The organism is Sinomonas flava (assembly GCF_039531875.1).
GTDB lineage: Bacteria > Actinomycetota > Actinomycetes > Actinomycetales > Micrococcaceae > Sinomonas > Sinomonas flava.
The window spans coordinates 246076-301061 of sequence record NZ_BAAAQW010000006.1 but is presented as its reverse complement, the minus strand read 5'-3'; the positions used below and the strand labels follow the sequence as shown (position 1 = coordinate 301061).

General features: G+C 70.0%; 52 protein-coding genes and 3 pseudogenes (1 of these 55 running past the window's edge). 28 read left to right on the top strand and 27 right to left on the bottom strand.

Features of this window, described 5'->3' with window-relative positions; all coding sequences use genetic code 11:
* Positions 1–992 carry the 3' portion of an L-glyceraldehyde 3-phosphate reductase gene (gene mgrA, locus ABD298_RS12710; RefSeq protein WP_344300084.1) on the top strand. 40 nt of this gene lie to the left of the window's left edge, so 992 of the gene's 1032 nt are visible here — the last part of the coding sequence; the start codon falls outside the window, past its left edge; it ends in the stop codon at positions 990–992.
* Here mgrA and ABD298_RS12705 read toward each other — a convergent pair.
* The 3 genes from ABD298_RS12705 to ABD298_RS12695 are packed head-to-tail and all read right to left on the bottom strand — an operon-like array spanning position 989 to position 5567.
* Positions 989–3199, bottom strand: coding sequence for an MMPL family transporter (locus ABD298_RS12705; protein ID WP_344300083.1), 2211 nt, complete (start codon positions 3197–3199; stop codon positions 989–991). The genes mgrA and ABD298_RS12705 overlap by 4 nt on opposite strands.
* Positions 3196–4707, bottom strand: a complete 1512-nt coding sequence (locus ABD298_RS12700) for an SDR family oxidoreductase (RefSeq protein WP_344300082.1) — start codon at positions 4705–4707, stop codon at positions 3196–3198. Before ABD298_RS12700 ends, ABD298_RS12705 begins: the two co-directional genes overlap by 4 nt.
* Positions 4704–5567 carry a TspO/MBR family protein gene (locus tag ABD298_RS12695; protein WP_344300081.1) on the bottom strand — a complete coding sequence of 288 codons (864 nt, stop codon included), beginning with the start codon at positions 5565–5567 and terminating at the stop codon, positions 4704–4706. The genes ABD298_RS12700 and ABD298_RS12695 overlap by 4 nt, the downstream gene beginning before the upstream one ends.
* Positions 5568–5701: 134 nt before the next feature.
* Here ABD298_RS12695 and ABD298_RS12690 point away from each other — a divergent pair, with 134 nt between their 5' ends.
* The 8 genes from ABD298_RS12690 to ABD298_RS12655 are packed head-to-tail and all read left to right on the top strand — an operon-like array spanning position 5702 to position 13141.
* Complete coding sequence (locus ABD298_RS12690) at positions 5702–6805, top strand: polyprenyl synthetase family protein (protein ID WP_344300080.1); 1104 nt, start codon at positions 5702–5704, stop codon at positions 6803–6805.
* Position 6806: 1 nt separating this feature from the next.
* A complete protein-coding gene (locus ABD298_RS12685) occupies positions 6807–7763 on the top strand; it encodes a phytoene/squalene synthase family protein (RefSeq protein WP_344300079.1) in 957 nt (318 codons plus the stop codon).
* On the top strand, positions 7760–9466 hold the full coding sequence (crtI, locus tag ABD298_RS12680) for a phytoene desaturase family protein (RefSeq protein ID WP_425564404.1): 1707 nt from the start codon (positions 7760–7762) through the stop codon (positions 9464–9466). Before ABD298_RS12685 ends, crtI begins: the two co-directional genes overlap by 4 nt.
* On the top strand, positions 9454–9789 hold the full coding sequence (locus ABD298_RS12675) for a lycopene cyclase domain-containing protein (RefSeq protein WP_344300077.1): 336 nt from the start codon (positions 9454–9456) through the stop codon (positions 9787–9789). The genes crtI and ABD298_RS12675 overlap by 13 nt, the downstream gene beginning before the upstream one ends.
* On the top strand, positions 9786–10223 hold the full coding sequence (locus ABD298_RS12670; RefSeq protein ID WP_344300076.1) for a lycopene cyclase domain-containing protein: 438 nt from the start codon (positions 9786–9788) through the stop codon (positions 10221–10223). The genes ABD298_RS12675 and ABD298_RS12670 overlap by 4 nt, the downstream gene beginning before the upstream one ends.
* The gene (locus tag ABD298_RS12665) at positions 10220–11146 is read left to right on the top strand and encodes a prenyltransferase (protein WP_344300074.1); all 927 of its coding nucleotides are present in this window, start codon (positions 10220–10222) and stop codon (positions 11144–11146) included. The genes ABD298_RS12670 and ABD298_RS12665 overlap by 4 nt, the downstream gene beginning before the upstream one ends.
* A complete protein-coding gene (locus ABD298_RS12660; RefSeq protein WP_344300073.1) occupies positions 11143–12591 on the top strand; it encodes a cryptochrome/photolyase family protein in 1449 nt (482 codons plus the stop codon). Before ABD298_RS12665 ends, ABD298_RS12660 begins: the two co-directional genes overlap by 4 nt.
* A 10-nt stretch (positions 12592–12601) precedes the next feature.
* Positions 12602–13141 carry a MarR family winged helix-turn-helix transcriptional regulator gene (locus tag ABD298_RS12655; protein WP_344300072.1) on the top strand — a complete coding sequence of 180 codons (540 nt, stop codon included), beginning with the start codon at positions 12602–12604 and terminating at the stop codon, positions 13139–13141.
* Between the two features lie 29 nt (positions 13142–13170).
* On the opposite strand, the gene ABD298_RS12650 is transcribed toward ABD298_RS12655, so the two are convergent.
* Positions 13171–14217: an NAD(P)-dependent alcohol dehydrogenase gene (locus ABD298_RS12650; protein ID WP_344300071.1), complete on the bottom strand. Its 1047-nt coding sequence runs from the start codon at positions 14215–14217 to the stop codon at positions 13171–13173.
* Between the two features lie 146 nt (positions 14218–14363).
* Between ABD298_RS12650 and ABD298_RS12645 the strand changes: the two genes are divergently transcribed.
* Together ABD298_RS12645 and ABD298_RS12640 are read left to right on the top strand one after the other, a co-directional pair.
* The gene (locus tag ABD298_RS12645) at positions 14364–15296 is read left to right on the top strand and encodes a ribonuclease Z (protein ID WP_344300069.1); all 933 of its coding nucleotides are present in this window, start codon (positions 14364–14366) and stop codon (positions 15294–15296) included.
* Positions 15297–15359: 63 nt separating this feature from the next.
* Positions 15360–15761 (top strand): GlcG/HbpS family heme-binding protein, encoded by a 402-nt coding sequence (locus ABD298_RS12640; protein ID WP_344300068.1) that lies wholly within the window; start codon positions 15360–15362, stop codon positions 15759–15761.
* A 734-nt stretch (positions 15762–16495) separates the two neighbouring features.
* On the opposite strand, the gene ABD298_RS12635 is transcribed toward ABD298_RS12640, so the two are convergent.
* Positions 16496–16681 carry a hypothetical protein gene (locus ABD298_RS12635; RefSeq protein ID WP_344300067.1) on the bottom strand — a complete coding sequence of 62 codons (186 nt, stop codon included), beginning with the start codon at positions 16679–16681 and terminating at the stop codon, positions 16496–16498.
* A 295-nt stretch (positions 16682–16976) separates the two neighbouring features.
* A pseudogene (locus ABD298_RS18700) lies at positions 16977–17237 on the bottom strand (chloride channel protein); the annotation flags it as partial.
* 250 nt (positions 17238–17487) lie between these two features.
* Between ABD298_RS18700 and ABD298_RS12625 the strand changes: the two are divergent.
* A pseudogene (locus ABD298_RS12625) lies at positions 17488–18476 on the top strand (IS481 family transposase).
* Between the two features lie 752 nt (positions 18477–19228).
* Here ABD298_RS12625 and ABD298_RS12620 read toward each other — a convergent pair.
* Complete coding sequence (locus tag ABD298_RS12620) at positions 19229–19756, bottom strand: hypothetical protein (protein ID WP_344300065.1); 528 nt, start codon at positions 19754–19756, stop codon at positions 19229–19231.
* 90 nt (positions 19757–19846) lie between these two features.
* On the opposite strand from ABD298_RS12620, the pseudogene ABD298_RS12615 reads away from it, so the two are divergent.
* Together ABD298_RS12615 and ABD298_RS12610 are read left to right on the top strand one after the other, a co-directional pair.
* Positions 19847–20152: pseudogene (locus ABD298_RS12615) on the top strand (RNA polymerase sigma factor); the annotation flags it as partial.
* Complete coding sequence (locus tag ABD298_RS12610; protein WP_344300064.1) at positions 20073–20648, top strand: universal stress protein; 576 nt, start codon at positions 20073–20075, stop codon at positions 20646–20648. The pseudogene ABD298_RS12615 and the gene ABD298_RS12610, both read left to right, overlap by 80 nt.
* Before the next feature lie 163 nt (positions 20649–20811).
* Here ABD298_RS12610 and ABD298_RS12605 read toward each other — a convergent pair whose 3' ends face one another.
* The 10 genes from ABD298_RS12605 to ABD298_RS12560 form a co-directional block, all read right to left on the bottom strand.
* The gene (locus ABD298_RS12605; protein WP_344300063.1) at positions 20812–21924 is read right to left on the bottom strand and encodes an alcohol dehydrogenase catalytic domain-containing protein; all 1113 of its coding nucleotides are present in this window, start codon (positions 21922–21924) and stop codon (positions 20812–20814) included.
* Between the two features lie 128 nt (positions 21925–22052).
* Positions 22053–22871, bottom strand: a complete 819-nt coding sequence (locus tag ABD298_RS12600; protein ID WP_344300062.1) for a DeoR/GlpR family DNA-binding transcription regulator — start codon at positions 22869–22871, stop codon at positions 22053–22055.
* A gap of 8 nt (positions 22872–22879) precedes the next feature.
* Entirely contained in the window at positions 22880–23695 is an 816-nt protein-coding gene (locus ABD298_RS12595; RefSeq protein ID WP_344300061.1) for a triose-phosphate isomerase family protein, read from the bottom strand.
* Positions 23688–24161 carry a ribose-5-phosphate isomerase gene (locus tag ABD298_RS12590; protein WP_344300060.1) on the bottom strand — a complete coding sequence of 158 codons (474 nt, stop codon included), beginning with the start codon at positions 24159–24161 and terminating at the stop codon, positions 23688–23690. The genes ABD298_RS12595 and ABD298_RS12590 overlap by 8 nt, the downstream gene beginning before the upstream one ends.
* A 1-nt stretch (position 24162) precedes the next feature.
* On the bottom strand, positions 24163–25899 hold the full coding sequence (locus ABD298_RS12585) for a dihydroxyacetone kinase family protein (protein ID WP_344300059.1): 1737 nt from the start codon (positions 25897–25899) through the stop codon (positions 24163–24165).
* Positions 25900–25994: 95 nt separating this feature from the next.
* Positions 25995–26984, bottom strand: a complete 990-nt coding sequence (locus ABD298_RS12580) for a D-ribose ABC transporter substrate-binding protein (protein ID WP_344300058.1) — start codon at positions 26982–26984, stop codon at positions 25995–25997.
* A 43-nt stretch (positions 26985–27027) separates the two neighbouring features.
* A complete protein-coding gene (locus ABD298_RS12575; RefSeq protein WP_344300057.1) occupies positions 27028–28164 on the bottom strand; it encodes an ABC transporter permease in 1137 nt (378 codons plus the stop codon).
* Between the two features lie 31 nt (positions 28165–28195).
* Positions 28196–29740, bottom strand: a complete 1545-nt coding sequence (locus ABD298_RS12570) for a sugar ABC transporter ATP-binding protein (protein WP_344300056.1) — start codon at positions 29738–29740, stop codon at positions 28196–28198.
* A 2-nt stretch (positions 29741–29742) separates the two neighbouring features.
* The gene (locus ABD298_RS12565; protein ID WP_344300055.1) at positions 29743–30411 is read right to left on the bottom strand and encodes a DUF2291 family protein; all 669 of its coding nucleotides are present in this window, start codon (positions 30409–30411) and stop codon (positions 29743–29745) included.
* A complete protein-coding gene (locus tag ABD298_RS12560) occupies positions 30408–31442 on the bottom strand; it encodes a zinc-dependent alcohol dehydrogenase family protein (RefSeq protein WP_344300054.1) in 1035 nt (344 codons plus the stop codon). The genes ABD298_RS12565 and ABD298_RS12560 overlap by 4 nt, the downstream gene beginning before the upstream one ends.
* A 330-nt stretch (positions 31443–31772) precedes the next feature.
* On the opposite strand from ABD298_RS12560, the gene ABD298_RS12555 reads away from it, so the two are divergent.
* The 3 genes from ABD298_RS12555 (at position 31773) to ABD298_RS12545 (ending at position 33488) form a co-directional block, all read left to right on the top strand.
* A complete protein-coding gene (locus ABD298_RS12555) occupies positions 31773–32672 on the top strand; it encodes a ribokinase (RefSeq protein WP_344300053.1) in 900 nt (299 codons plus the stop codon).
* Positions 32669–33052, top strand: a complete 384-nt coding sequence (gene rbsD / locus ABD298_RS12550) for a D-ribose pyranase (RefSeq protein ID WP_344300052.1) — start codon at positions 32669–32671, stop codon at positions 33050–33052. The genes ABD298_RS12555 and rbsD overlap by 4 nt, the downstream gene beginning before the upstream one ends.
* Before the next feature lie 220 nt (positions 33053–33272).
* On the top strand, positions 33273–33488 hold the full coding sequence (locus ABD298_RS12545) for a hypothetical protein (RefSeq protein ID WP_344300051.1): 216 nt from the start codon (positions 33273–33275) through the stop codon (positions 33486–33488).
* Here ABD298_RS12545 and ABD298_RS12540 read toward each other — a convergent pair.
* The 3 genes from ABD298_RS12540 to ABD298_RS12530 are packed head-to-tail and all read right to left on the bottom strand — an operon-like array spanning position 33467 to position 36834.
* Positions 33467–35203, bottom strand: coding sequence for a cytochrome c biogenesis protein DipZ (locus tag ABD298_RS12540; protein WP_344300049.1), 1737 nt, complete (start codon positions 35201–35203; stop codon positions 33467–33469). The genes ABD298_RS12545 and ABD298_RS12540 overlap by 22 nt on opposite strands.
* 52 nt (positions 35204–35255) lie before the next feature.
* Positions 35256–35837 carry a dihydrofolate reductase family protein gene (locus ABD298_RS12535; protein WP_344300048.1) on the bottom strand — a complete coding sequence of 194 codons (582 nt, stop codon included), beginning with the start codon at positions 35835–35837 and terminating at the stop codon, positions 35256–35258.
* 58 nt (positions 35838–35895) lie between these two features.
* Positions 35896–36834 carry a 5'-3' exonuclease gene (locus ABD298_RS12530; RefSeq protein ID WP_344300047.1) on the bottom strand — a complete coding sequence of 313 codons (939 nt, stop codon included), beginning with the start codon at positions 36832–36834 and terminating at the stop codon, positions 35896–35898.
* A gap of 67 nt (positions 36835–36901) precedes the next feature.
* Here ABD298_RS12530 and ABD298_RS12525 point away from each other — a divergent pair, with 67 nt between their 5' ends.
* Together ABD298_RS12525 and ABD298_RS12520 are read left to right on the top strand one after the other, a co-directional pair.
* Positions 36902–37399, top strand: a complete 498-nt coding sequence (locus ABD298_RS12525) for a MarR family winged helix-turn-helix transcriptional regulator (RefSeq protein WP_344300046.1) — start codon at positions 36902–36904, stop codon at positions 37397–37399.
* Positions 37400–37504: 105 nt separating this feature from the next.
* A complete protein-coding gene (locus ABD298_RS12520; RefSeq protein WP_344300045.1) occupies positions 37505–38923 on the top strand; it encodes an alpha/beta hydrolase family protein in 1419 nt (472 codons plus the stop codon).
* Positions 38924–38944: 21 nt separating this feature from the next.
* Here ABD298_RS12520 and ABD298_RS12515 read toward each other — a convergent pair whose 3' ends face one another.
* The 3 genes from ABD298_RS12515 to ABD298_RS12505 form a co-directional block, all read right to left on the bottom strand.
* Complete coding sequence (locus tag ABD298_RS12515; protein ID WP_344300044.1) at positions 38945–39937, bottom strand: C-terminal binding protein; 993 nt, start codon at positions 39935–39937, stop codon at positions 38945–38947.
* A 69-nt stretch (positions 39938–40006) separates the two neighbouring features.
* Positions 40007–40918 (bottom strand): dihydrodipicolinate synthase family protein, encoded by a 912-nt coding sequence (locus ABD298_RS12510; protein WP_344300042.1) that lies wholly within the window; start codon positions 40916–40918, stop codon positions 40007–40009.
* A complete protein-coding gene (locus ABD298_RS12505; RefSeq protein ID WP_344300041.1) occupies positions 40915–42411 on the bottom strand; it encodes an MFS transporter in 1497 nt (498 codons plus the stop codon). The genes ABD298_RS12510 and ABD298_RS12505 overlap by 4 nt, the downstream gene beginning before the upstream one ends.
* A gap of 235 nt (positions 42412–42646) precedes the next feature.
* Between ABD298_RS12505 and ABD298_RS12500 the strand changes: the two genes are divergently transcribed.
* Entirely contained in the window at positions 42647–43861 is a 1215-nt protein-coding gene (locus tag ABD298_RS12500) for an alpha-hydroxy acid oxidase (protein ID WP_344300040.1), read from the top strand.
* Between the two features lie 43 nt (positions 43862–43904).
* Here ABD298_RS12500 and ABD298_RS12495 read toward each other — a convergent pair whose 3' ends face one another.
* Entirely contained in the window at positions 43905–44657 is a 753-nt protein-coding gene (locus tag ABD298_RS12495; RefSeq protein ID WP_208711079.1) for an IclR family transcriptional regulator, read from the bottom strand.
* Positions 44658–44767: 110 nt separating this feature from the next.
* Here ABD298_RS12495 and ABD298_RS12490 point away from each other — a divergent pair, with 110 nt between their 5' ends.
* Both ABD298_RS12490 and ABD298_RS12485 read left to right on the top strand, forming a co-directional pair.
* Positions 44768–46240 (top strand): aldehyde dehydrogenase (NADP(+)), encoded by a 1473-nt coding sequence (locus tag ABD298_RS12490; protein ID WP_344300039.1) that lies wholly within the window; start codon positions 44768–44770, stop codon positions 46238–46240.
* Complete coding sequence (locus ABD298_RS12485; protein WP_344300037.1) at positions 46237–47454, top strand: fumarylacetoacetate hydrolase family protein; 1218 nt, start codon at positions 46237–46239, stop codon at positions 47452–47454. Before ABD298_RS12490 ends, ABD298_RS12485 begins: the two co-directional genes overlap by 4 nt.
* Here ABD298_RS12485 and ABD298_RS12480 read toward each other — a convergent pair.
* Positions 47392–48072: an HAD family hydrolase gene (locus ABD298_RS12480; protein WP_344300036.1), complete on the bottom strand. Its 681-nt coding sequence runs from the start codon at positions 48070–48072 to the stop codon at positions 47392–47394. The two genes, ABD298_RS12485 and ABD298_RS12480, sit on opposite strands and share 63 nt — an antisense overlap.
* Before the next feature lie 3 nt (positions 48073–48075).
* Positions 48076–48312: a hypothetical protein gene (locus ABD298_RS12475; protein ID WP_208711082.1), complete on the bottom strand. Its 237-nt coding sequence runs from the start codon at positions 48310–48312 to the stop codon at positions 48076–48078.
* Between the two features lie 111 nt (positions 48313–48423).
* On the opposite strand from ABD298_RS12475, the gene ABD298_RS12470 reads away from it, so the two are divergent.
* The 5 genes from ABD298_RS12470 (at position 48424) to ABD298_RS12450 (ending at position 52254) form a co-directional block, all read left to right on the top strand.
* Positions 48424–49152, top strand: coding sequence for an SDR family NAD(P)-dependent oxidoreductase (locus tag ABD298_RS12470; protein ID WP_344300035.1), 729 nt, complete (start codon positions 48424–48426; stop codon positions 49150–49152).
* Between the two features lie 2 nt (positions 49153–49154).
* Positions 49155–49883, top strand: a complete 729-nt coding sequence (locus ABD298_RS12465) for a DUF72 domain-containing protein (protein WP_344300034.1) — start codon at positions 49155–49157, stop codon at positions 49881–49883.
* Between the two features lie 76 nt (positions 49884–49959).
* Complete coding sequence (locus ABD298_RS12460) at positions 49960–50646, top strand: fasciclin domain-containing protein (protein ID WP_344300033.1); 687 nt, start codon at positions 49960–49962, stop codon at positions 50644–50646.
* 113 nt (positions 50647–50759) lie between these two features.
* On the top strand, positions 50760–51365 hold the full coding sequence (gene sigK, locus ABD298_RS12455; RefSeq protein ID WP_425564402.1) for an ECF RNA polymerase sigma factor SigK: 606 nt from the start codon (positions 50760–50762) through the stop codon (positions 51363–51365).
* Positions 51358–52254, top strand: a complete 897-nt coding sequence (locus ABD298_RS12450) for an anti-sigma factor (RefSeq protein ID WP_344300031.1) — start codon at positions 51358–51360, stop codon at positions 52252–52254. Before sigK ends, ABD298_RS12450 begins: the two co-directional genes overlap by 8 nt.
* Before the next feature lie 49 nt (positions 52255–52303).
* Here the strand turns inward: ABD298_RS12450 and ABD298_RS12445 are convergent, their stop codons facing one another.
* Positions 52304–54283, bottom strand: coding sequence for an APC family permease (locus tag ABD298_RS12445; protein ID WP_425564401.1), 1980 nt, complete (start codon positions 54281–54283; stop codon positions 52304–52306).
* A 176-nt stretch (positions 54284–54459) separates the two neighbouring features.
* Here ABD298_RS12445 and ABD298_RS12440 point away from each other — a divergent pair, with 176 nt between their 5' ends.
* Positions 54460–54918 (top strand): DUF4383 domain-containing protein, encoded by a 459-nt coding sequence (locus tag ABD298_RS12440; protein WP_344300029.1) that lies wholly within the window; start codon positions 54460–54462, stop codon positions 54916–54918.
* Positions 54919–54986 lie beyond the last annotated feature (68 nt).

The window sequence follows — 54986 nt, the reverse complement described above, 5'->3', positions numbered from 1 at the left end:
AGTACCGCTCCACGGGGCGGAGCGGCCTCAAGCTCCCCGCCCTCTCCCTGGGACTGTGGCAGAACTTCGGGACCGACCGGTCCGAGGAGACGCAGCGGGCGATCCTGCGGCGCGCGTTCGACCGCGGCGTGACCCACTTCGATCTCGCCAACAACTACGGACCGCCGTACGGCCGCGCCGAGGAGAACATGGGCCGGTACCTGCGGGACGACTTCGCGCCCTACCGGGACGAGCTGATCATCTCGACCAAGGCCGGCTGGGACATGTGGCCGGGGCCGTACGGCCAGGGCGGCGGGTCCCGGAAGTACGTCCTCACGAGCCTGGACCAGTCGCTCAAGCGGCTCGGGCTCGACTACGTGGACATCTTCTACAGCCACCGTTTCGACCCCGAGACGCCCATCGAGGAGACCATGATGGCGCTCGACACCGCTGTCCGGTCCGGGCGCGCGCTGTACGCGGGGATCTCCTCGTACTCGGCGTCGAAGACCCGCGAGGCCGCGCGGATCGCGCGCGACCTCGGCACTCCGCTGCTCATCCACCAGCCCTCGTACTCGATGCTCAACCGCTGGATCGAGGAGGACCTCCTCGACGAGCTCGCAGCCCAGGGGATGGGCTGCATTGTGTTCACCGCGCTCGCCCAGGGCCTCCTGACCGACCGCTACCTCGACGGCATCCCCGCCGACTCGCGCGCGGCCCGTGAGGGCTCGTCCATCCTGCCCGGCCATCTGGACGAGAGGGTCCTGACCCACGTGCGACGGCTCAACGAGATCGCTGCCGGCCGCGGTCAGAAGCTGGCCCAGCTTGCCCTCCAGTGGGCTCTACGGGACCCCCGGGTCACCTCGGCGGTCATCGGCGCCTCCTCGGTCGAGCAGCTTGACACCAATCTGGATGCGCTGGCCGGGCCCCCGCTGACCGAGGAGGAACTCGCCGCGATCGACCAGGACGCCGTGGACTCCGGCATCAACCTCTGGGCGAAGCAGACGACGGACTAGGAGAGCGCCTCCGCCCTCGCGGGGGTCCGGGCTGCCGACGGCGGCCCGGACTTCCGCGCGAGGCGTGAGGGCCACCAGATCGCGGGGCCGATGTCGTAGGCCAGCGCCGGCACGAGCAGCGACCGCACCACCACGGTGTCCAGCAGGACGCCGAACGCGACGATGAACGCGATCTGCACGAGGAACAGGATCGGGATGACGCCGAGGGCGGCGAACGTCGCCGCGAGCACCACCCCAGCGGACGTGATGACACCGCCCGTCAGGGCGAGCCCCCGGAGGATCCCCGGCCGTGTCCCGTGCGCGAGCGATTCCTCCCGCACGCGGGTCATGAGGAAGATGTTGTAGTCCACGCCCAGGGCCACGAGGAAGACGAACCCGAACAGCGGAACCGCCGCGTCCGCCCCGGGGAACCCGAAGAGGTGGTTGAACACGAGCGCGGACACCCCGAGGGCCGCCGCGTACGAGAGCACGACCGATCCGATGAGGATCAGCGGTGCCACGAGGGAGCGCAGGAGCAGGATCAGCACCACCAGGATGACGCCCAGCACCAGCGGGATGATCCTGCGCAGGTCCGCCTGGGCGGTCTGGTTCGTGTCCAGTGCGATGGCGGTGACGCCTCCGACCAGCGCCTCGGGGTCGGCGGCGTCGAGTGAGGACCGCAGCTGCGTCACCACCTGCTCGGCCTCGGCCGAATCGGGCTGGTAGGCGAGGACGGCGTTGACGAGCACTCGCCCCTCGCGCACGACGGCGCCCGGCGTCTGGGCGCTCGGCGCGCCCGAACCGCTGTACACCGCCGCGGAGCTGATCCCCTGCGTGGACTGCACCTCCTTGAGCACTGCCTCGGCCCGGTCCTGCCGCGCGACCACGACGACGGGGCTGCCGGAACCGGCGTCGAAGTGCCGGGCCAAGACCTTCTGGCCCTCGACCGAGTCGGTCGCCGTCAGCACAACCTGGGTCTGCTCGACGCCGTTGGCCTTAAGCTGCGGCAGGCCCGCCACGCCCGCCGCCAGGACGACGAGCGCCACGATCCACGTCACCCGGGGCCGCCGCGCGATGATGGAGCCGATCCGCCGCCACAGCCCGCGGACCCCCTCGAGCCCGGGCACTGAATCGGAGCCGTCCGCTGCCCACGCGCTCGGTCCGGTGTGCCGCGCGGGTGCGTGCCCGGCGTCGTACTTCGGACGCAGCGGCCAGAACGTCGACCGGCCGAACAGGACGAGCAGAGCCGGGAGGAAGGTGAGTGCCGAGAGCAGGGAGAAGCCGATGCCGACGGCGGCGATCGGCCCGAGGCTGCGGTTCGAGTTGAGGTCGGAGAACAGCAGGCAGAGCAGCGCCAGGATCACGGTGGCGCCGGAGGCGAGGATGGGTTCGAAGGCGGCGCGCCACGCCCGGACGATCGCGGACCACCGCGACTCGACCTGGTGCAGGGCCTCACGGTAGCGGGCGACGAGCAGGAGGGCGTAGTCCGTCGCAGCCCCGATCACGAGGATCGAGAGGATGCCCTGGCTCTGCCCGCTCAGGCTGATCCAGCCCGCCCTTGCGAGCCAGTAGATGGCCAGGACGGAGGCGCAGAGCGCCGCGACGGCGGCGAACAGGACCAAGAAGGGCAGCACCGCAGAACGGTACACAAGGAGCAGGATCAGGAAGACCGCCCCGACCGCGACGAGGAGCAGGATCCCGTCGACTCCTCCGAACGCGGAGACGAGGTCTGCAGTGAGCCCGGCGGGGCCGGTCACCCAGGCGCGCATCCCCTCGGGCACCCCACCGGCCTTGCCGCGGAGCCCCGCGATCACCGCGCGCAGCTGGTCAGTGTCGGCGATCGGGACGATGAACTGCGCCGCCCGACCGTCCTGGGAGGGGATGGGGCCGACCACGCTGGACGGCGCGCCGGCCGGGGCTGGGGCGACGCCCTCCACGGACGCGAGCTCGGCCGCGAGGGGGGCGAGAGCGGCGAGGTCGGTCCGGGAGAGCGCGCCGTCCTTCTCCACGACGACGAGGGCGGGGATCGCGTTGGACTCCGTGAACTTCTGCTGCCACGCCCTCACCTCCGTGGACTCTGCACTGGCGGGGAGGAAGGTCGCCTGGTCGTTGCTCGAGACGGAGGAGAGCTTGCCGAAGGTCGGTCCGCCCAGACCGCTGAGCGCGAACCACACGGCGACGAGCCCGACGGGAATCAGCCAGCGGATCCAGCGCTGTCGAGCCTTCATGAGTGCGTCTCCTTCAGTGGGGTGCGGTCTGCGGGGCGTGCGGCGGACGAGGCCTCCGCCGCGGCGGCGATCCTGGAGGCCATCCCACGGAAGATGACTCCGTGGAACGGAAGGACGGCGAGCCAGTACAGGCGCCCCGCCAGGCCGTGTGGCACGAAGACGGCGCGCTGGGAGTAGGCGCTCCCCTCGCCACGGGGCTCGACCGTCATCTCGAGCCAGGCCCTGCCCGGCACCCGCATCTCGGCTCGCAGCCGCAGGAGCCTGCCGGGTTCGAGCGCCTCGACCCGCCACCAGTCGAGCGCCTCTCCCAGCTGCAGGCGGTGCGGGTTGCGCCGGCCCCTCCGGAGTCCGACCCCGCCGACGAGCTTGTCGATCCATCCGCGGACCGCCCAGGCCAGAGGGAACGAGTACCACCCGTTCTCGCCGCCGACTCCCTCGACCACGTCCCACAGCCGCTCAGCCGGCGCCGAGCTGGTCTCGGTGCGAAGGTCGGTGTAGACGGTCCCGCCGGACCAGTCCGGGTCGCTGGGCAGAGGGTCGCTCGGCGCGTCCAGCGCGGACGACCCTGCCCAGGTGGTCTCAACCTCGCCCTGGGCGATCTTGCCGAGGGCCAGCTCGACGGCACGCTGGTAGCCCGTCAGACCTCCCTCGGGGCGCGGGATGTAGGCGTCGATGCTGTGCTCGCGCACGACGCAGTCGTTCTGCAGGGATTCGACGAGCGGTATCGCGAGCATGCGCGGGATCGGGGTCACGAGGTTCACCCACTGCGCTGCGAGCCACGGCGTCAGGACCGGAAGGGCCAGGATGAGCGGCTCCCGCAGACCCGCCGCGCGGGCGTACCCGCGCATCATGTCCGCGTAGGTGAGAACGTCCGGGCCGCCGATGTCGAAGTCCTGGTTGACGTGGCCGGGCAGGTCGGCGGCGGCCTCGAGGTAGTGCAGGGCATCGCGGACGGCGATCGGCTGGACACGGTTGAGCACCCAGCGGGGCGCCGGCATGACGGGCAGGACGTCCGTGAGGTGACGGACCATCTCGAAGCTGGCCGAGCCCGAGCCGATCACCAGCCCCGCCTGGAGGACGGCCGTCGGCACCCCCGACTGCTTGAGGATGCGCCCCACCTCAGTGCGTGAGGCGAGGTGACGGCTGAGTCTGGTGCCCGGGTTGAGCCCGCTCAGGTACACGATCCGGGACACGCCGGCGGCAAGCGCTGCGGCGGAGAGGGTGCGCGCGCATGCGCGCTCGCGGGCGGAGAAGTCCTCTCCGGCGTGCGCCCCCATGGAGTGCACGAGGTAGTAGACGACGTCGGCGCCGTCGCACAGTTCCGCCGCGGCGCCGGCGTCGTCGAGGCTGCCGGTGACCACCTCGACGTCGTGCCCCCACGGGACGTCGCGGAGCTTCGACGAGTCGCGCGTCAGCACCCGCACGCGGTGCCCTGCGTCGAGGAGCCGCGGGACGAGCCGGCCTCCGATGTACCCCGTCGCGCCGGTGACGGCGACTGTCCGGCTCATGCGTGCGCCTCCCGCGGCGCCCGCGTGTGAAGACGGCGGGAGGGAGCGAAGCGCACGAGTACCCCTGCGGCGAGCACCACGGCGGCCGCGGCCCCCGCCGCGATCCCCACCGCAGGCATGGCGAGTGGGCCGGTCAGGCGTGCTGCCGCGATCCATGCAAGGCCCCAGGCGATCGCGACCAGAGGCGCCCAGCTGCCTCTTAGCGCGAGGCCTACTCCGACTGCGGCAGCGACCGCGAGCACGGCGACGGCAGTGACTTCGGCGGGGATGCCGCCGGGAAGCGAAGGCGCGGGATCGCCGGGCCGGATGCCGAGGGCCCACCCGAGCAGGGACGCGGTGTTGGCCACCGTCGCGACGCAGATCCACCCTAGGTACAGGCCGAAGGTGCCGTCCGAGGCGATGGCCTCGGCCCGCGATCCGGGCGGGACGGACCACTGCAGGACGGCGATGCGCACGAGGACGGCGAGCAGCGCGAGCATGACCACGAGCGTTGCGGGAAGCGACCCGAGCTGTGACGCCCACAGCCAGGCCGCGTTGAGCAGCATCGACGCCGCAGCCCACGGCCGGATGGCGCGCTGTCGCGGGCTCCGGCGCCCAGCCGGGAGGAGCTGCCACACGGCGTAGGCGAGGAGGCCGAGGTAGACCACGCTCCAGATGGAGAACGCGGTGGTGGCAGGTGCGACGGGGGTGGCCGTGCTGGAGAGGTATCCGCCGGCCGCATCCTGCACCGGGACGCCGCCGAAGGCGCCGCTCCCCAGCGAGGCCAGCGCGAGCGCGGCCACAGCCGAGGCGGCGGTCAGCGATGCGGCGGTCCAGGACGCCGTCCGCTCCGAGTTGTTCTCAAGGTCTGTGCGCTTCATCGCTACCCTCTTAGGCTCTCGCTCAGGCTCTGGGTTTGCTGTGGGGCCTTTACACCGACAAGATTCTCGTCGATCATATTTCTCGAAAACCGAGAGATCAAGAGAACGGGTCGCTGACCCCTTGGGAGGGCCTCATGAGAACCGCCACGAAGACCGATCCCATCCCCGAGCCCTCTCGGGCACGCCCGGACCAGGCGATCGCCTGGGAGGACGTCGGGCCAGCGGTGGACCGGGTGCTCGCCGACTGGGTGAACTCCTCGCGCTCCACCGCAGCCACTCCGAGCCTCGCTGTGCTGTGGGAGAGGATCGGCGAGGGACTGGAGGGCGGCAAGCGGCTGCGGCCCCTGCTCGCGTTCCACTCGTACGCGGCGTTCGGCGGCACGGAGCCCGAGGGCATCGCGACCCTCGGCGCGTCGCTCGAGCTCCTTCACGGCGCGCTCCTGGTCCACGACGACGTGATCGACCGGGACTTCGTGCGCCGGGGACGCCCGAACATCGCCGGCCTCTACCGGCTCGACGCCGCCGTCCGGGGCCTGCCCGAGCCGGAGGCGCGCCACCTCGGCTCGTCGGTGGCGGTCATCGCCGGGGACCTGCTGCTGGCCGGTGCCTTCCGTCTAGCGGACCACGCCTCGGAGGAGCCGGAGGTGCGGGCCCGGATCACGGACGTCATGCATGCGGCCGTCTCGGACGCCGCGGCTGGGGAGCTCGACGACGTCCTCATGGCCCACAGCTCGGGACACACGATCGACGACGTGCTCGAGATGGAGCAGCTCAAGACGGCGGCCTACTCCTTCGCGGCGCCCCTCCGGCTGGGGGCCATCCTGGCCGGTGCGCCGACAGAGCGGGCCGAGGACGTGGCCCGCGTGGGCATGCTCGTCGGGACCGCCTACCAGGTGATCGACGACGTCCTGGGCACCTTCGGGGACGAGCAGCAGACCGGCAAGCCGGTCACCTCGGACCTCAGGGAGGGAAAGCTCACGGTCCTCACCGCCTACGCGAGGAGGCACCCGGACGTTGCCCGCCACCTCGCACCCGGGGCAGCCGCCCTCGGCGACCCGGCCGGCGTCGACCGCGTCCGCTCCGCCCTGCAGGGGGCAGGCGCCGACACGTACGCGCTCACCCTCGCCCACTCGATGGTCACCGAGGCCCTCGACGAGGCACGCCGGTGCGACCTCCCCTCGGCCCTGCGCTCCGAGCTGACCCGCATCTGCAACCACGTCCTCCACCGGGAGCGCTGAGATGGCCGCCCCCAGGCTCCGCGAGACGGACGAGAGAACGCAGCCGTCGCCCCTGGCCAGGTACACCGCCGTTGCCACGGCCGGCGCCGCGGTGGTGATCCGTCACTACTCGACGTCCTTCGGCCTCGCGTGCCGGCTGCTCGGGCCGGGCAAGCGGGAGGAGATCGAGAACGTCTACGCGCTCGTGCGGATCGCCGACGAGGCCGTCGACGGCGCGGCAGCGGAGGCAGGCCTGTCCACCGAGGCCATCCTCGACCAGCTCGACCGGCTCCAGGAGGAGGTCTCCAGCGCGATCGCCGTGGGATACAGCACCAACCCCGTGGTCCACGCCTTCGCCGGAACCGCGCGGCGGGCGGGGATCGGGGCGGAGCTCATCGAGCCCTTCTTCGCCTCAATGCGCCGAGACTGCGACCCGCACGGCCACTCGGACGCGTCCCTGGGAGCCTACATCTACGGCTCCGCGGAGGTCGTGGGGCTCATGTGCCTGCGAGTGTTCCTCGCCGGCCTCAGTGTCCTCCCCGCCGAGCGGGGCCGCCTCGAGCACTCCGCCCGTCGCCTCGGCGCGGCCTTCCAGAAGGTCAACTTCCTGCGCGACCTCGGCCAGGACGGGCAGGAGCTCGGCCGCAGCTACTTCCCCGGCGTGGACCCCCTGCACCTGACCGAGGAGCAGAAGGCGGCCCTGCTGCTGGACCTCCGCGCGGACCTTGACGCAGCCCTCGAGGGGTTGCGCAGGCTCCCGGGAACGGCCCGCCGTGCCGTCGCCCTCGCCCACTCCCTCTTCTCGGAGCTCGCCGACCGGATCGCCGCCTGCCCCGCAGAGGTCCTCGTCACGACCCGGATCCGGGTCCCGACCCACGTGAAGCTGCGGCTCGCGGCCGCTGCGATGGCGGGCACCGGGCCGGCGTTCGCGCGCGACGGCGCCCGGTTGCCGGCGCAGGGCGAGGGGAGGGCGGCGTGAACCGCCCCCAGCGCTCCAAGGCGGGCCGGACGCTCCCCGGCAGGCCCCGGCCGCGCCGCACCGTCACCGTGATCGGGGGAGGGATCTCGGGCCTGGCAACGGCCGGACTCCTCGCCCGCGACGGCCACGCGGTCCAGCTCCTCGAGAAGAACGAGGTGCTGGGCGGGCGTGCCGGCAGGTGGGAGGCGGACGGCTTCCGCTTCGACACCGGACCCTCGTGGTACCTCATGCCCGAGGTGATCGACCACTGGTTCCGCCTGATGGGATCGAGCGCCCCGGACGAACTCCGCCTCGAGCGGCTGGACCCCGGCTACCGCGTGTTCTTCGAAGCGCACGAGGATCCTGTCGACATCCCCGCGAGCCGCGAGGGGGCCGTCGCGCTCTTCGACTCCTTGGACCGGGGCTCGGGTGCCGCACTGGCCCGGTACCTCGAGGAGGCCGAGGACGCGTACGCGGTCGCCCTCGAGAGGTTCCTCTACGACGACTTCTCCTCCCTGCGCGGGCTCGCCCACCCGGACGTGCTGCGGCGGGGATCCCGGCTCGCCGCGCTGCTCGCGCAGTCGCTGCACACCCGGGTCTCGCGGCGCTTCACCGACCGGCGGGAGCGGCAGATCCTCGGCTATCCGGCGGTCTTCCTCGGCACCACCCCCTACCGGGCCCCCGCCCTGTACCAGCTGATGAGCCACCTCGACCTGACGCAGGGCGTCCTGTACCCACACGGCGGTTTCGCGGCGCTCGTGGACGCCATGGCGCGGCTGGCCCGTAGCGCGGGCGTGCAGATCCGCACCGGCGCCCGCGCGACCCGCATCCTCACCGGCCCGGCGCCGGGGGGCCCACGGGTCGAGGGCGTCGCGTGGACCGACGCGGAGGGCCGCGAGCACCGCACGGGTGCCTCGGTCGTTGTGGGCGCCGCGGACCTCCACCACCTCGAGACCGAGCTCCTCCCTGCGGAGCTGAGGACCCATCCCGAGCGCGCGTGGGACCGGCGCGACCCGGGCCCCGGGGCCGTCCTCGCGTGCCTCGGGGTGCGCGGGACGCTGCCCGAGCTGGCGCACCACAGCCTGTTCTTCGCGCGCGACTGGCGCGACAACTTCGCCCGGATCGGCGCCGGGGACACCCCCGCCGAGACCACGTCGATCTACGTCTCCCGGACCAGCGCCACGGACGCCGGGGTCGCACCGGCCGGCGACGAGAGCCTGTTCGTCCTCGTGCCCTCGGCGGCTGCGCCGGACTGGGGACGCGGCGGAATCGGCGGAGCGGGCGCTGCGGCAGTCGAGGAGGTGGCCGACAGGGCGATCCAGCAGATCTCCGCCTGGGCCCGGATCCCGGATCTGGCCGAGCGCGTCGTCGTGCGCCGCACCTTCGGCCCCGCCGACTTCGAGCACGACGTGAACGCGTGGCGCGGCGGCGCGCTCGGGCTCGCGCACACGCTGCGGCAGAGCGCCTTCCTGCGCCCCGGCAACGAGAGCCGCACCGTCTCCGGCCTGCTGTACGCCGGGGCGTCCGTCCGTCCGGGCATCGGCGTCCCGATGTGCCTCATCAGCGCCGAGCTCGTGCTCAAGCGCGTGCGGGGCCAGCGCCGGCCCGGACCCGTCGGGCCGCCGCTGGTCGCCCTGCGCGGGCAGGTCGCTGCCGGCACCGCGGCACGGGGAGCTGCGCTCGCGGACGCGGCACGGGCGGAGGGGGTCGCATGGCCTACCTGACCGCCATCCTCGCCTCCGCCTTCGGGGTAGCCCTGCTCGACGCGCGCTTCCGGCTCGCCTTCTGGCGCGCACCCCGCGCGACCGCCCTCACCGTTCTGGCTGGCACTGCCTTCTTCCTCGCGTGGGATCTGGCGGCTATCGCGTCAGGGATCTTCCTGCACCGGGAGTCCCCGCACATGACCGGCATCATGCTCGGCCCGGAGCTGCCGCTCGAGGAGCCGGTGTTCCTCGCCTTCTTCTGCTACACGGCACTGGCCCTCTACGCGGGCGCCGTCCACGTCCTCTCGCTGCGTGCGGCGCGCCAGGAAGGGAAGGCCCCGTGAGCTACCTCCTGCTGGACCTCGTGTTCCTCGCCACGGCCGCCGGGCTCGCCGCCCTGCTCTCGGCCCGGCGTCGCGGGGCCCGCCCGGGCGCACGACGCCGCACGCTCGCCTGGGTGCCGCTGCTCATCGCGGGCGTGGCCCTTCTGGCGCTGACGGCGGTGTTCGACAACGTGATGATCGCCGTCGGGCTGTTCTCCTACGCCTCAGCGGCCCTCTCGGGGCTCGCGGTGGGCCTCGCCCCCCTCGAGGACTTCGCCTACCCGCTCGCCGCGGCCGTCCTCCTGCCCGCGCTGTGGGTTCGCCTCTCGCGCGCCGAACGGACCGGAGGACCCGAGCCGGCGGGGCGACCAGAGCGGGCGGGGCGACCAGAGCGGGCGGGGCGAGGAGACCACGCCACACGACTAGCCGAGACACCGGTGGAGGGGCACAGATGACGGCCGAACCGATCGCGTCGCGCCCGTGGCGCCTGCCCGGGGGACTGCCCAGGCTGGCCCACGCGCTCCTGATCTCCTCCAGGCCCCTGTCGTGGGTCAACACCGCGTACCCGTTCGCGGCGGCGTACCTCCTGGCCGGGGGCGGCGTGGACTGGCGCCTCGTCCTCGGGACGGTGTTCTTCCTCGTGCCCTACAACCTCGCGATGTACGGCACCAACGACGTGTTCGACTATGCCTCCGACGTGCTCAACCCCCGCAAGGGCGGGGCCGAGGGAGCAGTCCTGCCGCCGCCGCTGCACCGGCCCGCGCTCTGGGCAGCGTGGGGCGGATGCGTGCCCTTCGTCGTAGCGCTCGTCGCCGGGGCACCTCCCGCGAGCTGGGCCGTCCTTGCGGTCTCCCTCTTCGCCGTGGCCGCGTACAGCGTCCCCGGCCTCCGCTTCAAGGAACGCCCGGTCCTGGACTCGGCCACCTCGAGCACCCACTTCGTCTCACCCGCGGCATACGGTCTCGCGCTCGCGGGCGGCGAGGCAGGCCCTCTGGCCCTCGCGATCCTCGGCGCCTTCTTCCTGTGGGGCATGGCGAGCCACGCGTTCGGGGCGGTCCAGGACATCGGACCCGACCGGGAGGCCGGGATCGGCTCCATCGCCACCCTGTTCGGCGCCCGGCCCACCGTGCGCCTCGCGGTCCTGGCCTACCTCGCTGCCGGGGCCCTCCTCCTTTCCCTCGCGGGTGCGGCCACCGGTCCGGCCCGGTTCGCGGCGATCCTCGTCCTGCCGTACGCGGCCAACGCGGGCGCCTTCTGGGCCGTGACGGACGACGGCGCCGGCGCCACCCGCGCGGGATGGCGCCGCTTCCTCTGGCTCAACTACGTCACCGGGTTCGTCGTCACCCTCCTGCTCATCTCCGTCTGGATGCATCTATGACCGACACCGAAACCACAGCCCACGGCACGGCCCTCGTCTGGTTCCGCGACGACCTCCGGGTCCGCGACAACCCGGCCCTCCGTGCCGCCCTCGCGCACGGGCCGACCGTGGCGCTCTACGTCCTCGACGAGTCCTCGCCCGGGATCCGGCCTCTCGGCGGGGCCGCCCGCTGGTGGCTCCACCACGGCCTCGAGGACCTCGCGTCGTCCCTCGAGCACCTCGGCGTTCCCCTCGTCTTCCGGCGGGGCCCGGCGGCCGCCGTCGTGCCCGAGGTCGCGGCGCAGGCGCGTGCGGAGCTCGTCGTCTGGAACAGGCGCTATGGCGCCCCGGAGCGGCGCGCCGACACGGCGGTGAAGTCGCTCGTGCGGGCAGCGGGGCGGGAGGCCGAGAGCTTCCAGGCCTCGCTCCTGCACGAGCCGTGGGAGGTGGCCACGCAGCAGGGCAACCACTACAAGGTGTTCACGCCCTTCTGGAAGGAGGTCTCGGGCCGGGACCACCGCCACCCCCTCCCCATGCCGCGGCCGCAGCGGGAGGCGCCCGACCGGGTGCCCCGGGGGGAGGACCTCAGCAGCTGGGCCCTCCTCCCGCGGACGCCGGACTGGTCCGGGCCGCTCGCCCGGGCGTGGACCCCCGGAGAGGCGGCCGGGCTCGAGGTGCTGAAGGACTTCGTCGGGCCGGACACGGCAGACTCGGCCCTCGTCGAGTACCCCGAGGCGCGCGACCTTCCCGGCAGGCCTGCGACGAGCCGGCTCTCGCCGTATCTGCGCTGGGGCCACGTCAGCCCCTTCCAGGTGTGGCACGCCGTCGCCGACCGGCGCCGGGCCGCGCCCGAGGGCAGCGCCGTCTTCGCCTCGGAACTCGGCTGGCGGGAGTTCGCGTGGCACACCCTGTACCACCACCCGGACCTCGCGACCGAGAACCTCCGGCCCGAGTTCGACGACTACGGCTGGTGGACACCCGGCGACCCCTCCGGCACCGGTCCGGCCGGTGGCGGCATCGAGCAGCTGCTGGACGCTTGGCGGACGGGCCGCACAGGCTTCCCCCTCGTGGACGCCGGCCAGCGCGAGCTGTGGGCGACCGGGTGGATGCACAACCGCGTCCGGATGGTCTCGGCGAGCTTCCTCGTGAAGAACCTCGGCGTGCACTGGCGGGTCGGGGAGGAGTGGTTCTGGGACACGCTCGTCGACGCGGACGCCGCGAGCAACCCGTTCAACTGGCAGTGGGTGGCCGGTTCGGGTGCGGACGCGGCGCCGTTCTTCCGGATCTTCAACCCGCGCACCCAGGGGAAGAAGTTCGATCACGACGGCGCCTACGCCAGGGCGTGGATCCCGGAGCTCGGGAGCACCGAATACCCGCAGGAGAGCGTCGATCTGGCCGAGACGAGGGCCGCGGCCCTGGACGAGTACCGGTCCCTCGGTCAGTCCGAGGGAAGGAGGCGAGCCTAGAATGTCCTCCGTGCAGCATGAGCCTGACCCCCACGAGACGGCACCGTCCCGCGGCACCGAGGCGGCCGGCCACGCGCGCGACGCCTTCCGCGCCGCCCCGGGGTTCGAGCTCCTGTTCCTCCTGCAGAAGTTCACCACCGAGGCGGACCGCTACGCCGAGACGGTCCGGCGCAAGCACGGGCTCGCCCGCAACGACGTGCATGCCCTGAACGCCGTCATGGAGGCCGAACGCCAGGGCGAGACCACAACGCCGGGTGCCCTCCGCGAGCGGCTCGTCCTGAGCTCCGCGGCGATGACCACAGTCATCGACAGGTTGGAGGCGTCGGGCCACCTCGAACGCAGGCACTCGCGCGAGGACAGGCGCCAGATCGAGGTGACTCCGACGCCGAGCGCCCGCGAGACCGGCAGGGAGATGTTCGACCCGATGGTGCGGCACATGCTGCCCGTCCTCGCCGACTACACGCCCACGCAGCTGGAGTTCCTGGCGGGCATCATGAACCGCCTCACCCAGGCCATCGCCGAGGCCCGCGAGGAGCTGCAGCGGAGCTAGGCCGCGGACGCCCGCCGGCTCCACGGCTGCTAGGAGACGAGGGTCGCGGTGTCGATGACGAAGCGGTAGCGGACGTCCGAGGCGAGGACGCGCTCGTAGGCATCGTTGATCTTCTCTGCCGGGATGACCTCGATCTCCGCTCCGATGCCGTGCTCCGCGCAGAAGTCCAGCATCTCCTGCGTCTGGCGGATGCCGCCGATCAGCGACCCCGCGAAGGAGCGCCGCCCCATGATCAGCGAGAACGCCTGGACGGACAGCGGCTCGGCGGGCGCACCGACGTTGACCATCGCGCCGTCGACCGCGAGCAGGGACAGGTAGGCGTTGAGGTCGATCTGGGCGCTGACCGTGTTGAGGATGAGGTCGAACGAGCCGGCGAGCTGCTCGAACGTGGACGGGTCGCCCGTGGCGTAGTAGTGCGCCGCGCCCAGCCGCAGCCCGTCCTCCTGCTTCTTGAGGGACTGGGAGAGGACAGTCACCTCTGCGCCCATGGCGGCGGCGATCTTCACTGCCATGTGCCCGAGCCCGCCCAGACCCACGACGGCGACCTTCTTGCCGGGGCCGGCGCCCCAGTGGCTCAGCGGGGAGTAGGTGGTGATCCCCGCGCACAGGAGGGGTGCGGCGACGTCGAGCTCGAGGCCGTCGGGGATGCGCAGGACGAAGTCCTCCGTGACGACGACGTGGGTCGAGTAGCCGCCCTGGGTGATGGTGCCGTCGCGGTCCACTGCGCCGTACGTTCCGGTGTTCCCCTCGAGGCAGAACTGCTCCTCGCCCTTGCGGCAGTTCACGCACTTGCCGCAGGAGTTGACCATGCAGCCGACTCCGACCCGGTCGCCGACCGCGTGCTTCGTCACCGCGGAGCCGACCTCCGCCACGATGCCGGCGATCTCGTGGCCGGGGACCAGCGGGTACGGCGCCGGGCCCCACTCGGCACGGACGGTGTGGATGTCGGAGTGGCAGATGCCGGCGTACTTGATCTCGATGAGCACATCGTGCGGGCCCAGGTCCCGGCGTTCGATGGTCGTCGGCACGAGCGGTTCGGTGGCGGACGTGGCGGCATAGGCGTGTGCGGTCAGCATGCGTCTCCTCGTGGTGGTGGATGCGCCCGGATCTCGGGCGGGATGTTTTCCCCGAAGAACCCTACCCAGAGCGCGCGGCGTAACACCTCCCTGAGGGGTGCCCTGTCAGGGCCCCCCTCATGCACCCACCCCCCATACTGGGCAGCATGCGCGAACTCGTGGTGCTCGGCACGGCCTCCCAGGTCCCCACGCGCACACGGAACCACAACGGCTACCTCCTGCGGTGGGACGGCGAGGGCCTCCTGTTCGACCCGGGGGAGGGGACCCAGCGGCAGATGATCCATGCGGGCGTCGCCGCCACGCAGGTGAACCGCATCTGCCTCACCCACGTCCACGGGGACCACTGCTACGGCCTGCCCGGGGTGCTCTCGCGGATGGCGCTCGACGGCGTGCAGCACCCCGTGCACCTGCACTACCCCGCGTCGGGGGAGCCGATGGTGCGGGCGCTCGTCGCGGTCGCCTCGCCCGGCGTCGACCTGCGCCTCGTCCCGCACGGGGCGGCCGGGCACATCGCCGAGGACCTCGAGGTCCGGCCGCTGCGCCACCGGATCGACGCGTTCGGCTACCGGCTGACCGAGCCCGCGGGGCGGACCCTTCTGCCCGAGCGCCTCGCGGCCGCCGGGATCGCCGGCCCCGAGGTCGGGCGCCTCCAGCGCGAGGGGCGGCTCCGCGGGGTGCGGCTCGAGGACGTCAGCGTGCCCCGGCCCGGCCAGCGCTTCGCCTTCGTCATGGACACGGCACCCTGCGCGGGCGCCGAAGAGCTGGCCGAGGCCGCAGACCTGCTGGTCACCGAGTGCACCTTCGCGGACGACGACGCCGCGCTCGCCGAGCAGTACCTCCACCTCACCGCCGGGCAGGCGGGTGCGATTGCAGGACGGGCGGGCGCCCGGAGCCTCGTGCTGACCCACTTCTCCTCGCGGTACACCGAGGTGGCCGAGCTGGAAGGGCAGGCACGGCGGCGGGCTGGCGGCGCCGTCGTGCGTGCGGCGGAGGACCTGGACCGCTTCGGCTTCCCGCGGCGGCGGGCGCCCGAAATCGGGGCGCGCGAACCCGGGACTGATCGGCCTGCCCGGACGTAGCCTTCCCTCGGGGGGCACCCGGGCCGCGCGCGGGCGCGGCGGAAGCGGAAGGATGGGAAGGGCATGAACGACATCTCGCTCGAGCAGGCGCAGGCCGTCGTGGAGGCCAGCCTCGCGAAGTCCCGCGAGGTCGGCACCGCGATGAACATCGCGGTGGTCGACGCCGGCGGCAACCTCAAGGCGTTCGGCCGGCAGGACGGCGCGTGGATCGGCAGCATCGACATCTCCCAGAAGAAGGCCCGCACCGCGCGCTTCTTCGACATGAACACCGGTGACATCGGCGCGCTGTCCCAGCCCGGCGGCCCGCTCTACAACATCGAGGTCTCCAACGGCGGGCTCATCACGTTCCCGGGCGGGATCCCGCTGAAGGTCGACGGCGCGGTGGTCGGAGCCGTGGGAGTCAGCGGCAGCACCGTCGAGAACGACCACATCGTGGCCCAGGCCGGGGCGGACGCACTGCAGTAGCGCGGTCACTCACCCAGACCTGCAACCAACTCCCGGAGAAGGCGGGCGACGCTGCCACAGGCTGGCAGGTCTCATTCGTCGGAGGCGAACAGGCCTCGGAGGTGCTCCATGCCGCGGACGCCATGGAACATGTCCCGCTCCAGCGGGGTTCCTCGGCGCAGGACGCTGATCTCGCCGGTGGGTTCGAGGATGACACAGGCTACCTCTGACTGGCTCCCGATCCCCGAAAGCCGCATCCCGCAGCCACAGCTCGTCCTCCACGATGTGGCTGCGCTGCAGGTTCTCGTGGAGCACCTCGGTTCCGGTCATGAGCAGCAGCGGCGCGTTGTCCAGCGGGCGGCGTGGCCGAGCGCGGCGCTGGAGCTGGCCGGAGAGGGCCTGCATCGCGAAGAGGGTCAGGAGGGCGAGCACTCGTGCAGCGAGCTTCGGGGTGTAGCCGAGGGCGGCACGGCCGATGACGGCGCCGAGTGCGACGGCGCTCGCGAGGTCGGCGCTGGAGACCCGCCCAAGCGGGCCTTGGCCGAGGACGCGGACGAGGACGACGAAGACCCAGTAGATGATGACCGTCGAGATGACGACGTCGAATGCCTGGAGGGGTGTGATGAGGAGCTGGTTGAGCATCGTCTTCCTCCGGGCCTGATCGGCGCCGCACGTTTCGTTGCACGAGTGCACGTGTCGGCCCACTCCGGAGCTTCCGCGGATCTCCTCGGGGAAACGGATCGAGAGCTACCCGCTCAGGGCCCCTGCCCGTCGGTGACAAGGAGCCCGCCGGTCTGCTCCGCAGCGAGGACGGCCTCGGCCGCGGATTCGAGGGGTTCGTCCTCGCCTAGGGCTCCCGAGCCCTGGGCGAGCGCGCCGAGGGTGAGGAGGTCGGCGTCGTCGTCCTCGAGCCCCTCTGCCAGGACGCCGGGGGTGATCACGCCCGTGAGCTTCCCCTCGCTGTCGACGACCGGCAGGGCCCTCCCGCCGGCCCTCGGCCAGGAACCTGCCGGCCTCGCGCGCGGGGAGGGTGTCGACGGGCGCCTGCGGCGGGGCGCCCATGGCCTCGGCGACCGTGTGCCCGCGCAGCCCGGCCCTTCCGGGGGTGGGGGCTGAGAGGTCGACGCCGCGGCGGAGCAGCTTGCGGGTATAGATCGTGTCGCCGCTGGCCACTGCCGAGACGGCGGTGGCGACGAGGACCGCGAGCAGGAGCGGAAGGATCAGGGTGTACTCCCCGGTGAGCTCGAAGATGACCAGCCCTGCCGTGATCGCCGCCCTGGTCCAGCCGGCGAAGACCGCCCCCATGCCCACCAGGGCAAACGCCCCCGTCTGTCCGGCCAGCGAGGGCAAGACGGCGCCCGCGGCCTCGCCGAAGGCCGCACCCGTGGTGGCGCCGATCACCAGCGAGGGGGCGAACACGCCGCCCGAGCCGCCGATGCCGATGGTCAGGCTCGTGGCGGGGATCTTCGCCGCCGCCAGAAGCAGCAGGAATCTCAATGACGTTGTCAACGGATCTTGAGACGCGGCTCAGGAGGGCAAGGCGCCGGGATGTGCACGGCGGGGCTATGTCAACCTGAAGCAGGATCGGGACGACGGCGTGACTCCGGACCACTTCTGCAGTTGTGCCAGCCACCCGCTTCTAGCTGTACCCGGCCAGGACGTTGGTAGCGGCGAGTCTGGTTGAACAAGGGAGAACCTCCGAGTGGGATGTGGCTTGTCTAAGGCCCACTCCAACCCGGAGGTTCTCGTGTTCCACCGTAGCGCCCGTTTGACTGTCCATGGCGCCGGCTGATCGTCCAGCGGCATCAGGCCGGATGGAAGCAGGCCCACATCGCCGCGGCGATGGGCGTCTGGCGCAAGTGCGTGGGAACCTGGATCCGCCGGTACGCGACCGAAGGCGAGGCCGGTCTGGAGACCAGGTCCTCACGGCCGCACACGATGCCCACCCGGACCCCGGCCGAGGTCGAGCAGAAGGTCCCGGCCGCCCGGGCCGCGCACCGGCAGGGCCCGGACGTGCTCGGGCCGAAGACCGGCGTCCCGGCCAGGACGGTGTCCCGGATCCTGCGCCGGCACGGGGTGCCCCGCCTGCGCGAGTGCGACCCGATGACCGGGGATCCCATCCGGGCCTCGAAGTCCACCGCCGTCCGCTACGAGCGCGCCCGGCCCGGCGAGCTGGTCCACATGGACGTCAAGAAGCTCGGCCGGATCCCCGACGGCGGGGGCTGGCGCGCCCTCGGCCGGGAGGCAACCGTGGGCCACAAGCACAAGCACAAGCACAAGCACAAGCACAAGCAGGTCCCGATCGGCTACGACTACGTGCACTCGCTGGTCGATGACCGCTCCAGACTGGCCTACAGCGAGGTGCTGCCCGACGAGAAGGGCCGCACCTGCGCGGGCTTCCTCGAGCGTGCGATCGCCTACTTCGCGGCCCACGGGATCATCCGGATCGAGCGGCTGATGACCGACAACGCCTGGGCCTACCGGTACTCCCTGCGGGCAGTGTGCGCCGAGCACGGCATCACCCAGAAGTTCATCAGGCCCCACTGCCCCTGGCAGAACGGGAAGGTCGAGAGGCTCAACCGCACCCTGGCAACCGAGTGGGCCTACTGCCAGGCCTTCACCAGCAACGACCAACGAACAGCCGCCCTTGCACCATGGCTCGAGCACTACAACACTGAACGCTGCCACAGCGCGCTCGGAGGCAAACCCCCGATCAGTCGGCTGGCACCAACCTGATGGCCGGGTACACCTAGCCCGGGAGGAGCGGTTCACGTACTCTCGCGACAGACGCGGCATCAAAGGGGAGAGATGAAGGCAGTCCGAGCGTGGATGTCTCTGGCCGTCGCTGTCACTACGGTCCAACTCCTGACGGCGTGCGGCAACGGTCCTGTGGCCACCGCCGGGACCGGGGCGCGTCGACCCGACACAGTCGCCGACATCCTCTGCGCGATCGCCCTCAGCATCCGCGGTATCGACGACCCGCGCGGCACCGGTCGTGGCCTGTGCGCCGTTTGTTCCGACCGCCCCGTGCACCACCTACGTGAGCGTCTCGGGGCGCGAGGACGGCGGCGACCTGCCGTGGATGACCTCGGGAGCCATCACGGCCAAGCTGGAGTCAGTGGACACTGCCCTATATCTGACGGTCGTGACCCCATGCGGGCCGCTCAACGGGGCAGTGACTCAATCCGGCTCGACGTTCACCGCGGGAGCCATTGCTGTCGGGGCCAGCGGATGTGTCTCTTCCCAACAGGCCAGCCACCAAGGCTTGCTCATCGAATTCCTCAAGAAGCCCTTCGCAGCCGCCTACAACGACGGGCATCTGACATGGACGAACGAAAAGGGCTCGCTCGTGTTCGAGCCCCGATAAACGCGGCAGAACGATCAACTATTGCGTGGTGCTCACCGGACGTCCTTGGAAGGTCTATCGGCTGATCTTCGTGCCGGTAAAGAACGCAGCGGTACGTGCGGTGTTTGACAGGGCTGCGCGATCACCGACGGCGGCCTACCTCGCGATGCCAGTATCTGGCGTCCTCACTCCCGGTGCGCAGCACGGCGTCTGGCTGCGGGGGCGCCGGCCACATCTGGAGGAGATAGGAGTCGACCGGGTGATCAGAGAACTCACCTTCCCTTCCTCGATCTCGTCCCTTTCCGCTGGCTCGCAGTCGGTAGCTGCCGGGCGGGACGTCGGCAAGTACGCCACCGCTCTCGCCCGCCCAGGAGCTCCACCGCATCGAGCGTCCTTCGGGGAGGACAAATGACACCTCGACGACGTCCTCCCATCGGGCATCGGCATCGTCCCTGGGCATCGTGTCCAGCAGAACTATGCGCACGGGCGAACCGCCCGACCGGCGGGCCAGGTTCACATACAGGCCGTTGGGGTCGGAAGCGCCGACCAATCCGTTGATCTGACCGGCGAAAAAGCGATCGAAATCCCCGTCGAAGCCGCCCCCCGCCCAGCCGATTACGAATTGCCCGTAGTCGGTCTCGACAACCTGGTCGAACAGCACCCGCTCCATGGGCATCAGACTACGGCCGCGACCGTTTGAGCGCTTGAGCACGGCGGGCCCTTCCCGGCTTGGGGGTTCAGCTCGCGCTAGTGTCACGGAGTGGGCCAGCGAGAGGCCCGTGAACTCCTTCCGCTCGGAACTGCAATACGCAGCGTGACTACTGACAGCGAGATCATCCGCCGGTCCTATGAGAGCCCGGCGGTCTTCGCTGCCCTCTATGACAAGTACGCCCGCCGTCTCTACCGCTACGCGGCCCGGCGGGTTGGTGACGCCGTCGCCGAGGACATCATGGCGGAGACCTTCCTCGTCGCGTTCGAGTGCAGGGATGGCTTCGACCACGCCTGGGAGGACGCGCGGCCTTGGTTGTTCGGCATCGCCACGAATCTCCTCCGGAAGCACCACAGCGCAGAGGCCCGGGTCCTCCGGACCCTCGCGCGTGCCGCTCCGAGGGAGGGCGATGAGGACCATGCAGACGGGGTCGCTGCGCGCGTTGACGCCTTGGCGGCGGAGAAGGCGGCGCTCGCAGCACTCGAAGACGTCCCCGCCGGCCGCATCCGCGTGCGGTACGGCGCCGGGGCGTCCGGTGCCACGGCTGACGGCGGTGCGGTGCCGGTCTCCTTCGACGGTGCAGAGGCCGCGGAGTCCGCCGGTGACGTCCTCGATGCGGAGGAGCTGCTCGGGAAGGCTCTCCAGGAGGCCTACGGGAACAGGCCGCCTGACGGACTGTCCCGAGAGGTCATCCAGGGGCCGCCGGGCGCACGTGCTGATCGACCACAGCCGCGATGCCGGGCTTCTGGTCGTCGGCTCCCGCGGCCTCGGCGGATTGAAGGGAATGCTCCTCGGCTCCGTGAGCGCCTCCTTCGCCGAGCACGCGGCGCGCCCGGTACTGGTCCTCCACTAGCCGTCTGGAATCAGCTGCCCTCGTCCGCAGGGCCACGGCGGTGCGGTCCGGATCAGCCCACATCAGTTCATCAACAACAGCAGCGGCAGGCACGGAGCCCTGCTCGGGGGTCAGGGGTGGCGAGTGGAAAGCCCGGCTGCGTAGCCGGTGGCGCCGGTGGTGATCACGGGAGGATGGAGACCTTGACAGAGCCCCCGGCCGGGTTGCCCACGAGGTTGATCGCATCGAGGAATCCTTCGAGGAAGAACTGGTGGCTGCAGATTTCGTCCATTGGAAGCTTGGCGGACTCGAGCAGTCTGAGGGCGGCGGGCCAGCAATGGGGGCCGAGGTGGGCCCCGAGGACGTTGAGCTCCTTGTCGTCGCCGATGATGGACCAGTCGACGGTGGCCTCGGAGCGGAATACCGAGTATTCGACGTAGGTGCCGAGCTTGCGGAGAATGTTCAGGCCCTGCGCTACGGCGGAGGGGTGCCCCGTGGCCTCGAGGTATACATCGGCGCCATACCCGTCGGTGAGGTCCTTGACGATCTGGATCGCGTCCTCCCTGGCGACGTTGACGGTCAGATCGGCACCGCACTTCTTGGCGAGTTCGAGCTTGTCATCTGACATGTCCAGGGCCACCACCATGGCTGGGCTCTTGGAGCGGGCGCCGGCGATCATGCCGAGCCCGATCGGGCCGCAGCCGGCGACGACGACGACGTCCTCGAACTTGATGTCGGCTCGCTCGACCGCGTGCAGGGCGCAGGAGAGGGGTTCGGCGAATGCCGCGTGGTGTGCGGGGATGTCCGGTGGGGCCTGGTGGACGCGGGCCCGAGAGGGCACCAGAAGGTACTCGGCCATGGCGCCGTTGAATCCGCGGAAGCCGAACATCTCATGCGGTGCGCACATCCAGTACTGGCCGCGGCGGCAGTAGCGGCACTCCTCACAGGGCACGATCTGCTCGCACACGATCCGCGTCCCGAGAGCGAGGCTTCGCTGGGCGAGAGCCTGTTCGCCTGCGGCGACCACGGTGCCGACGAATTCGTGTCCGGGGATGATGCCCTTCTGCGCCCAGGACGGCCGGTTCTCGTCGCCCCAGAACTTCGCGGCTCCGTGGTAGCACTTGACGTCGCTCGCGCAGACCCCCACGGCCTCGACCTTGATCAGGAGCTCGTCCTGCCCGGGCTGCGGTATGGGCAGCTCTTCCAGCCGGTAGTCCTCGGGCCCGTGGCAGACCACGGCACGCATCGTCGCAGGCAGGGAAGTGCTCGGACCAGTTCCCTGGGCCAGAGTCGTCATGTCTGTCCTTTCCTTCGCGCGGGTCGCCTGAGGCGGCCCTGATGGGGATGGCTGTCCCTGGGGCAGCGGATGGTCTTGCCAGGTGAGGTGGCGCCCGGCGCATTCGCCGCTCGAGGGTCGGGACGGGCCTACTGTCTGGTGTGCCGGCGTGCGACGAGGACGTGCACGCCCTTATCGCGGAGCCGGGCGATGTGCTTGCTGTCGGTGCGCGCGTCGACGATGACCGCGTCGAATCGCTCCAGCGAGAGCATGGCGTGCAGGGCTCGCTTCTCGAATTTCGTGTGGTCTGCCAGCAGGATGCGCTTCGCGGCGGCGTCGAACATCGCCCGCTTCACGTCAACGGTCTCCTGGGTCTGGTGGAAGGCGATGTCGTCGGTGATCGCCGAGGTCGACATGAACAGGATGTCGGCGCGGAGCGAGGCGGTGGCCTCGGTGGTCATCCGGCCCATGAAGGCGCTGCACCAGTTGTAGTACTGTCCCCCAAGCGCGAGCAGGGAGACCCCGTTCATCCCGCGGAGTTCATTGATGATGGTCAGGGTGTTGGTGATCACCGTCAGGGGCGTGCGGTCCCTCAGGTGCGGCACCAAGCGGAGTGTTGTGGTCGAGTCGTCGAGGATGATCGCCTGGCCTGGCTCGATGAATTCGAGCGCGGCCTGCGCGATGGCCTCCTTCTCCATGAGCTGCCTGCCGGAGCGGTAGACGTCGCTGGACTCGACCAGGGCGGTGGAGGTGGCCGTGGCGACGCCGCGGTTCTTGCGGATCAGTCCCCGGTTCTCGAGCTCGTCGAGGTCGCGGTGGACGGTCATCACGCTGATGCCGAAGCGCTCGGCGAGCTGTTCGATGCGGATGGCGCCCTCTGCCATGACTGCGTCGCTTATCGCCCGTTGGCGCTGCTGCTGCCGGCTCTGGCGTGTAGCGGGCGACGCGCCTTCTGGTTCGAGCGTCATTCCTCTCATCACCTCGTGCTCACCTCGGGATTGCTGAGCGCATCTGCCTCGTCAAGGATGAGGGCGAGCCGCCCGGGATCGTGCGCGAAACGGCCCAGGAACAAACCGTTCACCCTTCCTGCCAGCGTCGACAGCGTCCCGGGCTGGGCGCTGCCACCATAGAGGATCGAGGCGGAGCGGATGCGGCTGTCGGCCTCGAGCCGTCTGCGCAGTTCTAGGATGACTACCCCGACGTGCTCTGCTGCGGCCGGCTCGGCCTGACCGATCGCCCATCTCGGCTCATAGGCAACGATCAGCTCGTGCACGGAAGCGCTCGGTGGGAGGCCGGCGATCGCGGACGCGAGCTCCTTCGCGGTCTCGACAGCGGCAGCAGTGGGATCGGATTTCGTGGTCTCACCGACGCAGAGGATCGGGGTCAGCCCGTTCCTCAGCGCGGCGGCGAGCTTCCGGCGGACGGCCTCGTCGTCGTCGCCGAAGAGGCCGCGGCGTTCGGCGTGGCCTACTTCGGCGTACGCGCATCCGATGGCTTTCAGGTCGGCTCCGCTGATGGCGCCGGTGAAGGCGCCCCGGTCCTCCCAGAACAGGTCCTGCGCCCCGACCCCGACGGGCGTTCCGGCGAGGGCATCGCGCACCCCCGGCAGTGCCGGCAGGGACGGCAGCACGAACAGCCGCACCCTGCCCTGTTCGACTGCCGGGTGGGTCCGGGCAAGCTCGGAGACGGCTTTCGACCACTGCACGGTGTTCTCGACGTCCAGATAGAGCTTGAGGCTCACGCCGAGGACGATCGGGGCGTGGGGGAGTGGAGCAGGTGCAGGTTCAGTCACAGGATCCCGTGCTCTCGTATCCCTCGATGACCGCCACCTTCTTCGCCGACGCGGAGGACTCGTCAAACTCATAGCCGAGCCATTCCCTCGCGAGACGCCGGGCGAGCTCGAGGCCGACGACACGCTGGCCGAACGTGAGGACCTGGGCGTTGTTGCTCAGCACGCTGCGTTCGACGCTGTAGCTGTCATGGGCGGTGACCGCGCGGACCCCGGGGACCTTGTTCGCGGCGATCGCGACACCGAGGCCGGTGCCGCAGACCAGCAGGGCCCGGTCGGCTTCGTTGTCGCGGACCTTCTCGGCCGCGGCGATGGCGATCGAGGGGTATGCGGTGTCGTCCTCGGCGTCGACCCCGACGTCGATGACCTCCGCTACCCGAGAGTCCTTCTCGAGGTCGGCCTTAATGGCCTCCTTGTAGTCGTAGCCCGCGCCGTCCGATCCGACGACGATTCGCCAAGTGCGGCTCATCTCAGTTCTCCTTCAGGTTGTATGCATCCAGGACGGTGCCCACCGCGGTCACCGCGAGGGCGAACGAGACGGCACCGGGGTCGGGGGTCCCCAGGCTCTTCTCCGCGTGCGGCCGGGCGCGGCCCAGCCGTGGGAGGAGGTCCGCTGTGGCGGCAGCTGCGGCGGTCGCGGCGGTTGCCGCCTCGGTCCAGGCGGTAGAAAGTCCGCGGCCCTCGGAGGCGAGGGCGGTGAGCCGTTCGGAGAAGGGGATCAGGGCATCCACCAGCGTCTTGTCCCCGATTTCGGCCTTCCCGGTGCGCTGGATCGCTTCGCGTGCTGCTGCCACGGCTTGGGCCACCACCGCGGCCCCGGGTGCTCCGGCGTCGCCGATCTGGCGACCCAGAGTGCGCAGAGCCAAGCCCCAAAGCGCCCCGGAGGTGCCGCCGGCCTTGTCCGCCCAGGCCTCCCCGGCCCGGGTGAGGACGGTCCCGGCTCCTGCTCCGGCGGAGCTGGCGGCCGCGGCCGCTTCGGCGGCGGCCCTCGCCCCGCGCTGCATGCCGATCCCGTGGTCGCCGTCGCCGGCGATCGCGTCCAGACGCCCGAGTTCGTCGACTTCGCGGTCGATGACGTTCCTGATCGACTCAATGGCCTTCAGCACCCGCGCGCCCGCCGCGGCGGCTTCCTCACCGGCCGCGATGACAGTGCCGGCATCGGCCGCCCCGCCGACCTCGTCGGGTGCGGCGGGTGCGGCGGCAAGGTCGACGGTTCCTTTGCGGTAGGCGGGGGTGTAGGCGGGGGAGCGCCATGCCTGTTCGAGTTCGTCGTCGAGCCACACAATGGTGAGGGACAGGCCCGCCATTTCGAAACTGGTGGCGTACTCTCCGACTTCGGGGTCGACGATCGCAAGTCCTGCATCCTTCAGCAGGGGCAGGATCGCGCCGTAGAGGAGGAAAAGTTCCTCCGACTTGACGGAGCCGAGCCCGTTGATGATGACGCCGACCCTTCCGCCGGTGCCGTTCTCGGGACGTTCTGCCAGGATGCGGGCGGTGAGGAGCTCGGCGAGTTCGCGAGCGGGCGCAATCGGGACGGTCTCGATCCCCGGCTCGCCGTGGATCCCCATCCCGACGGCCATCATCCCTTCGGGAACGGTGAAGAGCGGCTCGGCGGCTCCGGGGAGGGTGCAACCGGAGAAGGCGACGCCGATGGAGCGGGTGCGCTCGTTGGCGCGAGCCGCGAATGCGGCCACGGCCTCGAGGTCCAGACCCTGCTCTGCTGCCCATCCTGCAGCCCGGAACACCACCAGGTCCCCGGCGATGCCCCTGCGCTTCTCCTGCTCGGCGGCCGGGGCGCTGCAGATGTCATCGGTGACCCGCACACTCTGGCAGGGGATGCCCTCGGCGCGGAGCTGTTCCTGGGCCTGGTCGAAGTTGAGCGCGTCTCCAGCGTAGTTGCCGTAGGTCAGGAGCACCCCGGCGTCCGAGGCGACCGCGCGGGCCACGGCTACGACCTGCTGCGCGCTGGGGGATGCGAAGACGTTGCCCATGGCGGCCCCATGGGCGATGCCGGGGCCAACGAGGCCGGCGAAGGCTGGGTAGTGGCCGGAGCCGCCGCCGATCACCACCGCGACCTGCCCGGGGGGAGTGGCCGCCGCGCGGGCGACGCCGCCGCGGACACGGCGGACGAGATTGCGGTGTGCGGCGACGAACCCCTCTGCGGATTCGTCCGCGAAGGCGACCGCATCGTTCAGTACGTAGCTCATGATCCCTCTCGTGGACTGGGGGCCGGGGGCGGATGCCCTTGCATCCGCCCCCGGGGTGGCCGCACGGGAGCGGGCGGCCGGTCGTGCTGCTCCGGTCAGCCGGAGTAGGTGAATGGCGCCGTCATCTTGTCGACGTTGTCCTTGGTGATCAGGATGCAGTCGAAAGACTGCTTCTCCTGAGACGGCTTCGTTCCGTTCTTGATGTACGCATCGAGTTGCTCCACTGACTTCTGGGCGAAGGTCGCCACCGGCTGAAGGACCGTGTAGGCGAGGGAGCCGTCCTTGACCGCGCTCACGGCGTCGGGAGACCCGTCGAATCCGCCAACGATGACGTTGGTCTTGCCCGCCTGCTTCAGCGCTGCGATCGCGCCGAGCGCCATCTCGTCGTTGCCGGAGATCACCGCGTTGATGTTCGGGTTCGCCTGCAGGATGGACTGCATCTTCTGCTGGCCTAAGGCGCGGTCCCAGTTCGCGGTCTGCTTGGCGACTTCCTTCCAGTCCGGATACTGGGAGATGACCGTCTTGTACCCATTGGACCGGGTCGCGGCGTTGTTGTCGGAGGGGAGCCCGAATAGCTCGGCGTAGTCGCCCTTGGTTCCGGCAGCTTTGATCCACTGCTGGGCGCCGATCGCCGCCCCTTGGGCGTTGTTCGACACGAGCTGCCCGAGGGCGACGCCGGTCTGGTTGATCTCGGCGTTGACGAGGAACACGGGAATCTTCGCGTTCATGGCGCGCTTGATGTTCCCGATGGAGCCGTCAGCGTTCGCAGGGTCGAGGATGATCCCGGCCGAATGGTTGGCGATGGCGGTGTCGATGATGGTGGACTCGGTGTTCACGTCGCCCTTGGACGCAGCGACCGTTGCCTGATAGCCCAGTTTCTCCGCCTGGGCCTTTGCAACATTGCCTTCCGTGAGCCAGTACGGGTTGGAGGGATCGTTGACCACGATTGTGATCTGCCCGCCGGCCTTTCCGGTGGAGGCCTCCGAGGACCCCGAGCCCGAAGAGCTTCCGCCGGAACAGCCGGTCAGTGCGACGGCTGCGGTGACGCCCAGCGCCAGCGCTGAGCCCATAGCTTTGCGGAACATGTGTTTCCTTTGCTCTCTTTCGTTCGCTTCCCGGCTGAGAACCTCAGACGGCCTTATTCTTGACAGCTGGTGAAACCCCATCCCCGTCGCCAGCGGCGGACGGCGGCAGCGCGGAGCCCGCCGGGGGCGATCCAGCGCTTTCGCGTGCGGCGCGACGGCGCCGCCTGACCTGGATGCCGTTGAGGAGGACTGCCAGGACGATGACAGCTCCGGTGAAGACGGTCTGGACGTAGGCGGAGATGCCCACGATCGTCAGTCCGGCTGCGAGGAAGCCGATGACGAAGGCGCCGAGCAGGGTACCGCGCACGGTGCCCTTGCCGCCCATGAGGGAGGCGCCGCCGATGACGACGGCGGCGATCGCGGTCAGCTCGTAGGAGGTGCCCTGGGTCGGGCCCGCGGAGGTGAGCTCGCTGGTGAGGATGACGCCCGCGATAGCGGCACAGACCCCTGAGATCACGTAGGCGCGGACGCGGACCTTGCGCACCGGAACGCCGGAGAGTTCGGCCGCTCGTGAGTTGCCGCCGGAGGCGTACAGCCACCGGCCGTAGACGCTGCGGTTGAGCAGGAGGCTGGCGACGATAGCCACGACGACCAGGATCCACACGCCGACCGGAATGCCAAGGAGCGAGTTGAAGCCAAGCCATTCGAAACCGGTATTGCCGAGGTCGGTCCGGCCGCCGAGGTTGTTCACCGTCAGGCCGTTGGTTGTCAGGGACGCCAAGCCGCGCATGACGTACATCGTGCCGAGCGTCGCGACAAACGGCGCGACGTTCAGCCGTGCGACGAGGACGCCGTTGATCAGCCCGACCAAGGCGCCCGTCGCCACGGCGACGACCACCACGACCCACACAGGCGGGTAGAGGACGACCCCGGCGATAGGGAAGCCCTGGAGCGCGAGGCCGGCCACCATGCCGGAGAGCCCAAGCGTGGAGCCCACCGAGAGGTCGATGCCGCCATCCAGGATCACGACAAGCATGCCCACCGCGAGGATCGCGTACACCGAGACTTGCTGGCACATCACGATGATGTTCGACACGGTGGGGAACGCACTCGGGGCCAGGAGAGAGAAGACGACGAAGATCACCACGAGCGCCAGGAATGCGCGGGCCTCGAGGAGGACTGCGCCGATTGTCAGGCCCTCGAAGGGATTGCGCCGGCGGGACACCGATGCTTCAGCCATGCTGGGTTTCCTTTGAGATAGTCACTTTTTCCTACGCCAGCACGGCTTCGCCGGAACTGGCCATGATCTCTTCTTTGCTGACGGACGGGCCGAACTCGGCCGCGATCTTCCCCCGCCGCATCACCACGATGCGGTGGGCGATGCTCAGGCATTCCCCCACCTCACTGGTGGAGTACACGACCGCGAGGCCTTCCCGCGCCCGCTCGGCGATCAGCCTGAAGACCTCCGCCTTGGCGCCGACGTCGATCCCTCGGCTCGGCTCGTCGAGCAGCAACACCTTCGGCCCTGTCGAGACGATCTTGCCGATCACGACCTTCTGCTGGTTGCCTCCCGAGAGGGAGCCGATGAGGGCATTGCCTCCGGCGGTCTTGACGCGCACGTCCCTGATCGCGTCCTTAGTGTGCTCCCGTTCGAGGTCCCGGGAGACGAACAGGCCCCTGACGAATGTGGTCAGGCTCGCCAGCGAGATGTTCTGCCCGACCGTCATGGTCTGGACGAGCCCGTCGCGCTGTCGGTCTTCCGGGACGAGCCCCAGGCCCGATGCGAGGCGCTCCCTGAGGCTCAGCTTCGAGATCTCCACCTCGCGCATCCGCACGCGACCCCCGGCGGTGGGGATTCTTCCTGCCACTGCCTCGAGCAGTTCGGTGCGCCCGGCGCCCATCAAACCGTAGATGCACACGATCTCGCCCTCGCGCACCTGCAGGGACATGTGGTCCACCAGCATCCGTCCGGGTTCTTTCGGGTCCGCCACGCTGATCTCGTCGATGTCCAAGGCAACCGGCCCGAACTCGTAGCCTGACGGCGGCGAGCCCAGATCGAAGTTCTCGCCGACCATGTGGCGGACGATCCATTCGAGGTCAATGTCCTGGGCCAGGCCGTTGGCGGTGATCGAGCCGTCCCGGAGCACGACTGCGTAGTCGGTGACCTGGAGGGCTTCCTCGAGGTGGTGGGAGATGTAGACGATCGAGACCCCCTTGGAAGTGAGATCGTCGATGACTCCGAAGAGGATCTCCACTTCCGCTGCCGAGAGCGCCGAGGTGGGCTCGTCCATGATCAGGATCCGGGAGTCTGCTAGCAGGGCCCGGGCGATCTCGACCAGCTGCTGCTGGCCCAGGCGCAGGTCCGAGACGGCGGTGAGCGGGTTGATATCGAGGCCCAGTTCCGCAAGCACCTTCCGGCTGCGCCGCTCCTCCTCCTTGTAGTCGACGCCGAGGCCGGTGCGCAGCTCGCATCCCATGAATAGGTTGTCGCGCACGGAGAGGTTCGGCGCCAGGCTCAGCTCCTGATGGATGATCGAGATGCCGTGGTCTCGCGCGTCGTTGGTATCGGCGAACGCGACCTCTTCGCCATCCAGGATGATCGTGCCCGAGGTTGGCTGCTCGACCCCGGAGAGGATCTTCATCAGCGTCGACTTGCCCGCCCCGTTCTCGCCGAAGAGGGTGGTGACGGTGCCCTTGTGGACATCGAAGTTCACCCCCTTCAGAGCTCGGGTCGCGCCGTATGTCTTGACGACGTCCCGCGCCGAGAGGACGGGTGCGTCTTCGTGGTGCCGGGTCGTCCGGCTCTGCTGTGACACGGCTATTTCTCCACTGTGATGCGGGAGGGGGTGACGTTCCACAGTTGGGGGTTCACCAGCGTGAAGGCCCCTTGGACCTGGATTGTCTTTCCGGTGAGCGAGGCGGCGTCGACTTTGTTGAGCTCGGCCTTCAGCTGTTCGTTGATCGCCGCACCCGCGTCCTGGAACTGGATCTGGTTCTGGAAGTTGTTCAGCGTGATGTCCCCGGTCACGTCGCGCAGGTCGGTGCCGTTGATCGCCGGGCCCAGCTGCAGTCCCACCTTCGTACCGGGCGGCAGCCCTGCGACGGTGATCGGGGTGTAGCCTGCGGGCGGGATGGCGCCCACCACCCCGGTGAACTTCACAGGAACAACGTAGGTGACCCCGTCAGAGGATTTCCCGTACTGCTTTCCTGCCGCGGTCGGGTCCTTCTGGATGGCCGCGGCCAAGGTTGGGGCGTCCACGGCGTTCTTGTCGATGAAGTCCTGCTGTTTCGGGAACTGCTCCTTGCCGTAGTCGGCGGCGTTGAACGCCGCGGGGCCCTGCGCTGCTCCCGATCCGGCCGGGACGATCTTCGTGCTGAAGAACATCGCCAGCAGGAGCACGACCGCGAGCCCGATCCAGATCCAGCGCTTCGCGGCGGGGCCGATGCCCTTCCTGCTGGTCGCGACCCTTGTCGTTGCGGTGCTCATCCGATCAGCACCCGCGATTCCGTGTCGTTGGGGCGGATCTGGAGCTTGCGCCCCTCGCCCTTGCGGAACATCTCGAGCGCCTCGGAGTAGTCATCGAGGGTGAAGGAGTGGCTGATCATGGCCTTGGCGTTGATCGCGCCGGCCTCGAAGAGCTCGACAGCGCGCCCGAAGGAATTCAGCACGGCCATGGTCCCGACGATTGAGATCTCGTCGCGGTAGACGCGGAAGGGGGAGAACTGGGCGGTGCGGTCGGCCGGGGCGACGCCGAAGTCCTGGAAGAAGCCCGCGGGCTTCACCCGGGTCAGGGCGTCCTCGATTGCCCGGATGTTGCCCGTACAGTCGATCACCACATCCCATTTCTCGCGCTCGGCGTCATTCGGAGTGGTGTAGCGCAGCTCGATGCCGCATTCCTCCGCGGTTCTGAGCCGTTCCTCGTTCAGGTCCACGATCGTCACCGTTGCCGCGCCAGCCTTCTTCGCCAGCTGGGCCATCAGCAGCCCCATGGTGCCGGATCCGTAGACCAGGACATGGTCGCCCAGGCGACGCGGGAGGACATCCCAACCGCGTATGGCGCATGCCAGCGGCTCGATGAGCGCGGCCTCGTACAGGTCGGTCTCAGGCTTGAGCCTGTAGACGTTGCTCGCCGGCGCGGTGAAGAACTGCTGAGACGCACCGTCCGAGGCCACAACGCCGAGGCCGTTCCAGAAGCGGCAGAGGTTCTGGTGCCCGTTCAGGCAGAACTCGCACTCCCCGCACGTCGTGCTCGGGTTAACCGCCACGTGGTCGCCGACCTTGAAGTCGAACACCCCGTCGTTCACGCCCTCCCCGAGCGCGACGATGATGCCAGTGGCCTCGTGGCCTGGCACCAGGGGGAACACCGTCCCCTCGAACTCGCCGTCGAACACATGGGTGTCGGTCCCGCAGATCCCGACCGCGGCCGTCTCGATGAGGATCTCCTTGTACCCCGGCTCAGGCTTCGGGCGCTCCTCAAGCGCCAGATCGCCCTCCGCTGTGAACACAACTGCACGCATCATTGCTCCGTTTTCCGCCTCGTCGGCGCCCCACGGCCCGACGTCGGACTCCAGTACTTCGGCCCAACCTCACAAGGGCGCATCCGCGCCTCAGAGAACCCGGGGGCGAGCCTCATGTGATTTCTTTGTGATCTTGCTCGCAAGCTCGTGTTAGATACACCATAAGAACCGGGAGAAGTGAGTGTCAATACTTCGAACAGCGCAGTCGAACGATGTGACTTGTTATCTTGGAGAATGTTCGTGAGATAACTCTGCGGCGCGGGAAGGTCGGTGCAACGACGGATGAGCCTACGAACAGGGGTTGAACGCCCGACAAAGGCTCTGATCACCGTGGTCGGCTCGATCAACGCGGACATCGTGCTCGGGGTGCCCCAGCATCCGCTCCCCGGGCAGACCATTATTGCGAACTCCTTGGACGTTCACCCGGGCGGAAAGGGAGCCAATCAGGCCGTGGCCGCCGCACGCTTGGGGGCGCAGGTCGCCTTCGTCGGCGCGGTGGGTACCGACCCCTACGCGGACGCGACCGTCAGCGGCCTACGGGAGGCAGGAGTCGACATCGACGCCGTCGCCGTCGTCCCCGGACCGACCGGACAGGCCTTCGTGACGGTTGATGAACGCACGGGGGAGAACTCGATCGTCGTGTTCGCGGGCGCCAACGCAGCCGTCGACGAAGGGCTCATTCGAACCAGCCAGGACCTGCTCGACCGGTCGGACCTCGTCGTCCTCCAAGGGGAGATTCCGCCCGCCGCGTCGGCCGCCGCGGCCTTCTCGAGTTCCGCCCGCCTCGTACTGAACCTCGCCCCTGTCGTCCCCGTGGAGAGGCGACTCATCCAATGCGCTGACCCGCTCGTAGTCAACGAGCACGAAGGCCGACTCGTCCTCGAGCTTCTCGGCCATGGAGTGGACGAGCTACATACCGAGGAGAGCGTCGTCGAGGCGCTCCTGGCCGAGGGGATACGGGCCGTCGTCATCACTCTGGGGCCAGCCGGAGCCATCTTCTCAGACGGCCGTGCGTCCCGCCGGGTATCGGCTCCAGCCGTCGCGGCAGTAGACACCACAGGTGCCGGCGACGCTTTCGTGGGCGCCCTGAGCGCCCGCATCGCCGCCGGAGCCCCGCTGGAAGAGGCCGTCCGATTCGCCGTTCGGGTCGGCTCGTTCGCCGTGACCCGGCACGGTGCGCAGCCCTCATACCCAGGCCCCGGAGACGTCCTCCCCGAAGGAGCGCAATGAAGAAGCGCGGAATCCTCAACGGCCCGCTCAGCGGCGCGATCGCAACGCTTGGGCATGGCGACCTCGTGGTCGTGGCCGACTGCGGCCTGCCCCTTGCCCGCACGGGGCCGGTCGTCGACCTTGCAGTCGTCCCTGGCATGCCGCCCTTCACTGCCGTGCTCGACGCGCTCCTCGACGAACTCATCGTGGAATCGGCCCTGGCCGCCGAAGAATGCAAGGGAGGACCCGTCGAAGAGTGGATCCAACCCCGGCTGCCCTCGACGGACTACATCTCGCACGAGCAGCTCAAGTCTCTGACCGCCGCCGCCAAGATCCTCGTCCGCACCGGAGAGCAGACGCCTTACGCCAACGTCATACTCCGCTGCGGCGTTCCGTTCTGAACAGGCGCACATACACGCCACTAGCCGTCTGGGATCAGCGGCCCTCATCCGCGAGGGCCACGGCGCTGATCTCCTCCGCGATGCGCCTGCCGAGTGCCTCGGTGGTCCCCTGGCCTCCGAGTCGGGGGTCAGCACGTTGGGGCCGCCGCGGGCCAGGACGTCCTCGAAGCCCCGCTGCACGGCGGCGGCTGCCGCGCCCTCTCCGAGGTGGTCGAGCATCATGGAGGACTCCTCCCCCGTCGGCGGCCGACACCTGTACGTGCCCCTCGCCGAACCCATGGACGGCGCCGAGGTCCGCGAGCTCGTGGCCGCGCTGGCCCGCACGGCCCCCAGCATGGACGCGAGCCCGCACCAGAACTGGTCATGGGGGAGATCCTTCTCGCCCCGGATGCGGGCTGTCTACCCGGTGGGCCCTCACCCGAACGTGAGCGAGTAGAGTTCGACGCCGGCGCTCGCCTCGACCTCGAGAGTCCCCTCGCGCTGGGCCTCCCCGTCGAGGAGGACGTAGGAGCGGGGCGTGCCGCCGACGTCGAGCGTGCGCTCGCCGTCCGGCCCGCGGACCGTGAGCGTCCCCGTCCCCCCGACCACGGCCTGGACCTGGCGCGCGTGGAAGCTCAGCCGGACGCCTGAGGGGACAGGAGCGGCAGGCGACGCGGCGGCGCCCGGTGAGGCAACGGCGTCGTGCGCGTCCTGCAGCGCGACGATCCGCTGGGACTCGAGCTGCCAGCTGCCCGAAAGCGCGAACGAATCCGCGCGCTGCTGCCCCGGGTAGGTGAACCTGCCGGGGCCGGAGCGGTAGGGCTCCGGCCCGGAGTAGTTGTTCTGCTTGGCGACGCCGAGGAACGTCTCCGGCGTGGTGCTGCCCGCCGGCGGCGCGGCGGCGGTAGCGTCCTCGACCGGCGCGGGGAGGGCGACGCCGGGCCTGGCCTGGGCGAGGAGTTCGCGCACGAGCTTCTCCGTGTCCGCGTACCCGCCCTCACCTTGCTGGATGTGGCGCACGGTCCCGTTCGCGTCGATGAGGTACTGCGCGGGCCAGAAGCGATTCCGGTAGGCCGTCCACGTCGCGTAGGAGTTGTCCATGGCGACGGGGTAGGTGATGCCGTGCTGGCGGATGCCGTCCTCGACGTTGCGCTGCTCCCTCTCGAACGCGTACTCGGGGGTGTGGATGCCGATCACGGTCAGCCCCGCGTCCCGGTAGGCCTCCTGCAGGCGGACGATGTGCGGCAGGGACCGCTGGCAGTTGATGCACGAGTAGGCCCAGAAGTCGATGAGCACGACCCGGCCGCGGAGGCCCTCGAGGCTGAGCGGGGTGGAGTTGGGCCACGCGGTGAGCCCGCGCAGCTCGGGTGCGGGCCCGCAGTCCTGGAGCGCGGTCGAGCCCTGGGTGCAGGCGCCGAGGCCGCGGTTCTCGTCGGTGACGAGGCCCCCGAGGTCCAACGGCGTGCCTGCGGAGGGGCGGAGGCTGTCCTGGAGCGATGCCGTGTAGTCGGGGATGAGTCGCTGCAGCGCCGCCGGGACGTCGAGGATGAGGCCTGCGGCGAGGGCGAGCATCAGCGCGCCGGCGGTGATGCGGATGCCGCGCTGGCGCCTGCGGAAGGACTTCAGCCGTTCGGCGAGGCGGCGGCCGGCGAGGGCGAAGACGAGCAGCGGCACCGAGACGCCGACGGCGAACGCGAGCGTGAGCGCGGCGGTCTCCGGCCCGATGCGGCCGGTGGCGCCCGAGACGGTGATCGCGGCGAGCACCGGCCCCGCACACGGCACGAACACGGCGCCGAGCGCCAGGCCGAGGCCGAATCCGCCGCGCCGCGCGTCGACCTGGCGCTGCGGGATCCACGAGAAGGGCTTCTCGAGCCACTCCTCGACCCGCGGGACCATGAGCCCGACTCCTACCGCGGCCAGGATCACGATTCCGGCCCAGCGCAGCACGTCCTGCGGGAGCCCGAGCGCCGAGAGCGCGAGCGAGCCGAGCAGCGTCACCACGCTGAAGCTCAGCACGAGCCCCGCGATCACCTGGTACGGCCGCCACCGCGAAGCCTGCCGCGCGCTGTCGAGGCCGCCGGAGAAGAAGATCACCGGGAGGACTGGCAGGATGCACGGCGAGATGCCGGTGATGAGCCCGCCGAGGAAGCCGATCAGGATGTTCTCGCCCATGGCTCCAGTTCGGCGCGGTGTGGGCGGGCGGATTGGGGGCGCTGGCTCGGCGCTAGCTGCGGTCAGGCACGTAGCGGGCGATCAGCACTCCCGTGGCCGTGGGACGGGAGTCCGCGAGCCGCAGCGAGACGCGGGTTCCGGCATCGAACATCTGGTGCCCGCTGCCGAGCACGAGGGGGTGGATCATGAGCAGGTACTCGTCGATGATGCCCGCGGGCAGGAGCGACGCGATCAGGACGCCGCTGCCCATGATCACGAGGTTGCCCTCGGCGCCCCGCTTGAGCTCGGCGACGGCGGCGGGCACGTCCCCGCCGAGCAGCGTGGAGTTCGGCCAGTCCAGGTGCGCCGAGGGGTTCGCCGAGGCGACGTACTTCTGGGTCGAGTTGAGCGCGTCCTTGAACGGGCCGCCCTGGTCGTTCCAGGAGGAGAGCAGCTGCTCGTAGGTGCGGCGCCCGAAGAGGAAGGCGTGCGAGTGGCCCATGCGCTCTCCCATCGCCTCGGGGATCGACTCGTCGCTGCGGAGGACGGCCCAGCCCCCGTGCTCGAATCCGTCCCGCGTGTCCTCATCGGTCCTCCCCGGCGCCTGCATGACGCCGTCCAGCGTCACGTGGTTCATCACGATGACCTTTCCCATCTCTCCCTCTCCCTTCTGTGGGCGTTCTCTTCCGTGGCTTTCAGCGGTATCTGTCCGGTCAGCGGTACCGGTCGAGCGATGCGAGGAACCGCTTGACGGAGCCGCCGAGGTTCCAGTCGGTGGCCAGGCGCTCGAGCTCGAGGCGGGCATCGCCGTCGACCGCCCCGAGCTGCGCCCCGGCGTCAGCGGGCGCGGGCACGTCGAGGCCACGAGCCACGTTCACGACGTCGGGTGCCACCTTCAGGTAGTCCGCGGCCGCCCTCAGCTTGGTGCGTGCCGCTGCGGGCATGTCACTGTCCGGGTCGTCGGCGGCCTCGATGAGCCCCTCGAGCGTGCCGTAGCGTGCGAGCAGCGTCGCCGCTGACTTCTCGCCGATGCCCGCGACGCCGGGCAGTCCGTCCGAGGCGTCGCCGCGCAGCACCGCATAGTCCGCATACTGCTCGGGCAGGACCCGGTACTTGCCCACGACGACGGCATCGGTCACCACCTCGAGGTTCTTCATGCCTCGTGCGGTATAGATAACGCGGACGTCCCGGTCGTCGTCCACGACCTGGAAGAGGTCGCGGTCGCCGGTCACCACGTCCATCGGAAACTCGGCGCGGGCAGCGTAGGTGCCGATCACGTCGTCCGCCTCGTGCTCCGGCACACCCACGACGGCGATGCCCGCCACCGCGAGCACGTGGCGGATCAGCGGGACCTGCGCGACGAGGCCGGGCGGGACGGTCTCCACGTCCGGACCGCCGGGGACTTCCCGCTCGACCCTGTGCGCCTTGTACGAGGGGATGAGGTCGACCCGCCACCGGGGCCGCCAGTCGTCGTCCCAGCAGGCGATGAGGTGGGTGGCCTTGAAGTCCGCGGCGAGCCGGGCGATCATGTCCAGCAGCCCGCGCACCGCGTTGACGGGCGTGCCGTCGTCGCGCTTGATCGACTCGGGCACGCCGTGGAAGGCGCGGAAGTACAGCGAGGCGGTGTCCAGCAGCATCAGGCGGTCCGGCATAGCCCATCCTGACACGTGGGGCCCGCGGATAGGATGGGCTGGACCCGTCCCGAAAGCGAGCGCTCCCATGGCTTCCCCCACTCCCGCGGAGACCGGCGACGCGTCCGCAGGGCGAGGAGTGAACGAGCCCGCGGGTTCTGGACGGTTCGCCGGGATCGGCCTCGTGGCCGAGCCGGTCTTCCTCATGGCCCGCGCTGCATCCCTCGGCTCCGCGGATGCCAACCGCGCGCTCGCGGGCCTGGGGCTCAAGGTCCGCAGCTACTCGGCGCTCGCCGTGGTGTGCAGCGGCCGCAATCCCACTCAGCGCGAGCTCAGCGAGTTCCTCGTGATGCTCCCGAGCCGGGTCGTCGCGATCCTCGACGAGCTCGAGCGGCGCGGGCTGGTGCAGCGGACGGCCGATCCACGCGACCGGCGGTCGAACGTCATCGTTCCCACCGAGGCGGGTCGCGAGCTCTACGCCCGGGCGAAGGCCGCCGTCGACGCCGCCACGGAGGAATCGCTCGGCGACCTCACCCCCCAGGAGCGCCAGGAGCTCGCGCGGCTCCTGACCAAGGCTGCGTTCTAGCCGCGGACCCCGCCGGCGCCGTCTTCCCTGTGACCCTTGACACACCCTCCGTGAGCCATGAGGATCAGTTCACCAAGTGAACTATTCACAACCGGAGGTAATTTGATGGTCTCCCTTCCCCGGCTGCGCCAGCCCGTCCTCGTCTCGGCGGTGGCGCTGTGCGCCGCCTTCGCCACCGCCGCGGGTGCCGTCGCCCCGGCGTCCGCTGCCCCCGCCGCGAGCACCGTCGCCGACGCAACCCCCAACGCTGCGGCCGCCAGCACCGTGGCCACCGGCACCCTCCCGGACGGCGCCACGTGGCAGGCAGAGGTTCCGGCGAACTGGACCGGGGAGCTCGTGCTCTTCTCCCACGGCTTCCGGGGAGGGACCAGCAATCCTGCATGGGATGCCTCGTTCGCCCCCACCGCCCGGGAGCTCATCGCCCGGGGCTACGCGGTGGCGTCGTCGTCCTATGCGACGACGGGCTGGGCGCTCGGCTCGGCCGTGCAGGACCAGCTCGACACCCTCGCGGCGGTCCAGGGCCAGTTCGGCAAGGCGTCCCGGGTCATCGCCGTCGGCCGCTCCATGGGCGGGCTCATCACGAGCCTGCTCGCCGAGGTCCCCGGCGCCGGCATCGACGGGGCCGTGAGCACGTGCGGGCTGGTCGGCGGCGGCGTCGCGCTGAACAACTACCAGCTCGACGCCGCGTACGCTGCGGCCCAGCTCCTGCTGCCCGGCCAGGACGTCCAGCTGACCGGGTTCACCGCACCGGAGCAGTCCCAGAAGACCATCGCCGCGCTCAGGGCCGCACTCCAGACGGCGACCACGACCGCCGAGGGCAGGGCGCGCATCGCCCTCGTCGCCGCGCTGCTGAACACGCCCACCCAGCTCGACGGCGTCGACCCCCAGAACCGCGAGGCGCTCGCTGCCGCCCAGGCGCAGCTCGTCCTCGACACGCTGCCCACGGTGATCGAGCGCCGGTACACCATCGTCGACGCGGCCGGTGGGGACAGCGGGTGGAACGCGGGCGTGGACTACGCGGCCCTGGTCCGCGCGTCACCGCAGCGCGACCAGATCAGGTACATGTACGGGCTCGCCGGGGCCGACCTCACCGCGGACCTCGCGACGCTGACGCGGAACGCGGCCGTCACGCCGAGCCAGGACGGCCTCGCCTGGATGCTCAAGACCTCGACGCCCACCGGCAAGCTCCAGGTGCCGGTCCTGACCACCCACACCAACGTGGACCTCCTGGCCCCGGTGGAGTACCAGGAGGAGTACGCCGAGACCGTCCGCCGGGCCGGGAACGAGTCCCTGCTCCGCCAGGCGTTCGTCGACCGCACGGGCCACTGCAACTTCACCGTCGCCGAGAACATCGCCGCGATCAGTGCGATGGACCACCGCCTCGACACGGGCCACTGGGATTCGGTGGCCAAGACCTCGTCGCTGCAGGCCAGCGCCGAGTCCCTCGGCCTCGACGGCGCGGCCTTCATCGACCTCCGCCCGGGCGAGTTCGTCAATGACCGGGACTGGACGGAGGGCCGGTAGAAGGCGCACGACGGCGGCCCGTCACCTCACGGGGCGGGCCGCCAGCACGTCGGGGTTGAGGATGTTGCGCGGCGTCCTTCCCTGACAGACGTCGATCACGTTCTCCACGGTCCGGCGCTTGAGCTCCACGCTGGACTCCTCGGTGTACCACGCCGCGTGCGGCGTGAGGAGGACACGGTCGAGGCCAAGCAGCGGGCTCGTCAGGGGGAGGGGCTCCTCCTCGAAGACGTCCAGCCCCGCAGCCCCAATCCGTCCGTCACGGAGCGCCTCGACCAGCGCCGCTGTGTCGACGACGCCGCCGCGGCAGGTGTTCACGAGGGTCGCGCCGGGCTTGAACAGGCCGAGCGTTCCGGCGTTGATGAGGTGGTGCGTGTGCCGGTTCAGAGGGACGTGGAGGGAGACGACATCCGAGGTGGCGAGAAGCTCTTCGAAGGTCAGGACCGCGACTCCCTCGTCGGTCGTCGTGCCCGGCGTGCGGAGGGGATCGTAGCCCGCCACCGTATAGCCGAGGGCCTTGGCCTTCGCCGCGGTTGCGGCTCCGATCAGTCCCAGCCCGACCACCCCGAACCGCTGCGACGAGAACCGGTGCAGCGGTCCGACCGAGTGCAGCGCGTTGCGTCCCTCGCGCACGCCGCGGTCGAGATCGGGCAGGCCACGGCCGAGCGCAATCGCAAGTGCAATGGCATGGTCGCTGACGTCGTCGACTCCGTAGTCCGGGACATTGGAGACCGCGACGCCGTGGTCAGTGGCCGCCTCGACGTCGACAGTGTCGACGCCGACGCCGTACCGGCCGATGGCCTTGAGTCCGGGGAGGCCTTCGATGACGCGGCGGGTGATGGGCGCGTACTGGACGACGAGCCCGTCCATGCCCTCGGCCGCGCGCAGGACGTCGTCCTCGGTCCGGCACTGTGCCAGCGTCAGCTCGACGTCGTGCGCGTCGGCGATCCGCTGTTCGATCTCGGTCGACCCGAAGTCGCTGTCAGTGATGAGGATTCTGGTGCGTGTGCTCGTCATGGGTTCTCCTGGGGGCGGCGGTCGATGGTGCGGGTCGGGGCTGGCGGCACTGCGCCGCCAGCCCCATGGTCATGCCCAGCGAAGGATCAGGGGATCCTTGCGCTTGGCAATGTCGATCAGCTGGGCGCGGGTGTCGGGATGCAGCTCGCCGATCGGAGATCTGGTCGTGTCGCTTCCGATGATGTTGCCTTCCTTCAGCAGGACCTTGGTGGCGCGCAGTCCGCACTGGCGGTTCTCGAAGTGGATGAACGGAAGGAGGTCCTCCCACGCCGCCACTGCCCTGTCCCGCTCGCCCGCATGGAAGTCACGCACGATCTGCCCCAGCTGGTCCGGAACCATGCAGCTGCTCATGGTGCCGCGGGCGCCCGCCTCGAGGTCGGGGATCAGCGTGATCGCCTCCTCTCCGTCGAAGAGGCCCGGCAGGTCGGTTCCTGCCGTTGCGGCCAGCGACCGGAGCTTGTCGGCGGCCTGCGGCATCTCGACCTTCACGTAGTTCACCTGCGGGACCTCGCGGGCGATCCGGGCCAGTAGGCCCACGGAAAGGGCCGTCGGACTCATCGGAGCGTCCTGGATCATGATGTCGATGTCCACGCCGTCCGCCACGCGCTTGAAGTACTCCAGCACCGCGTCCTCGTCGACCTTCATGGTCGCACCGAAGAACGGCGGCATGAGCATGACCATCGCGGCGCCCAGCTCCTGGGCGCGGAGGCTCCGTTCCCTGGCGATGCGCGCGCTGAAGTTGCTGGTCGTGACACAGACCGGGAGGCGGCCTGCCGCGTGCTCGAGTGTTGTCCGGAGGACCTGCTCGCGTTCCTCGTCCGTCAGGGAGAACTGTTCGGAGTAGTTCGCGAGGATGCAGACGGCGTCGGACTGGCCGTCGACGAGGTAGTCGAGGACTCTGCGCTGGCCGTCGAGGTCCAAGGTCTCGTCGGCATTGAAGATGGTGGGTGCCACCGGCATCACCCCTGTGACGGCGCTCATGGCCTGGTCCCTTCGACAGTGGTGCTGAGAGCGCCGGCAGGGGCCTCGCTCTCGTAGTCCTCGGCGTCGATGTCGCGTCCGTGCGGGTCCCACTTGTTGACCAGGATGACCAGGATCGCGATGGCCGGCACGACGGCCAGGACCAGCAGCGCCTTCATCCCGAAGGCGGCAGTCGCCAGCGGCCAGAAGACCAGCCCCGCGATGGCCCCGAGGCGTACGCCGATCTGAGTGAAGCCCGTCCCCGCGCCGCGCAGGGAGGTCGGGTAGGACATCGTCGCCATCGTCATGCCCTGGGCGCCGGGGCCTGCGGCATGGCAGAAGATGAGAAGGCCCACCACGAGGGAGCCCACGATCGACCAGGCGCCCTCGACGTTGCTGAGGCTGCCCGCGATCACCATGCAGACGAACGTGCCGCTGAAGCCGAAGAGGGAGAGCTTGCGCGGGCCGATCCGGCCTGAGAGCCGTGCGCCCAGGAAGCCGCCGGTGACGCCGAAGCACACGTTGAGGATCAGCGAGGAGACGATGTTGGTCATGACATTCTGCGTGTGCAGGAGGGCGAGCACGATCTGCCCCACGAAGAAGCCGACAGCGTAGTACTCCATGGACTGGCCCATGTTGATGACGCCGGCCAACACGGTCCGGGCCCGGTACTTCGTGCTGACGAGCTTGCCCCACGCCTGGGTGAGCGTCATCTGGAAGTGCTTGCGTTCGGCCCTGGGGTCCACAGCGTCCGCCGCCACCTCGGCGTCGACGCCATAGGTCTTCCGCAGAATCTGGGCCGCCTCGTCGAGCCCGAGATTCTGCGCGGCCCACGACGGCGACTCCGCCATGTACTTCTGGCGGAACACCATGATGATGAGCGCAGGGACTGCGCCGAATCCGACCACGACCCGCCACATGTGGTTCTCCCCCCAGTTCATGCCCTGGAACAGGAAGTACACGGGGATGAGCAGTGCGAAGGTCGAGGCGACCGCGACGTACCACATGGGCTGCCAGAGGGAGACCGTCCCGCCCTTCTTGCGCTGGGAGGCGTACTCGGCCAGGAAGCTGAAGGCCACGGGGAAGTCGACGCCGATGCCGACTCCCATGATGAAGCGCGCGATGACCAGAGTCCACGCATCGGGTGCGAGGGCACAGGCAATGGCGGCGACGACGAAGAACACCATGTCTGCCATGAAGACCTTGAAGCGGCCGAGCCGGTCGACGAAGTAGCCGCCGACGACGGATCCGACAAGGGCTCCGATCATGATCGACGCGGAGACCAAGGCAAGCATCCCGGGGTCCAACGCAAAGTCCTTCGCGATGTAGGGGATGCCGAAGGCGAGCGACGTGAAGTCGTAGGCGTCAAGGAAGATGCCGCCGAGGGCGATCAGGGTGATCGCCAGGGACTTGCCCTTCTGCAGCTTGCCGCTGTTGACGAGTTCGGTGACGTCCTGAGCCGACCGGAGCACGACCCGAGGGGCAGCCTGCGGCGGGGGAGGAGTTGCGGACATTGAAGGTTCCTTCCGGGGACACACAGCTTTGTGCGTCCGATATTTCGAACATTGATCGAAGTAGCGACCAGACCCGTTGTCGGGTTAGGGTGATCGGGAACACTGGGAGTCTAGGTAGCCCGGGATCTAGAGGTCAAGAACGGCCCGTAACCCAACCCCTGCCAAAGAATCTCCCTTTCGTGGTCTCTTCGAAATACCGATGATCCGTCCGAAATATCGGACCAAGGAGAATGTCATGGACGACCGTCAATTGCCCAAGTGGTCCGAACTGCGCGAACTCCTGCAGTTCCGCCCACTGGACCTCGACCCCGTGCGGCGGAGGCTCGCCCGCTCCTTCACGATCTCGGATCTCCGGGACAGCGCCAGGAAGACGACGCCGAAGTCGGTCTTCAACTACACCGACGGGGCTGCGGAGGATGAAGTCACCTTGGCCCGGTGCCGCCAGGCCTACCGGGACGTGGAGTTCATCCCCTCGGTCCTGCGGGACGTGTCGGACCCGGATCCCAGCACCGAGCTCTTCGGCCGCAGGGTCGACTTCCCTCTCGTGCTTGCCCCCACCGGCTACAGCCGGATGATGCACAACGACGGCGAGAAAGGCGTTGCCCGTGTGGCGGCCCGGCACAACCTTCCCTACACGCTCTCGACGGTGGGCACTACGACGGTCGAGGACTTGGCCCAGGCAGTGCCAGAAGGCAACAACTGGTTCCAGCTCTACATTGCCAAGGACCGGAATAACACCGAGGGCCTGATCCGGCGCGTGCTCGACAGCGGCTACGAAGTGCTCATGGTGACGGTGGACACCCAGGTGGGCGGCGCGCGGGTCCGCGAACTGCGCGACGGGCTCACCATCCCCCCGTCGCTGTCCGCCAAGACGTTCGCGGACATGGCCCTCCACCCTTCCTGGTGGTTCGACAAGCTGACGACTCCGCCCATCGAGTTCGCCTCCCTGCGCGGCTTCGGCGGCACATCTGCCGACGTGGCCGACCAGATCTTCGACCCTGGACTGACCTTCGACGACATCGCGTGGCTCCGTGAGGTGTGGCCGCACCGGCTGCTGGTGAAGGGGATCCAGAACGTTGCGGACGCGGAACGCGTCGTCGGGCTCGGCTGCGACGGCGTCGTGCTCTCCAATCACGGCGGACGGCAGCTGGACCGGTCGCCCACAGTGCTGCGGATCCTGCCGGAGGTGCGCGAGAGGCTGGGAGACGGGCCGACCATCCTCATCGACAGCGGCGTCATGTCCGGAAGCGATGTGCTCGCCGCTGTGGGGCTCGGCGCCGATGCGGCGATGGTGGGGCGCGCGTACCTGTACGGCCTCATGGCGGGCGGGGAGCGCGGCGTCGAGCGCGCCGTGGAGATCCTGCGCGGCCAGTACGTGCGCTCGATGCAGCTCCTCGGGGTGAAGTCCACGGAGGGGGTGTCGCGGGATCATGTCGCGTTCGCGCGGTGACGAGCCCGGGAGCGGCGCGCACCGCGTCCTCCCCGAGATCACCTCAGCTGTAGCCGAGCTCCGAGCTGAAACGGGCCGCGCCGTCAACCGCGAGGCCGGCCCACTCCTCGGGGCTGCGGAGGTTCCACCGCATGTCGGGCACGGAGATGCTCAGGGCGGCGACCACCGAGCCCGTGTGGTCGCGCACTGGCGCCGCGACGCACGAGACATCCGCCGTCGACTCTCCGGACTCGAATCCGATCCCGGAGGCCCGGATCTCGTCGAGCTGGTTGGCGAGCACATGGGGCTCGGTGATGCTGTTCGGGGTGAGCCTGGACAGCCCCTTGCCCACGAGCCGCTTGCGCTCACTGTCCGGGAGGTGGGCCAGGAGCACCTTCCCGACCGCGGTGCAGGAAGCCGGCACCCGGCCTCCCATCCTCGAAACCATGCGCACCGAATGGGTGCTGTCCACCTTGCAGATGTAGACGAGGTCCGCGCCGTCGAGCATCCCGACGTGGACCGTCTCGTCGCATTCCTGCACGACGGACTCGGCCACGCGCAGTCCTACCGCGCGCAGGTCGAGGCGCTCAGCGAAGGCGTTGCCCAGCCGGAAGACGCTCAGGCCGAGATGGTAGGTCGCGCGCTCGTCCCGCCGGAGGTACCTGCGCTCGACGAGCGTCGTGAGCAGTTCGTGCACTGTCGTCCGGGGAAGGCCAGTGCGCTGCGCCACCTCGGGGGCAGTGAGGCCGTGCCTGGCCTCGAGGAAGAGCTCCAGGATATCCAGGCTCCGCACCACGGCAGGGGTCAAGCGTGCCACTCCAGCTCCTCCATAACAGCTTCAGGGTCGGCAGGCGCGGACACTGAGCACCTGTCCGAAATATCGTACATCGTTCGAACCAATCGACTTCCTTTGAGGAGGACTGCCCAATGACCACCTCGGTTCCCGAGACCCACGACCACATCCTCGCGGCCCACGCCGCCTATGAGCACAGCCGTGAGGTCGATCCCGCCACCCGCGCCGGATGGCTTGAGGCCATCGCCACCGGCCTGGAGGAAGCCGCGGCCGAACTCGTCCCAGTGGCCCACCGCGAAACCCACCTGGACGAGGGCCGGCTCGGCGGCGAGCTCAAGCGGTCCGTCTTCCAGCTCCGCCTCTTCGCCGGCGAGATCCCGGCCGGAGAGCACCTCGAAGCAACCATCGACCACGCCGATCCCGACTGGGGGATGGGCCCACGGCCCGACCTGCGCAGGATGAACGTCCCACTCGGAGTCGTCGGCGTCTTCGGTGCCTCCAACTTCCCCTTCGCCTTCAGCGTCATGGGCGGGGACAGTGCCTCCGCCCTGGCGGCGGGCTGCGGCGTGGTGCACAAGGCGCACGACGCCCATCTCGAGCTGGCTCTGCTGACCGGCGAGGTCGTGCGTGACGCCCTCGCGCGAGCGGGAGCGCCGGAGGGGCTCTTCTCCGTCGTGTCCGGCCGGGAGGCGGCCGAGGCCATCGTGGACCATCCCCTAGTCAAGGCCATCGGCTTCACGGGGTCGACGGCGGGCGGCCGGGCACTCTTCGACCGCGCCGCGCGGCGTCCCGTGCCGATCCCCTTCTTCGGCGAACTCGGCAGCATCAACCCCGTCTTCGTGACTGAGCAGGCCTGGGCTGCCCGCCGGGACAGCATCCTCGCCGGCTACGCCAAGTCCTTCACCCTCGGCATGGGGCAGTTCTGCACCAAGCCGGGCCTGCTGTTCGCGCCCCTCGAGGACGCAGAGGAGACAGCCGCGGCCCTCGCTGCAGAGCTGCGCGACGCGACCCGCGCCCCCCTCCTGAGCCCCAGACTGCGCGAGGGATTCGACCACGCGTTGAGCGAGGTCCAGTCCCATCCGGGCGTACGCGTGCTCATTGCCGGCGACGAGTCCGAGGCGCCCCGCCCCACTGTCCTGCTCACGGACGCCCGGACCGTGCAGGACAACCCTGACCTGCTCGAGCTGGAGATGTTCGGGCCCGCGACCCTCATGGTCCGCTATGACCCCGGCACCGACCTGTCCGGCCTCGCCGCCCTGCTCGACGGCCAGCTGACAGCCACCGTGCAGGGCGAGCCGTCCGAGGACGTGAGCGAACTGCTCGCGGTGCTGGGGGATCGGGCCGGCCGTCTGGTCTGGAACTCCTGGCCGACCGGGGTGAGCGTGACCTACGCGCAGCAGCACGGCGGACCCTACCCGGCGACCACGGCCTCCTCCACCACCTCCGTGGGCACCGCCGCGATACGCCGGTTCCTGCGGCCCGTCGCCTACGATTCGTTCCCCTCCGAACAGCTGCCCCCCGCCCTGCTGGACGAGAACCCGTGGGGGATCCGGCGCCGGGTCGACGGCGTCCACGAGGCGAGCACCGAGAAGGCGGGGATCCTGTGAACGCGCTGACGGATTCCGTGGTCCTTCCCTCTGACGGATCCCGCCCGCTGCTTGTCGGCCGGGTCTGGGATCCGGAGTCCGGCGGGCCCCGGGTGGTCTCGGTCAGAGGGGACGAGGTCTTCGACCACACCGACCGCATCCGGACGGTCTCCGCCCTCTTGGACCTGGACGATCCGGGGGAGTGGGTCAAGGCGGAGCAGTCCCTGCCCCGCTGGAGCCTCGCCAGCCTCGTCGAGGCCTCGCTCGCGGCCGACCCCGAGAGGCCCCGCCTGCTCGCGCCCATCGATCTCCAGGTGGTGAAGGCGTGCGGGGTCACGTTCGTGGACAGCATGGTGGAGCGGGTCATCGAGGAACGGTGCGGCGGGGACTTCCACAGGGCCGCCGCCGTGCGCAGCTCAGTCCTGGCCGCGCTCGGGGGCAGCATCGGTTCGGTGCAGCCCGGCTCTGAGGAGGCCCGCCGGGTGAAGGCGATCCTCTCCGAGCGCGGAATGTGGTCCCAGTACCTGGAAGTGGGGCTCGGGCCCGATCCCGAAGTGTTCACCAAGGCTCCCGTGCTGGCCAGCGTTGGTTTTGGCTCCCCCATCGGCATCCCCTCCTTCTCGGAATGGAACAACCCCGAGCCCGAGCTGGTTCTGCTCGTCGACTCGCACGGCAGAGCGCGGGGAGCGACCTTGGGCAACGACGTGAACCTCCGAGACGTGGAGGGGCGGAGCGCGCTCCTGCTCGGCATGGCCAAGGACAACAACGCATCGTGCGCCGTCGGACCCTTCATCCGCCTCTTCGGCGGCGACTTCACCCTGGAGACCCTGCGAGATGAGGAGATCACGCTGACGGTGGATGGGCAGGACGGCTTCCGACTCCGAGGGCAGAACAGCCTGAGTCGGATCAGCCGGCCCTTCGAGGACCTGATTTCCGCGGCCTTCGGCGACCACCACCAGTACCCGGACGGGTTTGCCCTGTTCACCGGCACGCTCTTCGCGCCCACCCATGACCGGGACGCGCCGGGCCAAGGGTTCACACATCACCTCGGGGACGTTGTCACGATCGCGAGCCCGCATCTCGGCTCGCTCGTCAACGTCACGGCGCGCGCCGAGGAACTGACCCCCTGGACCTTCGGCGTCCGGCGGCTCATGGAGTACCTGGCGTCGGGATCAGGCGGCGAGCCGCTTCCCGATCAGGCTCCCCTCGAAGCCGTCCAGAAGGTCTCGGGGTGAGTCGAAAACCTCTGCTGCGCCGGCATCGGTCAGCTCCGCGCCACTGTACCCGCCGGAGGCCACGCCGACGGTGGTGATGCCGAGAGCCGCGGCGGCCTGCACATCCCACACCGCATCCCCGACGAAGAGGACCTCGGACGCCTCAAGGCCTGCGGCCTTGAGGGCTGCCACGAGGATGTCCGGGGCGGGCTTGGACTCCTCGGCGTCGGCGGAGCTCGTGGCGGCGTCCACGACCTCGTCGGCGCCGAGGGCCGCCCGGAGCGCGCCCAGGTCCTGTTCCCGGGCCGAGGACGCGAGGACGACCTTCAGCCCCGCGTCGCGGGACCGGGACAGGAGGTCGCGCGCGCCGTCGAACGCCCTCAGGTGCGGCCAGAAGGTGGAGAACACCGCGGCGTGGGTGTCCATGACCTCCTGGTCCTGGGACTTGTCCCGTTCCGCGCCCAGCAGGCTGTCGACGAGCTTGTCCCCGCCCATGCCGATGCAGCGGTGGATCGCATTCATGCGCACGTCATGGTCGAAGCGGCGGAAGGCGTGCCACCACGCGAGCGTGTGGAAGTAGGTGGAATCCACGAGCGTCCCGTCGACATCGAACAGGACGCCCGTCAGAGGAGCCGGCACGGCCTACTTCACCCGGTCCGCGAGGCCCTCGACCCCGCTCGCCTGCGCGCAGTGGGCGCAGCAGTACATGCCTTGGCCCGATTCGACCCCGTGGCCGAGGATCCGGCACCCGCAGTGCCCGCACGTGGGGGCAAAGGCGTGGATGGCGCATTCGAAGCTGTCGAACGTCCCCGACCTGTCGCCCTGGGTGAGGGTGAACGTCTTGTCGTACTCGTTTCCGCACATGTCGCAGGCAGCCATGGCCACTCCTGAGGTCAGGCACCGGCCCCGGACGTCCGGCGCTCATGCCTACCTACCCGAGGGGCCCTGCCGCAAACGGTCCTGCCATCATGGGTGGGGGAGGTGAGGCACATGAGGATCTTGGTCACGGGGTCCGCCGACGGCCTGGGCAGGGCGGCGGCCGAGACGCTGCTCCGCGCGGGCCACGAGGTGGTCGTCCACGCGCGCAACGCCGACCGGCTCTCCGCTCTCGACGAGCTGATCCGCGCGGGTGCCGGCGCCGTCGTCGGCGATCTGGCACACCTCGGCGAGATGCGGGACGTCGCCGAGCAGGCGAACCGGCTGGGGCGCATGGACGCCGTCATCCACGACGCCGGCGTCTTGGGCAGCCGTGCCGTCCTGCCGGTCAACGTCGTCGCACCGTACCTGCTCACCGCGCTCATGCAGCGGCCGGACCGGCTCGTCTACCTGAGCAGCGGGATGCACTACAGCGGCCATGCCCGCCTCGGCGGCCTCGACTGGAGCGGCGGCCGTGCCACGGGCTCCTACTCGGACAGCAAGCTGCTCGTGACCACCCTGATGGCCGCGGTCGCCGCCCGCTGGCCGGACACCCTGAGCAACGCCGTGGATCCCGGGTGGGTGCCCACGCGGATGGGAGGGCGCGGAGCCCCCGACGACCTTCGCCTCGGGCACCTCACCCAGGAATGGCTCGCGACCAGCGAGGATCCCGACGCCCTCACGAGCGGCGGCTACTGGCACCACCAGCGGCGCCGCGAGCCGCACCCGTCCGTCCACGATGAGCACTTCCAGCGGGACCTGCTGGACGAACTCGCGCGCTTCACCGGCGTGGGGCTCACCTGAGCATGGGCTGGCACATCGGGACCTCGGGCTGGAGCTACGACCACTGGGAGCACGCCCTCTACCCACCGGGAACCCGCCCCTGGGACCGGCTCGGCCTCTACACCCGCACCTTCTCCACCGTCGAGCTCAACGCAAGCTTCTACCGCTGGCCGCGCACGACGGCGTTCGCCTCCTGGCGCCGTCGGCTCCCCGAGGGCTTCCTCCTCTCGGTCAAGGCCCCACGCGGCCTCACGCACGGCAAGCGGCTCTACGCCCCCGAGGCGTGGGCGGACCGCATCGCGGCCTCCTGGCACGAGCTGGGGCCCCGTCGCGCCGTCCTCCTCGTCCAGCTCTCCCCGCACCACGCGCGCGACGACGCCCGGCTGGACTGGTTCCTCGGCACCCTCCCGTGGTGGATCCGCGCGGCCGTCGAGTTCCGCCATCCGAGCTGGCACGACCCCGCAGTCTTCGACCTCCTGCGCCGCCACGGCGCGGCGTACTGCGTCATGAGCGGGGCCGGGCTCCCGTGCGTCCTCGAGGCCACGGCCCACCACGTCTACGTCCGGCTCCACGGCCCCGACCACCAGCACCTCTACGCCGGCTCCTACTCGGATGCGGACCTCGACTGGTGGGCCGGACGCATCCGCGAGTGGGATGCCCAAGGCCATGAGGTCTTCGCCTACTTCAACAACGACGGCGGCGGGAACGCCGTCCGCAACGCCCTGACCCTGCGGGGGATGCTGGGCGGCTGAAAGACGTCCAATCCGCTGTCGCGGCCGCTCCGAAGTACAGGTGCCAGCCACCACCCCGTGACCCAGGAGTGAAGCCATGAACATCATCAAGCGCACGTCCGTCGTCGTCGGCCTCGCGGCCCTCAGCACGTTCGGCCTCGCCGCGTGCGGCGGGACGACGACGGCGAGCAGCCCCTCGTCGTCGTCCGCCATGTCCAGCTCTTCCAGCTCCTCCAGCAGCATGGCGTCGAGCCCGTCCGCCTCGGCGATGTCGAAGTCCGACCCGGCCGCGAACCTCGTCGGCGCCGGGTGCGCGGACTACGCGAAGGCCAACCCGTCCGGCCCCGCATCGGTGCAGGGCATGAGCACGGACCCCGTCGCGGTCGCCGCCTCCAACAACCCGCTCCTGACCACGCTGACCGCGGCGGTCTCGGGCAAGCTCAACCCCAAGGTCAACCTCGTCGACACGCTCAACGGCGGCCAGTTCACCGTCTTCGCGCCGGTGGACAGCGCCTTCGCCAAGATCGACGCGGCCACGATCGAATCCCTCAAGACCGATGACGCGACGCTGAAGAAGATCCTCACCTACCACGTGGTGCCCGGCCAGATCGAGCCGGCCTCGATCGCGGGCGACCACGCCACGGTGGAGGGCCAGAGCGTGAAGGTCACCGGATCCGGGAACTCGCTCCAGGTCAACGGCGCCAACGTGATCTGCGGCGGCGTCAAGACGGCCAACGCCACGGTCTACCTCGTCGACACGGTCCTGCTGCCGCCGGCGAAGTAGCCCACAGCCCAGACACAAGAGCCCGACGGCGGGCCGGGTGCGAGGCGCTCGGCCCGCCGGCCGCTTTTGCCGCGGGCGCCGGGATCAGGACACCGAGACGAGGGGGAAGGCGCATGCCCGGACGTGAGACAGTGGTCTACATGCCGGACCACGACGGCGGGGCCGCTCCCGCACCGGACCTCGACGAGCTCATGGCCCGCGTCGCCCGCGGCGACCAGGCGGCCTTCGGAGACCTGTACGACGCCCTCGCGCCGCTCGTCCACGGTCTCGTGCTGCGCGTGGTCCGCGACCCGGCGCAGTCCGAGGAGGTCACCCAGGAGGTGTTCCTCGAGGTCTGGCAGCAGGCCAGGCGGTTCGACGCCGACCGGGGCCGCGCCCGGGCGTGGATCACGGTGATGGCGCACCGCCGCGCCGTCGACCGCGTCCGCGCCGCCCAGGCTGCCACCGACCGCGACCTGCGCCAGGGGATCCGCGAGTACCGCGAGAGCTACGACGATGTTGAGCACCGCGTCGAGGTGGCGCTCGAGAGCGAACGGGTGAACCGGGCCCTCGAGTCGCTCACCGAGGTGCAGAAGCAGGCCATACGGCTCGCGTACTACGGCGGCTACACCTACGGCGAAGTCGCCGACGCCCTGGGACTGCCCCTGGGCACCGTGAAGACCAGAATCCGCGACGGAATGATCCGCCTGAGAGACGTGTTGGGAGTGAGCCATGGATGACCAGCTGCACCTGCTGACGGGCGCCTATGCTCTCAACGCGCTCGACGACGACGAGCGCCGCCGCTTCGAGGGCACCCTCGCCTTCGGGGACCCGACGGCGGAGGAGGCGCGCGAGCTCGCCGAGACCGCCGCGCTGCTCGCCGCCGGCACGACCCCCGTCGCGCCCCCGCCGGACCTCAAGGCCCGGCTCATGGCGCAGATCGCCGTCACCCCCCAGCTCGACGTCCTCGACGAGGGGTCCCGTCCCGACGTTGTGGGGTCCCGTCCCGACGTTGTGGGGTCCCGTCCCGCTGCGCCAAGCCCGGCACCCGCGCGAGGTGACTCCCAGGAGGTGACCCCCAGAGGGGGAGGTGGGTCAACGGTCGCCGACCTCGGTGAGCGCCGCCGTCGTGCGTCACGGTTCCCCTCGAGCAGCAAATGGCTCGCTGCGGCGGCCGCCGTCCTGCTCGTCGCGGCCGGAGGCGCCGGGGTGTGGGGCCTGCAGGTCCAGAAGCAGCGCGACGACGCCTTCCGCCAGCTCGCGGTCGCGGCCAACGCCCCGAGCGCGGGGATGGGCCGGATCCTTGCCGCGCCCGACGCGAAGGTGCAGGAGGTCACCGTGCCCGGCGGCGGGACCATGCTCATCGTGCACTCGCAGACGCAGTCGGTGGGCGGCGTCATGACGGTGGGCATGCCCGCGACCCCGCCCGGCCACGTCTACGAGCTCTGGCTCGAGGACACCTCCGGCACCATGCAGCCCGCAGGCCTCATGCCCGGGGGCGGGGGCACCACGTGGAACGAGCTCACGGGAGGGATCGGATCGTCGACGGCGATCGGCGTCACCGTGGAACCGGCCGGCGGCTCGCCCGCGCCGACCACGCCGCCGATCCTGGTCAAGCAGTTCTCCTGAAAAGGTGCTGCGGCACGGTCGCGCTGGCTGGGACGGCCGGCCGGCGCGGTCAGCTGACGTGGATGCCGGGGCGGCGCTTCGGGTCCGGCTCGTGCTCGCGGATGATCTCCCGCACGACCGGCGGAGTGTCGCCCCGGCCCAGCAGCAGGTAGCGCATGAGGTGCGCCAGCGGGTTGCCCTCCGACCATTCGAAGTGCGCTTGGGGGAGCACACCCGTCGCATCGCGGAGCGCCAGGAGGATCGCGGCGATGGCGTTGGGCGCTGCAGGACTCTGGACGCGCAGCACCCTGAAGACCCCGACCTCGACGCCATGGACCTCGAGGGTGCCGCTGAACTTCGATGGGTCCGTGATGTCCACCTCAAGGAAGAGCACGTCCGCGGCCCCCGGGACCGGGTTGATCTCGCGCTGGGCCAGCTCCTTCTCGGCGTACTCCGCCTCGTCCCGGGCTTGGGGCCGGTTCGCGATGAGGTTGAGGCGCCCGTCGTACTCGAGCGACTCGACGATGAAGCGCCGCGCGGCCTCGTCGAACACGATCCGGTCCGCGCGCAGCTCTGTGGTGCGCGTGATGCGCGAGACGAGCGAGACGACGACGATGCCCGTGATGAACAGCGCGGAGATCGCGAGGCCGTCGGGCTTCTCGACGACGTTGTCCGCCAGCGCGTAGAGCAGGATCAGGCTCAGTACCGAGAACGCCACGGAGGCGCCCCGCTGCCGGCGGCGGATGGCCGAAATGGTCACTGCGACGGCGCCGGAGACCATCATGGCCAGGACCCCCGTCGCGTAGGCACCTGCCTGGGCGTTCACGTCTGCCCGGAACCCGAGGGTGATGAGGATGCTGATGCCCGTGTAGACGAGCACCACCGGCCTGATGTGCCGGGACCACTCGGGGGCCATGCCGTAGGAGGGAAGGTAGCGGGGCACGATGTTGATGAGGCCTGCCATGGCCGAGGCGCCGGCGAACCAGAGGATCAGCACGCTGCTGATGTCGTAGACGGATCCGAACACCCCGCCCAGCCGCTCGTGTGCCAGGTACGCGAGGGCACGGCCGTTGGCCTGCCCGCCGGGCTGGAACTCCTGGGCCGGGATGAGGAGGGTCGTGACGAAGCTGCTGCCGATCAGGTAGATGCTCATGACCACGGCCGCGGAGGTCAGCAGCTTGCGGGTGTTGCGGATGCGCGAGGCCATCTTCTCCTCGACCGTATCGCCTCTGGAGGCGACGAGCGGCATCATGCTCACCCCGGTTTCAAAGCCGGAGAGCCCAAGGACCAGGAGCGGGAAGGCCAGGATGGCGGGACCCACGATCCCGGACAGCCCGCCACCTCCGTTCAGGGCACCCCACCAGTCCGAGACGGTGGCCGGATGGGCGAGCAGGTCCGCGAAGCCCACGCCGATGATCACGGCGTTGAGGCCGAGGAACGCGGCGACGAGGGGGATGGCCACGGCCACGGCCTCGGAGAAGCCGAGCAGGAACACGCCGCCCAGGATCAGCAGGAGGACGACCGTGATCAGCACGGCCTTCCCGTCCAGGAGGGCATGCGGCAGGAGGGGGTTCTCGATCAGGTGCACCGAGGCATCTGCGGCCGAGAGCGTGATCGTGATGATCCAGGACGTCGCCACGAAGCCCAGGAGCACGAGGACGAACACCTTCCCGCGCCAGAAGGGCAGCAGGTCCTCGAGCATGGCCACCGACCCCTGGCCGTGCGGGCTCTCCTTCGCTACCCGGCGGTACATGGGCAGCATCCCCAGAAGGGTCAGCGCCACGATGAGCAGGGTCGCCAGGGGGGAGAGGGCGCCTGCCGCCAAGGCTGCGATGCCTGGGAGGTACGAGAGGGTCGAGAAGTAGTCGACCCCGGTCAGGCACATGACCTTCCACCAGCTCTGCTGCCCGTGGTCCTCGGGGACCTCGGGGCCCACGGGCTGATGGACCCTTTTCTCCAGCAGCCAACGTGTCAGGCCGCTCTGCGGCTTGGCGGGCTGGGCCGGGCCCGGCACACTTTCCGGCAGAGAATACCGAGGAGGTGCACTCATCGTCGTGTCTCCTTTGCGCGTGCGTCTCCCGCGCTCACTACCCCGGAACACGGGCCGGTACGCGAACCGCGGTCTGGGCCGCCCCAATCCGCCTCTGCGCCGGCTCCGAAGTGAGGGTGCGGGCCACCGCACCGGCGCTTCGAGTCAGGGCGTCGGCCGACTCGATAGGAGCCACCATGTCCACGTCAGTCCTCTCGAACCGCCGAACCGCCGTCCAGATCGCCGCGACCGCGGTGGGCGCCGTGTTCCTCCTCGTCGGAGTGCTCGGATTCATCCCCGGCATCACCGCTGGCCCGGGGATCGGCCTCGCCGGCCATCATTCCGAGGCATTCCTCCTGGGCCTGTTCCAAGTCTCCGTGCTCCACAACGTCGTGCACCTGCTGTTCGGCGTCGCGGGGCTCGCGCTGGGCCGCTCCGTGGCCGGCGCCAAGGGCTACCTCGCGTGGGGCGGCGCGGTGTACCTCGTCCTGTTCGTGTACGGGCTCGTGTTCGGAGGCGAGACCGCCGCGAACTTCGTGCCCCTCAACGCCGCGGACAACATCCTCCACCTCGTGCTCGGCATGGGCATGCTGGGCCTGGGCGTGGTCCTCGGTCACACCGCTGCCGTCCGCCCGGTGCATGTCACCCACCGCTGACGCACTCCGGGGCCGGGTTCTCGTTCCTCGCCCGCCCCGAGCACTCGCGGCACCTACGACGGCGGCCG

What these genes read in the sequence shown, in the direction of transcription:
- ABD298_RS12445 (WP_425564401.1), bottom strand. Translation starts at nt 54,283, where the DNA reads ATGAGTGCACCTCCTCGGTATTCTCTGCCGGAAAGTGTGCCGGGCCCG.
- ABD298_RS12560 (WP_344300054.1), bottom strand. Translation starts at nt 31,442, where the DNA reads ATGCGTGCAGTTGTGTTCACAGCGGAGGGCGATCTGGCGCTTGAGGAG.
- ABD298_RS12500 (WP_344300040.1), top strand. Translation starts at nt 42,647, where the DNA reads ATGGACGACCGTCAATTGCCCAAGTGGTCCGAACTGCGCGAACTCCTG.
- ABD298_RS12590 (WP_344300060.1), bottom strand. Translation starts at nt 24,161, where the DNA reads ATGAGCCGCACTTGGCGAATCGTCGTCGGATCGGACGGCGCGGGCTAC.
- ABD298_RS12520 (WP_344300045.1), top strand. Translation starts at nt 37,505, where the DNA reads ATGGTCTCCCTTCCCCGGCTGCGCCAGCCCGTCCTCGTCTCGGCGGTG.
- ABD298_RS12460 (WP_344300033.1), top strand. Translation starts at nt 49,960, where the DNA reads ATGAACATCATCAAGCGCACGTCCGTCGTCGTCGGCCTCGCGGCCCTC.
- ABD298_RS12580 (WP_344300058.1), bottom strand. Translation starts at nt 26,984, where the DNA reads ATGTTCCGCAAAGCTATGGGCTCAGCGCTGGCGCTGGGCGTCACCGCA.
- ABD298_RS12650 (WP_344300071.1), bottom strand. Translation starts at nt 14,217, where the DNA reads ATGCTGACCGCACACGCCTATGCCGCCACGTCCGCCACCGAACCGCTC.
- ABD298_RS12510 (WP_344300042.1), bottom strand. Translation starts at nt 40,918, where the DNA reads ATGAGCGCCGTCACAGGGGTGATGCCGGTGGCACCCACCATCTTCAAT.
- ABD298_RS12605 (WP_344300063.1), bottom strand. Translation starts at nt 21,924, where the DNA reads ATGACGACTCTGGCCCAGGGAACTGGTCCGAGCACTTCCCTGCCTGCG.
- ABD298_RS12610 (WP_344300064.1), top strand. Translation starts at nt 20,073, where the DNA reads ATGGCTTCGACCACGCCTGGGAGGACGCGCGGCCTTGGTTGTTCGGCA.
- ABD298_RS12475 (WP_208711082.1), bottom strand. Translation starts at nt 48,312, where the DNA reads ATGGCTGCCTGCGACATGTGCGGAAACGAGTACGACAAGACGTTCACC.
- ABD298_RS12565 (WP_344300055.1), bottom strand. Translation starts at nt 30,411, where the DNA reads ATGAGCACCGCAACGACAAGGGTCGCGACCAGCAGGAAGGGCATCGGC.
- ABD298_RS12695 (WP_344300081.1), bottom strand. Translation starts at nt 5,567, where the DNA reads ATGAAGCGCACAGACCTTGAGAACAACTCGGAGCGGACGGCGTCCTGG.
- ABD298_RS12690 (WP_344300080.1), top strand. Translation starts at nt 5,702, where the DNA reads ATGAGAACCGCCACGAAGACCGATCCCATCCCCGAGCCCTCTCGGGCA.
- ABD298_RS12585 (WP_344300059.1), bottom strand. Translation starts at nt 25,899, where the DNA reads ATGAGCTACGTACTGAACGATGCGGTCGCCTTCGCGGACGAATCCGCA.
- ABD298_RS12685 (WP_344300079.1), top strand. Translation starts at nt 6,807, where the DNA reads ATGGCCGCCCCCAGGCTCCGCGAGACGGACGAGAGAACGCAGCCGTCG.
- ABD298_RS12515 (WP_344300044.1), bottom strand. Translation starts at nt 39,937, where the DNA reads ATGACGAGCACACGCACCAGAATCCTCATCACTGACAGCGACTTCGGG.
- ABD298_RS12525 (WP_344300046.1), top strand. Translation starts at nt 36,902, where the DNA reads ATGGCTTCCCCCACTCCCGCGGAGACCGGCGACGCGTCCGCAGGGCGA.
- sigK (WP_425564402.1), top strand. Translation starts at nt 50,760, where the DNA reads ATGCCCGGACGTGAGACAGTGGTCTACATGCCGGACCACGACGGCGGG.
- ABD298_RS12705 (WP_344300083.1), bottom strand. Translation starts at nt 3,199, where the DNA reads ATGAAGGCTCGACAGCGCTGGATCCGCTGGCTGATTCCCGTCGGGCTC.
- ABD298_RS12490 (WP_344300039.1), top strand. Translation starts at nt 44,768, where the DNA reads ATGACCACCTCGGTTCCCGAGACCCACGACCACATCCTCGCGGCCCAC.
- ABD298_RS12545 (WP_344300051.1), top strand. Translation starts at nt 33,273, where the DNA reads ATGGAGGACTCCTCCCCCGTCGGCGGCCGACACCTGTACGTGCCCCTC.
- rbsD (WP_344300052.1), top strand. Translation starts at nt 32,669, where the DNA reads ATGAAGAAGCGCGGAATCCTCAACGGCCCGCTCAGCGGCGCGATCGCA.
- ABD298_RS12505 (WP_344300041.1), bottom strand. Translation starts at nt 42,411, where the DNA reads ATGTCCGCAACTCCTCCCCCGCCGCAGGCTGCCCCTCGGGTCGTGCTC.
- ABD298_RS12675 (WP_344300077.1), top strand. Translation starts at nt 9,454, where the DNA reads ATGGCCTACCTGACCGCCATCCTCGCCTCCGCCTTCGGGGTAGCCCTG.
- ABD298_RS12660 (WP_344300073.1), top strand. Translation starts at nt 11,143, where the DNA reads ATGACCGACACCGAAACCACAGCCCACGGCACGGCCCTCGTCTGGTTC.
- ABD298_RS12600 (WP_344300062.1), bottom strand. Translation starts at nt 22,871, where the DNA reads ATGACGCTCGAACCAGAAGGCGCGTCGCCCGCTACACGCCAGAGCCGG.
- ABD298_RS12700 (WP_344300082.1), bottom strand. Translation starts at nt 4,707, where the DNA reads ATGAGCCGGACAGTCGCCGTCACCGGCGCGACGGGGTACATCGGAGGC.
- ABD298_RS12575 (WP_344300057.1), bottom strand. Translation starts at nt 28,164, where the DNA reads ATGGCTGAAGCATCGGTGTCCCGCCGGCGCAATCCCTTCGAGGGCCTG.
- ABD298_RS12665 (WP_344300074.1), top strand. Translation starts at nt 10,220, where the DNA reads ATGACGGCCGAACCGATCGCGTCGCGCCCGTGGCGCCTGCCCGGGGGA.
- ABD298_RS12620 (WP_344300065.1), bottom strand. Translation starts at nt 19,756, where the DNA reads ATGGAGCGGGTGCTGTTCGACCAGGTTGTCGAGACCGACTACGGGCAA.
- ABD298_RS12540 (WP_344300049.1), bottom strand. Translation starts at nt 35,203, where the DNA reads ATGGGCGAGAACATCCTGATCGGCTTCCTCGGCGGGCTCATCACCGGC.
- ABD298_RS12450 (WP_344300031.1), top strand. Translation starts at nt 51,358, where the DNA reads ATGGATGACCAGCTGCACCTGCTGACGGGCGCCTATGCTCTCAACGCG.
- ABD298_RS12640 (WP_344300068.1), top strand. Translation starts at nt 15,360, where the DNA reads ATGAACGACATCTCGCTCGAGCAGGCGCAGGCCGTCGTGGAGGCCAGC.
- ABD298_RS12645 (WP_344300069.1), top strand. Translation starts at nt 14,364, where the DNA reads ATGCGCGAACTCGTGGTGCTCGGCACGGCCTCCCAGGTCCCCACGCGC.
- ABD298_RS12440 (WP_344300029.1), top strand. Translation starts at nt 54,460, where the DNA reads ATGTCCACGTCAGTCCTCTCGAACCGCCGAACCGCCGTCCAGATCGCC.
- ABD298_RS12470 (WP_344300035.1), top strand. Translation starts at nt 48,424, where the DNA reads ATGAGGATCTTGGTCACGGGGTCCGCCGACGGCCTGGGCAGGGCGGCG.
- ABD298_RS12465 (WP_344300034.1), top strand. Translation starts at nt 49,155, where the DNA reads ATGGGCTGGCACATCGGGACCTCGGGCTGGAGCTACGACCACTGGGAG.
- ABD298_RS12530 (WP_344300047.1), bottom strand. Translation starts at nt 36,834, where the DNA reads ATGCCGGACCGCCTGATGCTGCTGGACACCGCCTCGCTGTACTTCCGC.
- ABD298_RS12535 (WP_344300048.1), bottom strand. Translation starts at nt 35,837, where the DNA reads ATGGGAAAGGTCATCGTGATGAACCACGTGACGCTGGACGGCGTCATG.